Origin of the sequence: Pseudomonas marginalis, assembly GCF_001645105.1 — a bacterium.
Taxonomy (GTDB): Bacteria; Pseudomonadota; Gammaproteobacteria; order Pseudomonadales; family Pseudomonadaceae; genus Aquipseudomonas; species Aquipseudomonas petroselini.
The window spans coordinates 432,519-490,189 of sequence record NZ_LKEG01000052.1 but is presented as its reverse complement, the minus strand read 5'-3'; the positions used below and the strand labels follow the sequence as shown (position 1 = coordinate 490,189).

The window sequence follows — 57,671 nt, the reverse complement described above, 5'->3', positions numbered from 1 at the left end:
GAAGCCCGCCGCCCGGCAACTCTCAAGCCAGTGCGGGTCTTTGCTCGGCGCGTCCTTGACCGCCACCAGGCCGATACCAAAGTCATCGGCATCCCGGCGTGCAGCTTGCAGCAGGTGCTGGAGCAACAGCGCACGGCTCGCCTGCGGCACGCCACTGGCGAAACCAGCGTCGCAGCGTTCGGCCACCGGCGAACCCAGGGAATACAGCCCCAGTTGCAACAGCCCCGGCCACAGTCGCTCCACACGCTCGGTCAAGCGCTTGCCGGCGCCCGACACCGTGGTGTCGAGGCGATAATGAGTGATGAACGCGGCGGCCACGGCCACCAGCGTTCCATCCTGGTAAACCGCCAGGTAGCGCCACTGGAAATCATCGATAGCGGCGTTTTCCACGGCGACGTAATAGTCCCAGTCCTCCAGGGCACCGGGGAAGCAGTCGTTCCAGGCACTGCGCTGGATGGCCCGGATGGTCGGGAAGGCTTGGGCGGTAATCACTTCGGTCCCTTATTTCTGTAGTGAGCGGGCTTGCCCCGCGCTGGGGGGCGAAGCCGCCCTAAAAACTGCAATTGCGGTTTAACTGGAAAAACTCAGTGCCGGAAATGGGGCGGCTTCGCCACCCAGCGCGGGGCAAGCCCGCTCACTACAAAAGGTTCGTTCGCTGATGAAAGCGGCGCTTAGCTCGATCACTCGGCGGTATTGCAGGTCGACGGTGATCATGTGGTAGCAGTTGTCCAACAGGATCTTGGTCACCGGCCCGCCAAGATGGCGCTCCACGTAATCGGCGTTCCAGCGGCTGGTGATGTCGTCCTCGATGGAGTGCAGCACCAGCGCCGGTACGTTGATCGACGGCATGCGTTTTTTGACCACGGCGTTCATCCAGTGCAATTCACGCACCGTCACGCCCTCCATCGTCAACAGGCCCGCTTCGCTGCTTTCGCCTTCCTTCATCTGCCGTTCAACGATGGCACGCAGGCGTTCATTCTTGATGCCGTAGGGCGGCTTCTCGGTAAAGCGGAACAGGCGCACGCCGAACGGGATACGGATCAGCAACGGCGTGATGAACGCCATTTTGTTGATGCTCCAACCGTCGTACTTGAGCGTGGTGGAATACATCAGCAACCCGGCCACCTGGCCCGGATGCTCCGACGCCAGGTACATCGACATCACCGCCCCCATCGACAAGCCACCGACAAACACCTGCTCGTGGCGCTGCTTCACGCCCACGAAGGTCTTGCGTACGCCTTCGTACCAGTCACGCCAACCGGTGGCTTGCAAGTCGCTGTTGTCGCCGCAATGCCCGGCCAGGGTGGGCACATACACCGTGCAGTTACCCGCCTTGGCCAGGCCCTTGGCAACCTGGCGCAATTCCGTGGGAGTGCCGGTCAGGCCGTGGATCAACAGGATCCCGACCGGACCTTCACCGAGAACGAAACCGGCAGTACCTTCACCGAGGTCGATCTCTGCCGTGTTCACCGGTTGGTCGCCCGCACCAGCAGTTGCTCAAGCAGCTTCAAGCCCAGTTCGATTTCCGGGTAGCTGATTTCCAGGGACGGTGCCAGGGTGATCACGTTTTTGTAGTAACCGCCCACATCGAGGATCAGCCCGAGTTTTTGGCCATCCACTACCATGTCGCCCTTCATGCCTTCTTCGACCATGTAGTCCAGGGTCGCCTTGTCCGGCGTGAAACCATCCGGGCCGCAGATTTCGCAACGCAGGGCCAGGCCCAGGCCGTCGACGTCGCCGATGATCGGGAAACGTTTCTGCAGGTCTTGCAGGCCTTCGAGGAAGAATTTGCCCTTGGCCATGACCATCGCGCCGTAGTCGACTTCGTTGGTCATCTTGAACATTTCCAGGCCGACCGCCGTGCCCAACGGGTTGGAGGCGAAGGTGGAGTGGGTCGAGCCTGGTGGGAAGATCTTCGGGTTGATCAATTCTTCCCGGGCCCAGATGCCGCCCAACGGGTTGAGGCCGTTGGTCAGGGCCTTGCCGAACACGATCACGTCCGGCTGCACGTCGAAGTGCTCGATCGACCACAACTTGCCGGTGCGGTAGAAGCCCATCTGGATTTCGTCGGACACCATCAGGATGCCGTGCTGGTCCAGCACCTGCTTGAGTTCGCGGTAGAAGTTCATCGGCGGGATCACGTAGCCGCCGGTGCCTTGGATCGGCTCGACGTAAAACGCGGCGTATTCGCTCTGGCCGACTTTCGGGTCCCACACGCCGTTGTATTCGGTCTCGAACAGGCGGGCGAATTGCTGCACGCAGTGGCTGCCGTACTCTTCCTTGGTCATGCCTTTAGGGCCGCGGAAGTGGTACGGGAACGGGATGAACTGCGCGCGCTCGCCGAAGTGGCCGTAGCGGCGACGGTAGCGGTAGCTGGAGGTGATCGACGACGCGCCGAGGGTACGCCCGTGGTAGCCGCCTTCGAAGGCGAACATCAGGCTCTTGCCGTTGGTGGCGTTACGCACCACTTTCAGGGAGTCTTCGATGGACTGCGAACCGCCGACGTTGAAGTGCACACGACCGTCGAGGCCGAATTTTTTCTTGGCGTCGACCGCGATCATTTCCGACAGCTCGATCTTGCCTTTGTGCAGGTACTGGCTGGCGATTTGCGGCAGGGTGTCGATCTGTTGTTTCAGCGCGTTGTTCAAGCGCGGGTTGGCGTAGCCGAAGTTGACCGCCGAGTACCACATTTGCAGGTCGAGGTAGGCCTGGTCTTCGGTGTCCCACACATAGGAGCCTTCGCAACGGCTGAAAATACGTGGCGGCTCGATGTAGTGGACGGTGTCGCCATAGGAGCAGTATTTGGCTTCTTTATCCAGAAGGATCTGGTCTTCGGCGGTAGCGATACGGATATCAGACATGGTGGAAGAGTTCCTGATTGTCAGAAGAGGTGTTGAAGGTGGTGGCGTTGGCGGCGATGCCCTGTGGCAGCAGCGCCAGCAATGCAGGCACTTCGGCAAAGGTGTCGAAGCGCGCGTGCGGAATGTGGTTGGCCACGCAGTAGTCGGCGAGGCTGCCCTTGGCAAACACGAAGTCGGCGGTGGAGGCCACGCACATGTCGGACTTGCCGTCGCCGATCACCAGCACGCGCTTGTTGCGCGGCGTGGACTTGCACTTGCAGTTGCCGGAAGCGGCACGGCAGGCATCGCTGGCGTACGGGAAGTCGATGCGCCAGCTGTTCTGGTCGACCTGGCGCAGACGGTTGGCGAGGATCGGCAGCAGGGTCACGTAGTTGCGTGACAGGATCCGCGCGATGCCCTGCTCGATGCCGTCGCTGACGACTTCGATGGACGCACCCAGGCCGATCACGTGATCGACGAAGTCGGGGAAGTCGGGGTCGATCTCGACGCTGTCGAAATACGCCAGCAGTTCGGAGGGGGTGGCCTTGATCAGTGCCAGTTGGCGGCTCAGGCATTCGCGTGAACCGATATGCCCATCCAGCCATTCCTGTTCGATGGTTTCCCACTCGGGGCCGGCGAAGCGTTGGAGGACGTTGTCGATGACATCGGTGGGGGTGATGGTCCCGTCGAAGTCACACACGATATGCCAGTGGATCATCGTTGTTTACCTTGGAGGAGCGCGCTGTGTGCGCTTGCAACAAGGGGTAGAGCAGGGAGTGTGCCAACTGGCGCAGGCCCAGCGGGGCTGGGGCTTTGCTCGGAATGGAGGGCGATTTGTGTCGTAGGAGCTACAATTTTTGTAGCTTGCTACAAACAAGATGAGTGCTTGCGTGGGCACGGCGCTTTGCGCGTTCATGCGCACGTATTCAATCAAGGAACTGTGACCATGTTGAGGATCACATGCGCTGCACTCGCCGGGTTACTTGGCCTGTGGAGTGTTTCAAGCCTGGCACTGGCCGACGGTATCACCGGCGAAGTCGGCGCAGGCGTCAGCTACCAGCCCCATGACCCTACCGGCAGCCGTTACGAAACGCGGCCGGTGCCCTATTTCGATCTGGACTGGGGCCCCGTCAGCCTGAGTACCGATGACGGCTTGACCTGGAGCGCCTTGGACACCCACGGTTTTACCGCAGGCCCGTATATCAATTACCTGCAGGGGCGCACCTCGAACGGCTCGCTGCAGGGGCTGCGCAATGTGTCGGACATGGCTGAGGTGGGCGGTTTTATCCAATATGCGCCGGCTGATTTCTGGCGGGTATACGCCCAGATGGGCCAGGCCGTCGGCGGCGGGCGAGATCAAAGCGGTGTGCTGGGCAAGGTCGGCGGTGAACTGGGTTATCCCCTGGGTGGCGGCATCATTGGCAGCACCGGCCTGCTGGCGCACTTTGCCGACGCCCGCCAGACCCAGACCTTTTTCGGGGTTGATGCCAATGAGTCCGCGGATTCCGGCATCCGTCCCTACAACGCCAGTGGTGGCTTCCAGAACATGACGCTGACCCAGAGCTTTGAATTCCCCCTGGCGGCCAACTGGTCGCTGTTGACCAGCGCCAGCTGGGTCCACCTGGTAGGCTCGGCCGCCAACAGCAGCATCGTCAAGGAAACCGGCGACGTGAACCAGGGCCAGGTGCAGACGGCCATCAGCTATAAGTTCGATTGAGGTGGGTCTGGGACTTCGGCGGCAACCCCGACCTTGTAGTGAGCGGGCTTGCCCAGCGCGAGGCCAGCCCGCTCACTAAAAAAACCAAGCCGATCAGTTCTCTTCACCTTCGGCCAACAACACAATCCCGCCAATGATCACCGCCACCCCCACCCAGTGCAGCGGGCTGATATGTTCCCCCAGCCCCAGCCACGAACCCAGCAACACCACCACAAACACCAGTGAACTCAGCGGAAACGCCAGGGACAGGCTGCTGCGCCGCAGGATCAGCATCCAGACGAAAAACGCGCCGATATAACTGGCGATCGCCGCCAGGATCCCAGGGTTGCGCGCCACCTCACCCAGCCACTGCCAATTGAAATCCATCTGCCCCAATTGATCCCCGGCCACTTTGGTAAACAGCTGGCCCGCGCTTTCGGTGCAGATCAACAAGGCCCACAGCACCACCGTGCCGAAGCGCCCGTGCAGCCATCCGGTATTCATCGTTTGCGTACTCATGCCTGGCTCCCTGCAATCGCCACCAACATCACACCCAAGGTAATCACCAGCGTGCCCGCCCAACGGCGGCGGCTGACGGTCTCGCCCAGCACCACCTTGCCCGCCAGCACGACCCCGCAATACGCCAACGCGGCGGCCGGAAACAACAGGCTCAACGGCGCGCGGGACAAGGCCTCGAGCCACACGAAAAATTCGATCGCATAGGCGCCGATCCCGGCCCACAGCAACGGCGCATTAAACACTTGGCCCCAGAACGCATTCAGGCGAAAGCCGCCGTCCAGCTCGGGCAACCGGTCCAGGCCGATCTTGAAACACAGCTGGCCGATCACATCGAGCACGATGGAAAACGCCACCAGCAACACCACGGTCAAGGTCACGGGAACAGCTCCTCAAACAGATCAATCAAGGATTCATTGGTGGCGGCGTTGCGCTGCAGGTCTTGCGCGCTCCAACGCTCGGGTGGCGGCTGGTCGGACTTGGCTTCCCAGCGCTTGAACGCATTGCTGAAGGCAGGCTGGGCGAACTCGCCGCACACATCGATGCCGATGATGCGCTTGCGCGCCGCCAACGCCCGCAGGGCTTGCAGCAGGTGAGTCAGGCGCATGCCGCCCTGGTCCCAGTTGGTCGCCGCGTCTTCACTGGCAAGCACGTCTTTGTCGACGGTGATCCAGATCGCTTCGGTGGGCAGGCTGCTGATCATCTGCTCGAGAAACGCCGTCCAATCCAGCTCGGCCAGGTTGCGCCAGTGCAGGTGGTCTTCCTGCTGACGATGGCCGGCGCCATCGCCTACCCGCCCCCAGACTTTCGAGGGCGCGTGCTGCCAGGGAAACAACTGCAAGTGCCCGCGCTTGAGAGCGCCAAGGTTGCCGCCGCGCAGTTGCGGGTTATGCAGGTCGTCGCTGCACGGGCCGAGGGTGACGATGCGTTTGATCGCCGGCATTTTCAGCGCACGGTTGACCCACGAACCACAGTGGCGCTTGGGCGCGAAGCGTACCCAGTCGGGGTGGTTGTCGAAGTGGATCAGGCTGATCGGTTCTTTGAGATCGGCCAGAAAGGCCGGTGTGAGGTGGTGATAGTCGCCGGAGCCGACAAACAGGATTTCCGGCCGCGCATCCGTAGGCCGGGGCCGTTGGGCCAGGCGTTCGGCGAAGCGCTTCCAGGTTTTTTCGGTGGACCACAAGCGCAGCTTGGGGCCCAGGTCCAGCAGGTCGATACGGTGGGCGCGGCCACTGGCCAAACGCCGGGCAATCGGTGCCTGGGCGGTGAGGCTGTGGTCGAGGTCAAGAATGTTCAAGGCAGTGTCCCCTAAGGCTTTAAGGGGTCAATGCAAGGGACGGGCCAGCACTTATCTCAAGAACACCGAGAAAAAATGTGGGAGGGGGCTTGCCCCCGATAGCAGAGTGTCAGTCAACACATGTTTTGACTGAACCACCGCTATCGGGAGCAAGCCCCCTCCCCCATGTTGACCCGTGTTCGGCTTTAGTTTTTCGCGTCGTTGATGATCTGGCGAATCGCGCCCACAAACGCCTCCGCCGGCTGCCCACCGCTGACGGCGTACTGATCATTGAACACGATGGTCGGCACCGAGCTCACGCCGCGGGAGATCCACAGCTGCTCTTGCTCACGCACGTCGGCGGCGTATTCGTCGGAGGCAAGAATCTCGGCCGCGCGTTTGATATCCAGGCCGACGCTTTCGGCGATGATCGCCAGGGTGGCATGGTCGGACGGGTCCTGCCCATCGGTGAAATACGCCTTGAACAGCGCTTCCTTGAGGTTGTACTGCAAACCTTCGAGCCCGGCCCAATGCAGCAGGCGGTGGGCATCGAAGGTGTTGTAGATGCGGCTCTGGCCATCGGTGCGAAAGGCAAAGCCCAGCTCGGCACCCATGTCGCGGATACGCGCACGGTTGGCCTGGGATTCTTCGGCGCTGGAGCCGTATTTCTCGGTGATGTGCTCGACGATGTTCTGACCGATGGCAGGCATGTTCGGGTTCAGTTCGAACGGCTGGAAATGGATCTCGGCCTGCACCTCGGCGCCAAGCTGGTCGAGGGCTTCGGTCAGGCCGCGCAGGCCAATGATGCACCAGGGGCAGGACACGTCGCTGACGAAATCGATTTTCAGGGGGGTACTCATGGCAGGCAACCTCGCTAGCAGTAATGTGCCGTAAAGGTTGCACGATACACCAATGTCACAACACCTTTGCAGGCTCGCCCAAGTCAATCTGCGCCCAGTGCGCGGCATCTTCGCGATGGGCTTGCAGGTACGGCAGCACCGCCGCCAGCAACGGTGCCTTGAACGCTTCCTGGAAACGATGGGCCAGGCCGGGGATCAGCTTCAACTGACTGCCCTGGATATGCGCCGCCAGGTGCACGCCATGCATCACCGGCAGCAACGGGTCAGCAGTACCGTGCACCACCAGGGTCGGCACGCGCAGTTGGTTGAGCAACGGCACGCGGCTCGGTTCGGCGAGGATCGCCATGATCTGGCGCTTCACGCCGTCCGGGTTGAAGGCCCGGTCGTAGGACAGCGCCGCCTGGTGCAGCAACACCTGGCGATCATCCTTCACGTTCGGGCTGCCCAGCGCCGCCAGTAGATCGGCTTGCTGCTCCAGGGCCACTTCACGATTCGGCGCGCTGCGCCGCGACAGCAATTGCACCAGCGCCGCGTTCGGTGCCGGCAGGCCTTCGGCGCCGGAACTGGTCATGATCAGCGTAAGGCTCTCGACCCGCTGCGGCGCCATGGCCGCCAGGTGCTGGGCGATCATCCCGCCCATGCTCGCGCCCAGCACGTGGAATTGCTGGATCTGTAAGGCGTCCATCAAGCCGATGGCGTCGTCGGCCATATCGGTCAAGGTATACGGCGCCGCCACCGGCAGGCCGAGCTTGTAGCGCAGCACTTCAAAGGTCAGGTTGGCATTGGCCGGTGCCTGGCGCCACGTGGACAGGCCGACGTCGCGGTTGTCATAGCGGATCACCCGAAACCCTTGCTGGCACAGGGCGACGACGACTTCGTCGGGCCAATGGATCAACTGCCCGCCCAGCCCCATCACCAGCAGCAAGGCCGGGTCGGACGCACGGCCGATGCTCTGGTAGGCGATACTCACCTGAGCCAGGTCGACCGTTTGGGTCGGGACATTAACGTCACATCGAGAAGCCGCAAAAGACGGCAGGCCGAACAATAGAGCGGCCAGTAAAAGCAACACGCGCATGAAAAACACCGAAACGCAGAACCCCAGTAGAGCGCGAGTCTGATGAAGTTTGTTCAAGCGCGCTGCCACAGTTGCGTGACAGTTTGATGAAGCCCGCTCAACGGTCACTGCGACAACTATCTAAGCCCCCACAGAAGTCACGCCGACGTTCAATGCCCGTTACTTCATTGATCCCGAGACATTCTGATGGCGGAACAACTCAACACACGCATTACCCTCAGCGACATTCGCAGGCCCTCATCCCCTCTAGGCCGTGCGGTGGATGAAAATCTCTTGCTGCAAGCGCGCGAGAGCTGGCAGGACAGTCGCCAGCGCTTGCGCGACCTGATGGCGACCGCGCCCAGCGTGCGCGCATCGATCAACACACTGATCAGGCAGGAATTGGACGTGGATGGCGAGCAGGTACATCTGCACTTCGCCGCGCAAGGTGATGCCCCTGCCCAGGATGTCACGCTCACGGACGCCTGGGCCTACGCTCAACAACACTATGCGTTCGCGGGCGTGGACCCCACCCTCGACCAACGCTGCACACTCACTGGTCTCTCTGAAGAGACGACACCGGTTGCGCTGCTGCAACGATTGCTGAAGCTGAACCTGCGGCATGGGATCAGAAGCCACTGGATCACCTGGTGGATTGCCCGCGCGCCCGGCACCCCGATGGCCCGGCGCGAACTGGCCAACCAACTGTACCGCCAGCATTTCCTGGCCGCCGCCCAACATGCCGTCGCCGTGGGCGAGATCAATACCGACCAGGTGGCCCCGCTCCTACGGCTGGTCGATCCACCTGCCGACGAAAAACCCGCCGACGGCCAGGCCCTGTATGTCGAGCAACTGCTGTTGACGTCTGCCAGCGGCCCTACGGTCGAGGTGCCGGGAGCATTGGTCATGACCCGTACCGACCAGGACAACCCTGTGACTCAGTGTGTGTACTTGCCCACCCGACAGCCGGCGCTGATGGTGTTTGGCGACCGCGTCCGCCTGGAAACCTGGCTACGTGATCAGCCGGAATTGTTCCCCGGCGTCGCACAGATAACCCGCGAGCACACCATCGAGTACCGCACGGTTGAGCCCCCCTTGCAGGCAGGGCTGACACACCTTCAGGAGCATTGGATCAAGCAAAAACAAGACACCCTGACGTCTGCGACCGACGGTGATTTGGCCGAGCACGGCGCGAGCGCGCTGCACACTGCCGAGCGGATCGACCGCCTGCAACGGGAGCCACTGTTCGCTGCAGCCCCAGAACTGCCCGCTGCACCCGACAGTACCGAAAACCCGCCGCCCTTTACTGGCTTGACCGCCGATGTGCCATTGGGGCTACGCCGCCAGGCCTTGAAACAACAGCAAAACGCCCTTGAAATCTTCGTGGGCGAGGACGACTCGCGCCTGGCCTTACTCACCCCTCTATTCGATGCACTGCATCAGGCCCGGCAGCAGGCCTACACAGCAGCCGGCGCTTTGCTCGATCAAAAACCTGCGCTCATGCTGTCGGAGCTACTGCAGAAGCACACCCCTCAATACACCGCCCTGCTGCAGGCGCGATGGCAGGGGTTGAAGCAGGAAGCCGAGCTGCTACGACAGTTGAAGCAAATCAGCACCGCTGAGTATCAGTGGCTGATGGATGGGCTGGACCCCGACAAACCACCCGCCAAGGACATCGCGGTCGCCTGCCTCGTCCTGTCCATGATCGAAAAAAAGAACGGCGAAAAAACCATCAGCCAAAAAGAACTCGAGGGTGTGCTGTTGATTACCCAAGCCAGCACCTTGAACGCATTGCCCTCCTCGCCCAACAGCCTGCTGCTCTACTGGCCAGGCCACAATGGTGGTGTGCATCGCTTTGAAAACTTTGCGCAGTTGCAAGCGTGGTTCTTCGTCCAAACCTCCACTCAGCCGGCGCTGACGCTTGAGCCCCGCCTGCTGAGCCAGAAGGCCTTCGATTACAGCTTGCACCAGCAGCTTTCCAACGGTGTGCAGCAGATTGAAGTGCTGTTGCACCGTACATCCGAGCCCGAACAGGCCCTGCAACAAGCCACTGAACTGCAAGCCATCCGCGTAAAACTGCTGCACGAACTGGGCGTACCGGCGAATGAAGCACGCGAACTGGCTTATACCCAGTGGCGTGAGCGACAGCAGACGGGCGCCCTGGCCGAACACCTGACCACCTGGCTCACTACCGTCAGCGCCGAAGACCGAGCCCAGCTCAAGGCATGGATCGAAGAATATTGGCGGGCCATGCGCAGGGCCGATCACGCGCTGGAACAAAAACTGCCCCTGAGCCACACCTACTGCAAGACCCAGCTTGAAAAGCGCCTGAACCGGGATTTCGCCCTCAAACAGCCCTTTTCCGTGACACTGGATTTGCCCGAAACCGTTGCCCACCGGCAGCACTTTTTCGCCGCGCCCGGCGCACCGGGAACCCCGACCAAAACCGTGCTGGAACCCAGCACGGCCCGAGTCAGCCTGAGCCTTGAAGACCTGGCGTTGGGTAACATCGATAACGCACTCAGTGAACGCCTGGGCTTTATGAAAGTGCTCGTCAGCACGCTCGATACGAATGAGCGTGAAGTCCTCGCGGCAGCCCTCACTCCGCGCTACGTGAAAACAATGGTCACCGAGCTGGACGTGGCACAACAGTATGAGGACCTGATCAAGGAGACCTGGACGGGCACCGACCGGGAAGCCTCGTTTACTCGCGACGCTCGCCTGGAATGCCTGATGGAACCCCACCGCCTGATACTGAAGATTCAGGGTCGGTTGGCGCACTTGAACGGCACCCTCACGGCGGATGAACTTCAGGTGTTCAACCGGGCCGCCGAGCAGGCCAAGCCGGTGGGTCTCGTTGTGCTGCCGGCCGTACTCAGTGTCGGCGGGGCGGACACCGATGACGGCCCCAGCACGTTGTCTGGCATCAGCTTCATTGAAGAAAAAAGCACCGGGCTGACCCTCCTCTACCTGCCCGACAGCCCGGACCGCCAGTACGTGCGGCGCTTCGATACCCGCGAGCAAGCCCGCCAGGCCCTCTACAACCTGTGCCTGTCCAGCGACATGGTCAGTTACCTGGCCGCACGCGCAGTGCCCGGAGACGTCGAACGCCATGCCGGTCGGATCAACCAGGCCGTGCTGAAAAACTATAGTGCCCTGATTGCCATCGGCAAACCCTGGCCAGGCGCACCGTCGCTGGCCACTCACGTGTTCAACGCCCACATGGGCCGCTTGCTTGAGGCTCACCGCGCCACCTCACGCTCCAACAGCGAGCTGTACCGGGAACGCTATGCGATGAAGGGTGAGCAGGCCTTTACCTGGATCAAGATGGCCATGGGTGTGGTACCCATCGTGGGTACCGCCATCGGTCTACACGATGGTTGGACCAGCGCCAACGACGCCGTCCGTGCGTTTCGGCGCGGCGACCCGGTTGAAGGATTACAGGCGGTAACGCAGGTCCTGCAATCACTGATCGATGCCGCCATCGACGTGGGCACCGGCGTGCTCATCACCCCGAATGCCGCGCGTGCACGCACCGCCGCGCGCCAACTGCGCAACGCGTTCAACGTGAGCGGTTATTTGCGTCCGCCACCGAGCCGCAGTGCCCATATAGGCCTGCGGTTCAGCGGTTACGAATACGAGAAAGCGCTCTCGCTCGGCCACCTGCAGCCGGCGACGTACGGTCTTTATCGTCACATCTACCGGCATGCCGACGGCGACTTCATCCTGCGCAGGCATGCGCTCTATCAGGTTGAGTTGCAGGATGGTCACTGGCGCCTGAGCGGCAACTCGAAAAAAACCTACAAGCAGCCGATTGCCCTGGATGAAACCGGGCAATGGGACACGCACTTCGGTGTCTACGGCACCTCACACCCCGGTGGCCTGGCAGGCGGCGGTGCGGCGCTCGGGCACCTGGCGGACAGGCTGGACCCGCTGTGGCCGTTGGCAATTCGTGAGCGTCTGCCGCGCTGGTGGACCGATCAGGTCTACCGCCGGCAGTACGCACTCGAGGCCAGCATTGACCAGATCTATCATCGTTTCGACCAAAACCATAAGCGCGTAGGGACTCTGGTAGATCGCTACGAAAACGGCGAGACCGCCCTGTTCGACGAGCTTGTAACCGACCTGACGCAAGGCATAGCGCTTGCCAAACAGCTTCATGAGCAGTTCGAGCAAGTCCTTCCATTTTCCCGCGGCAACCGGGCCAGCGTTGGGACTAAAGCCAAAAGTGATGCCGCGTATGAAGTGGTCTGGAAGTCACAATGGCTGATCAAGCTCAGGGGAGAACGGATGGTCACCCATTCCGATGACATTGAAAAACTGACCGCTCTCCTAGAGGCCATGCCCTATGAGCAGGTGACGGTACGGGCGGCCCTCAGAGAACAGATCAGGGGCAAACACATTGCCAACCTTGAGCACTTTCGCCACACCGAGACCGCGATGGAGACCATGAACACTTGGAACAGCCGGGTCTCCCTCCGTGAGCACCGACAACGAATAAACATTGCCTCAGAGGTGATAAACCGGCACCTGTCCGAGAGAAAACGTAACTACACCAAGGTCGCCGCCCTGCTGGACGTCATCGATCATGGCAAGGCACTGTCGGACGTCTCCTGGCATTACCTGCAAGGTGCGCTGAAGAACGCCAAAACCACGACCTGGCGTGCGTTGGATCTGCAAACCGACTTGCTGGAAATCAGTTCGAACCTCAACCAACGCAACACGATCCTCAATTTCTGCATTGATGCCTACGAAAACATGCGGATGAACCTGGACCGCTGGTCAACCAGTTACCCCCAACATTTCGACGCGGTTTACGTCCCCCAACTGCGCGCCGAACTGGAAAAGATGGCCGAGCGCGCCCGTAAAACCTTGCGTGAGCCTGCACCGCGCAAGCCCACCACCAGCCCCCGCAGAATTTTCGAAACTGAAGACAACACGCTGCTCATCGGTGTGGAAAGCTGGGAACCCTCGACCCGCGTACGTCGCTACACCATCACCGGTGCCCAAGGCCGTACCGAAATCTGGGAGCAAACCGCCAATGGCCGGTATTACCTGACCAACCCCGAGCCGATTGCCGAGGTTGTCGCCGCCAGGAGCCTCAACGCCCTGATCAGTGAAGCGCAAGCGCGACTGAAGGCCGTGGCGGCTTACATCAAAAAAGTGCGTGACTACGCCCGTCAAGGCCTATTGCCGGTGGAGATGGAGGAGATGCTGGCAAGAGAGGCCGATGAGCTGCTCACCCGGGCGCGAACCATCGCGCCCTTGGCACCCGATCATATAACCCTCAAACAGCTGCAGGACGGCGCCACACAGCTGACGACAACCGGCCGTGCCCTGCGGACGGAGTTTTCCCTGTCCAGTAAAAAGCCCACCGATGGCATGCTCGATGACCTGGCCAGGCATAACGTGGTCGAGGTAAGGCGTAACAGCGGGTTGAAACGCCTGCCCCTGTTACGTGAAGGGCGTCCGGATTTCATGCAGGAATATGAAATCTGGGATTTGACCGCGTTGCCGCCAACGCCGCTGTGGTACGCGCACTTTCATTACAACCGGCGCGCAGCCACATTCGATCAGTTCGAGAAAGCCCACTTGAAGCTGCCGGAGCATCGAGGCCTGACTCACGGTGATGACCCGACATTGCCGTTCTCCGATATCGGCAAAAAATCCTCGGCGCTGCCTCATATCCGTCCGTTGTGGGTCGCTGCCGACGAGGTTTCGGCGTCGTGACGCTCGGCAGGGGTTGAATGAGAGGCTGTAAACATGAGACAAATTCAACCATTCCTTCTCAAACATCAAATTTACTCATGGATAACCCGTGCTAGAGATCCGCCACCTCAAGACCCTGCACGCCTTGCGCGAAGCCGACAGCCTGGTCGAAGCCGCTGAACGCCTGCACCTGACTCAATCGGCGCTTTCTCATCAGTTCAAGGAACTGGAGGAGCGCCTGGGCATGCCGTTGTTCGTGCGCAAGACCAAGCCGCTGCGCTTCACCAGCGCCGGCCTGCGCTTGCTGCAACTGGCCGACGCCACCCTGCCGCTGCTGCGCGGCGCCGAGCGCGACATTGCACGCTTGGCCGGCGGCACCGCCGGGCGTTTGCACATGGCCATCGAGTGCCACAGCTGCTTCCAGTGGCTGATGCCGACCATCGACCAGTTCCGCGATGCCTGGCCGGAAGTCGAGCTGGACCTGGCCTCGGGCTTTGCCTTCGCGCCGCTGCCGGCGTTGGCCCGGGGTGACCTGGACTTGGTGGTGACGTCCGACCCGCTGGAACTGCCAGGCATTACCTATGTGCCGCTGTTCACCTATGAAGCCATGCTCGCCGTGGCCAACCAGCACGCGCTGGCGAACAAGGCCTACATCGTGCCGCAAGACTTGCTGACCGAAACCCTGATCACCTACCCGGTGGAGCGCGACCGCCTGGACATCTTCACCCGCTTCCTCGAACCGGCCGATGTTGAGCCGGCGCAGGTGCGCACCTCGGAACTGACGGTGATGATGATGCAACTGGTGGCCAGCGGCCGTGGCGTGTGCGGCATGCCCCACTGGGCGCTGCATGAATACAGCTCGCGCGGCTACGTGAAAGCCAAGCGGCTGGGTGAGAAGGGTTTGTTTGCGACGCTGTATGCAGGGATTCGCGCGGACATGCTGGATGCGCCGTATATGCGCGACTTTCTGCTGACCGCGAAGGACACCTCGTTTTCCACCTTGGATGGGGTCAGCGCGGTGCGTTGAAAGGCTCAGCTCAACCGGTGGAAGGGGGCTTTCCCCCTCCCACAGGGCGTATCACTGGTCTTGCAGTTCGCGCCACATGTGGATTTTGTCGAAGTAATCCACGCCCACCCGCACCGCCAGCGGTTCCAGACCGTATTGAGTGAACCCACAGCGCTGGTACAGCGCAAACGCGGCGTCATTACCGGCGGTGACGGTCAGCTGGATCACTTTCAAGCGCGGATGTCGGCGCGCTTCATCCAGGGCCGCCTCGACCAACCGCAGGCCCAGGCCTCTTTGCTGATAGGCCCCGGTCACGTACATACCGAACAGGGTCACCTTGTGCCGCGCCTTCTCGCGTGGCTCGTACGCCAGACCGACAATACCCGCCAGTTCATCGCCGTCGAAACCGCCCAGCAGCCGATCCAGTGGGTTGTCGAGGCGCTTTTGCCACCAGCTCAACGGCATCGCCGCCCGCTCGGCCACACTGGAGGTGAATGCCTGCGGATAGGCGCCGTACGCCTCCAGCATCAAGGCCCGATAAGCCTCGGCGTCGTGGGCTCCCAGTGCACGGATGATCATAGGCTTCAGGCCGTTGCGGTCAGTGACGCACGGTAAAACGGCAGGATCAGGTCGCGTGTCAACGGCGCCAAGTGCAAGCCGCCATCACCGGCAGGATCGATCCAGCGTACCTCTTCGATTTCAGCAGCGGGGGTGACCGGCACATCGATGCGTACCTGGAACAACTCAGCGTCTACGGTAAAGCCCGGCTCGTTGACCGCGGGCGCGCTGAAGTTGCCGAGGTAGAGGGCTTGGCTGGGGTCGATGCACAGGTTCAGCTCTTCGTGCAGCTCGCGGGCCAGGGCCTCGGCAGGTTGCTCGCCGGCGTCGATCTTGCCGCCAGGCTGCATGAACGCTTGGGTGCCACGCTTGCGTACAAGCAATGTTTGGCCGTCGCTGCCGATCAGGAGGGCGGCGGCGATGCGGATAGTAGAGGTGCTCATGAAAGGTTCGCGGTCTCTTCGGGTACTTTGATAAAAATGGCGTATTTCGCGCCTTCCATTGCCTCAAACGCAATGAGCTTGTCCACCAGCGGCAGGTTCAGCACCTTGCCGGCGTTGAGCAGCAACATGCCGTTATCGGCATTGAGGTTACGCGCCAGGACCATGCCGTCCGCCAGTTCACGGGTGGTCAGGACCTTGACGGTGGGATCGCCCAGCGTCACATCACTGAGGAACTTGGCACAGGCCTGAATAAAATCGTCGACCAGGCTTGGGTCGTAAAGGCGCCCGGCATACTTCTGGATGTAGAGCAGCGCTTCATCACTGTTCATCTGCCGCTCAAGGATCAGGCCTTTCTGCAACTCGATGAAATCCACCGCCAGTTTCAGCAGGCGTGAACCGAACGGGATCGCCTCCTCCTTGAGGTGATCGGGAAAGCCGCTGCCGTCATAGCGTTCCTGGTGATGACGAATGATCCGCGCCGCATCCTTCATCGGCTCCAGCGTCATCAGCAGCGACTCGCTCTGCGTTGGATAAGCGCGGTACAGATCGCGGTCGGTGCTGTGCAGCCTATCGGACGGGGCGGTCATCATGCTGTCGGTCCAGCTGAGTTTGCCGATGTTGTAGAGCGCGGCGGCCATGGTCAGGTCGCGCGTGCTGACCTCGTCCATGGCCTGGGCGTTGCAGTACACCCGGATCAGGTCGATCAACTGGCGGTTGGTCTGCTTGTCCTTGGGCAGGCGCAAGTTGGCCAACAGCGAAAACACTTCGGTGCCCGTCACGTAGCTGCGTTTGAGTTCTTCGTAGGCCAGGTCGAGCATGTCGGCGGTCTGCTGCAGCTCGCCGGTGCGCGACTCCACGCGCTTTTCAAGGGTCGCATTGAGCACCTTGAGCTGCTCGTTCTGCGCCTGGGTCAGGCGCTCCAGGCGCTGATGTTCCAGGGCCTGCTGCAGGATCAGCTTCAGTTCATCGTCATTCCAGGGTTTGCCGATGTAACGGTGGATCTGGCCTTCGTTGATCGCCTTGATGATCGTCGGGAGGTCGGCATACCCGGTCAGCAGGATGCGGCTGGTGGTGGGATACACATCATGCACCTTGGCCAACAACGTGGCCCCGTCCATGCCCGGCATGCGCGCATCGCTCATGACCAGGTCGATGGGCTGTGACGCCATGATTTCCAGGGCCTGGGCACCGCTGCCGGCGAGCAGCACATCGTAGGGCTGGCCGCGCAACAAACGGCGCAGGCTATTGAGGATCGACTCTTCATCGTCGACCAGCAAGATGGTGGGTTTTTCGGTGGAAAGCTTCGCGAGTTGTTCATCCATGCCGACTGCGCCTTCAAGTTAAACAGAATTGAGCTACATTGAGCCCTTGTCCCAAGCCGTCTTCCCTCGCTTAAGGCGTGGGGTTGATTTGACGCCAACTGGCCGTCGATATCAAGGGAGCTCGACTATGCTCTCATAGCCGCTGGCACCCCGCTCAGACGTGCAACCAGGGAAGAAGTCATTATGCAGTCGCACCTTTTGCAGTCGCCGTGCGCCGTATGACCCCGGATTCAGTCAGGGCCAACCGTCGTATTCTGATCGTCGATGACACCGCCTCCATCCACCAGGACTTTCGCAAGATCCTCTGTGCCGACGCAGACGCCCAGCCCTCGCTGGACACCCTTGAGCACACGCTGTTCGGCACCCCGACCAAAGTGCGCCAGGTGTTTGAGCTGGACTCCGCCTACCAGGGTGAGGAAGCCCTGGCCCTGGTCCACAAGGCACTCGCCGCCGGCGCTCCCTATGCCATGGCGTTCCTCGACATGCGCATGCCGCCGGGTTGGGATGGTTTGCAAACCATCGAAGCCCTCTGGAATGCCGACCCCAACCTGCAGATTGCCCTGTGCACGGCGTATTCCGACTATTCCTTCGAGGCCATCGAAGCGCGATTGAAATACAACGACCAGTTGCTGATCCTCAAAAAGCCCTTCGACAACCTGGAAATCCGCCAGATGGCCAGCGCCTTGACGTGGAAGTGGCAGCTGGCCCAGGACGTCGCGCTCAAAGTGAGCAGCCTGGAGCGCACCGTGGAAGAGCGTGTGCAGGAACTGCTGAAAGTCTCGCACTTGCTGCAATACGACGCGCTGACCGAATTGCCCAACAGTACGCTGCTGGGCGACCGGCTGACCCAGGCCATGGCCTTGGGCCGTCGGCATGACACCCAACTGGCGGTCATGTTCATCGGGCTGGACCGTTTCAAGCGCATCAACAATGCCCTGGGCTATCCGGTAGGCGACGAGGTGCTGCAGCAGGTCAGCCAAAGCCTGGTGGCGGCGGTGCGTGAGTCGGACTCAGTGTTCCGCTACGGCTCCGACACGTTCGTGATCGTGCTCAACGATATCCTGCACCCCCAGCAGACCCAGGGCGTTGCCCAGAAACTCCTCAAGGTCATCAGCGCGACTCGCCACGTCGCGGGGCATGACCTGAGCATCACGGCCAGCCTGGGCATCAGCATTTACCCCAATGACAGCGGCACCGCGGTGGAGTTGATCAAACATGCTGAAACGGCCATGCACACCAGTAAAGAGCGCGGCCCCGACAGTTTCAGCTTTTATACCGACGCCATGAACCTGCGCGCCCAGCATCAGCAAAACCTGGAAAGTGCGATCCGCCAGGCCTTGGAGCGCGATGAGTTTGTGCTGCACTACCAACCGAAGCTGAACTTGAAATCCGGGCAGATCGTGGGGGCGGAAGCACTGATACGTTGGTTTCAACCCCGCTCAGGGTGGGTCAGCCCCGTGGATTTCATTCCCGTGGCTGAGGACAGTGGCCTGATCGTGCGCCTGACCCAATGGGTACTGCGCGAAGCCTGCCAGCAGGCACAGGCGTGGCGCGTGATGGGCCTGCCCTCGCTGTGCATCTCGGTGAATATCTCGGCGATTGACTTCCGCCAGCGGGATTTTGTCGACAACCTGGCCGCGATCCTGAAGCAAAGCGGCCTGCCGCCCGACCGACTGGAGTTGGAGATCACCGAAAGCGTGTTGATGCAAAATGTCGACGACACCGTTGAAATGCTGAACAAGATCAAAGCCATAGGCGTACGCCTGGCCCTGGATGATTTCGGCACCGGTTACTCCAGCCTCAGCTACCTGCGACGCTTCCCCATTGACGTGCTGAAAATCGATCAGTCTTTTGTGCAAGGCCTGAATGTGAATAACCAGGACGAACAGTTGATCAGCGCTATCATCGGCATGGGCAAGAGCCTGCGGTTGAGCATTATCGCCGAAGGGGTGGAGACGCTGGAACAGCTGAAGTTCCTGCAAACCCAGCAATGTGAAGAAGGCCAAGGCCATCTGTTCAGTAAGGCTGTACCTTCAAAGGATTTCGCCCAGTTGCTGCAAGTGGGCTCCGCGCCCCTGATGCCCGATCAATAGCCGAACACAAGGAGTGCTCGTTTGAGCGCAGTCTCAACTACTCGAATTGGCCTGATGTTCACGTGTTGGCTGGTCACGGCATCGCCCTTGGTGGCCGCCCCGTTGGACGAGCCCCTCAAGCCGTTGCCGGCGGCGCCGGCCCTGGACCCGGCCAAAGTCGAACTGGGCCGCCAGCTGTTCAACGAGCCGCGGCTGTCGGCCAATAACACCTTGTCCTGCGCCAGTTGCCATCGACTGGACAGCGGCGGTGCCGATGACAAACCGTTCTCCATTGGCTTCGATGGCCACCCGGTGGAGATCAACACGCCCACGGTGTTTAACGCCAGCCAGAATTTCAAACAGTTCTGGAACGGCCGGGTGGACACGCTGGAAGCGCAGATCGAACAAGTGGTCATCAGCCCGGTGGAGATGGGCAGCGACTGGAAAACCGTGGTGCAGAACCTGTCCGCCCTGCCCGCCTACCAGGCCGCCTTCAGCCAGTCGTACCCCGACGGCGTCACTGCCGCCAACGTGCAAAATGCGCTGGCCACTTATGAGCGAACGCTGCTGACCCCCAACTCGCGGTTCGACCAGTACCTGTTGGGCAATACCGATATCCTCACGATCCAGGAAAAGTACGGCTACCAGCGCTTCAAGGATTACGGCTGTATCGCCTGCCACCAGGGCATCAATATCGGCGGCAATATGTTCCAGAAGTTCGGCGTGATGGGGGACTACTTCAAGGCGCGCGGCAACCCGGTCGAATCGGACCTGGGGCGCTACCTGCTGACCCAGGACGAGGAAGATCGCCATGTGTTCAAAGTGCCCAGCCTGCGCAACGTGGCGGTCACCGCGCCGTATTTTCACGACGCGTCGGCCAAAACACTGGAAGACGCGGTGGATGTGATGTTCATCTACCAACTGGGCCGCACGCCCTCCGCCGAAGACAAGGCGCTGATCGTGCAGTTTCTCAAGACCCTGACCGGCGAATGGGCAGGCAAGCCGCTATGAGCCAACTCTCATGACCCTTTCCCGCCGCCGTACCAGCCAGTTTCTGCTCAGCCTGATGACGCTGCTGCTGGCCTCGACCCTGGTGTTTCTGTACGTGAAGTCGTCCCGCGATCAGACGGCCACTTACACCCAATCCCGCGACCTGATTCGCCAACTGCAGCAACTCAATGCCCAATGGGACAGCGAGGTGCTCAAGGCCAGGATCGCCGTCACGCACAACTATGACCCTCTGGTTACCCCCCTGCGGGAAATGACGCGGCTGTGGGCAGATCTGCAGAGTCACCCCACCTATCACGCCCCGGAAGACCTGTCCCACTGGCAAGCCACCCTGGAGGGTTACCAGGCGGCGATCCAGGAAAAAGCCCGGTTGGTGGATCAGTTCAAATCCCACAACGCGGTGCTGCGCAACTCCCTGGCCTTCTTGCCGACCGCTGAAGACGATATCCAGGCCCAGTTCAGCCGCTATGACGAGGACGGCAGGCGGCAATTGCAAAGCGTCGCCACCGACACCTACGACCTGTTGCTCAGCAGCCTGGAGTTCGCCCAGGTCACCAGCGACGAGCGTGCCGCCGATATCCTGGTGGGCCTGGGCAAGCTGGCGGTGAACAAGGAACAGTTGCCAACCGAGTTCCAGGCACCGGTTGAGATCCTGAGCAAACACATCGAGCTGATTTTGCGCGAACAACCGCTGGTCAATAATTTGCTCGAACGGATTGCAGCCATTCCCGTGGCCGACCGCCTGGATGAGCTGACCCATTACCTCAACCAGGATCAACAGACGGCCGACCTCGTCGACCAGAAGTACCACCGTTACCTGCTGGTGTTCGCCACCCTGCTGGTGGTTTTGCTGCTGTACCTGGCCGTGCGCCTGTTGCGCAGCTTTGCCGAGATCAACCGCGTCAATCGGGCCTTGCAGGCCGCCAATGAAACCCTGGAGCAACGCGTGGAGCGGCGCACGCAGCAGCTCAAGGATGCCCAGAGTGAGTTACTCGACAGCGCCCGTCAGGCCGGCATGGCGGAGATTGCTACCAACGTGCTGCACAACGTCGGCAACGTGCTTAACAGCGTGAACATTTCCGCCGACATGGTTGCGCGCAAATTACGCAGCAGCAAGGCCCAGGGCCTGGGCAAGGCCATGCAGTTGATCAACGAACACCAGGGGGACCTGGGTACATTCCTGACTCAGGATGAAAAGGGTAAGTTGCTGCCCGGCTACCTGAACCAACTGGTGGAGGCGATTGCCGTCGAACAGCAAGGCATGACCGACGAACTGGCGCAACTGAGCAAAAGCGTCGACCACATCAAGGACATCGTCTCCACCCAGCAGTCCTATGCCGGGGCGTCAACGCTGCTGGAACCGGTGCATATCAGCGTATTGATGGAAGATGCCTTGCGGATGAATGCCGGTGCGCTGAGCCGCCACAATGTGACGGTGGTCAAGCATTACGCCCAGGTGCCGGAAATCCTGGCAGACAAACACCGGTTGCTGTTGATCATGGTCAACCTGATCAGCAATGCCAAATATGCCATGTCCAACCTCAGCGACCGGCCACGGCAGATGACCCTCAGGGTCGAGCAGAGGGATGACGATACCCTGCAGATCAGCGTGAAGGACGATGGCGAAGGCATACCGGCCGAAAACATGACCCGCATCTTTACCCACGGTTTTACCACCCGCAAGGAAGGCCACGGCTTTGGCCTGCACAGCTGCGCCCTGGCCGCTGTGGAGATGAATGGCCAGCTCACCGCCCACAGCGACGGGCCGGGCCGGGGCGCGGTATTTACCTTGAGCATTCCTCTGACCCTTGCCGGAAGTCCCGCATGAACAAGCCCCCAAACCGACGCATCCTGTTGATTGATGACACGCCGTCGATTCACGACGACTTCCGCAAGATCCTGATGCCTGTGGTTGATTCCAACCAAGTGCTGGATGAGATGGAGTCAGCACTGTTTGGCGCTACGGTCAAAGCCAAGGCCCCGGGCTTCGAGCTGCACTCAGCCTACGGCGGAGAAGAAGGCCTGCAATTGCTCATCTCTGCGATGGCACAGCAGCAGCCCTATGCCCTGGCGTTCGTCGACATGCGTATGCCCCAGGGCTGGGACGGTGCGAAGACCATAGAAGAACTCTGGAAAATCGCCCCCGACCTGCAGGTGGTGGTGTGCACCGCCTACTCGGACTATGCCTGGGAAGACCTGCTGGACCGCCTGCACGGGCATGATCGCTTGCTGATCCTGAAAAAACCGTTCGATAACATTGAAGTCCAGCAAATGGCCAATACCCTGGCCAATAAATGGGACATGGCCCGTCGCGCCACGCTGCAAACCACTCACCTGGAGCAGTTGGTGGAACAACGCACCCAGGCGCTGCAACTGGAAATCGACGAGCGCAAGCACCTGGAAAGCCAACTGGTGCAGTCGGAAAAACTCGCCTCGCTTGGCCAACTCGCGGCGGGTGTGGCCCATGAAATAAACAACCCGGTGGGTTTTATCTCATCCAACCTCAGCACCCTGGACAGCTACTTCAACCAGCTGCAACAGATGCTCGATGCCTATCAAAGCGCCGAAGAACTGATTGCCCCGCAAGAACAGCGCGATCAACTCAAAGCCCTGCGAACCGGCCTGGAGCTGGATTTTCTCAAGGAGGACATTCCGATTCTGATCCGGGAGTCCAAGGAAGGCATCGGCCGCGTGGTGCAGATCGTCAAGGACCTGAAGAACTTCTCCCGTGTCGACAACGACCAGACCTGGCAATTTGCCAACCTGCAACAGGGCATCGATTCGACGCTGAACATCGTCGCCAGTGAACTCAAGTACAAGGCCGATGTGGTCAAACACTACAACCCACTGCCGGAAATCGAATGCCTGGCCTCGCAGCTGAACCAGGTGGTGATGAACCTGGTGATCAACGCCGCACAAGCCATGGGGCCGGAACGCGGCACCATTACCATCAGCAACGGTGTGGACGGCGAGAATATCTGGCTGGAAGTGGCGGACAACGGCTGTGGGATTACACCCGAAACCGTGCAGAAGATCTTCGACCCGTTCTTTACCACCAAGCCGGTGGGCGAAGGCACCGGGCTGGGGTTGTCACTCTCCTACGGCATCATCAAGAAACACCATGGCAACATCTCCGTCAGCAGCGAGGTAGGCAAGGGAACGACCTTTCGGGTGGTGTTGCCGATACGGCAAACGGCGGCGTAGGGCACGCCGCCGAATCAGGTTCAGGCTTCGGCTTTCTTCGCGCCGGAGCCAAACGATGCAAACCGCTTGTTGAAACCGGCAATCCGGCCTTCAACCTGAGTCTTGCGCTGCTGGCCGGTGTAGATCGGGTGCGAGGCGCTGGAGACGTCCAGCGGGATGTACGGGTAGGTGTTGCCGTCGCTGTGTACATGGGTGCGGTCGCTGTCGGCGGTGGAGCCGATCAGGAAGAACACGTCGGCGGCGGTGTCGTGGAACAACACGGTACGGTAGTCGGGATGGATACCAGCTTTCATAAGGCCTCCTGGGCGTCTGGGTGGATTCGATGTGTTATACAGTAACGCAAATAATGCACCCAAACGAGAACCGATTGCAATAAGGGCAAGCCCCAGTTCAATGCCCTTATCGGTTGTCCCGGCTTTCCCTACAGGCGCAGAATGGCGGATCGACCTGTAGCGTTGAACCTGAGGAAAAAACCGTATGAGCCTGTCGTTACTGAGCCGTTACGCCTTCTTTGCCGTGTGCGTCATTTTCACCCTCGCCAGCCTCCCTTTTATCCACCACGAATGGCTGTGGCCCATCACCCTGGTCACCGGCGTGTTGAGCCTGATCGGCATTTTCGACCTGCTGCAAAGCCCCCACGCCGTGCGCCGCAATTACCCGATCCTGGGCAATATCCGTTACCTGGTGGAAGCCATTCGCCCGGAAATCCGCCAATACCTGCTTGAGTCCGACAGCGATGCCCTGCCTTTCTCGCGTTCCCAGCGCTCGCTGGTGTACTCGCGCGCCAAGAACGAAACGGCGGACAAACCCTTCGGCACACTGATCGACGTGTACCAGTCGGGCTTCGAATTCATCGGCCACTCCATGCGTCCCGCGCCCCTGAGCGACCCCAACGCGTTTCGCGTGATGGTCGGCGGCCCACAGTGCACGCAACCGTACTCGGCGTCGGTGTTCAACATCTCGGCGATGAGTTTTGGCTCGTTGAGCGCCAACGCCATCCGCGCGCTCAATCAGGGTGCCAAGCTGGGTAACTTTGCCCACGACACCGGCGAAGGCAGTATCAGCCCCTACCACCGCGAACACGGCGGCGACCTGACCTGGGAACTGGGCAGCGGCTACTTCGGCTGCCGCACCAGCGACGGCCGCTTCGACCCGGAACGCTTCGCCGTGCAGGCACAAAACCCACAAGTGCGCATGATTGAAATCAAGATGAGCCAGGGCGCCAAGCCCGGCCATGGCGGGATCCTGCCCAAGCACAAAGTCACCCGGGAAATTGCCGACACCCGCGGCATCATGATGGGCGAGGATTGCATCTCGCCGTCGCGCCACAGCGCATTTTCCACGCCGATCGAACTGATGCAGTTCATCGCCCAACTGCGTGAACTCTCCGGTGGTAAACCGGTGGGTTTCAAGTTCTGCCTCGGCCACCCGTGGGAATTCATGGGCATCGCCAAGGCCATGCTCGACACCGGTATCCTCCCGGATTTTATCGTGGTCGACGGCAAGGAAGGCGGCACCGGCGCCGCGCCCGTGGAGTTCACCGACCATATCGGCGTGCCGCTGCGTGAGGGCCTGCTGTTCGTGCACAACACCCTGGTGGGCCTGAACCTGCGCGACAAGATCAAGCTCGGCGCCAGTGGCAAAATCGTCAGTGCATTCGATATCGCCAGCGTCTTGGCCATCGGCGCCGACTGGGCCAACTCGGCGCGCGGTTTCATGTTTGCCATCGGCTGCATTCAGTCGCAAAGCTGTCACACCAATAAATGCCCCACCGGCGTGGCCACCCAAGACCCACTGCGCCAGCGCGCCCTGGTGGTGCCGGATAAGGCCCAGCGGGTGTTCAACTTCCACCGCAACACGCTCAAGGCGCTGGCGGAAATGCTCGCGGCGGCCGGCCTGGATCATCCGTCACAGCTGTCGGCCAAGCACTTGGTGCGGCGCATGTCGGCGACTGAGATCAAGCTGTTCTCGCAGTTGCATGTGTTCCTCAAGCCGGGCGAGTTGCTGACGGGCGAGGTGAACGGCGAGTTTTATTCGCGCATGTGGCAGATGGCGCGAGCGGACAGTTTTGAGCCGCATGAAGTGGCGGCAGCGTAAGGGAGCGATACCGTGTTGAACGTCATCGCCGAAGGTTTCATCAAGCCGGTACCGAAAATCAATGAGTACCAGGCAAAGCCCTGCCGTGTACTGCTGATGGATGCTTTCTAGGCCGCTCGTATTGCGTGCAAGCCGGCAGCGCCCATGGCGTATTCGCCGGCTACCACGCTGCGTGAGTGATCATGGATATCTAGAGACATTCAGTAATATCCCGGCTTTGCAATTGCTTACAAATACCGCCAACCTGCGCCCGCCCGACGTGCGGCGTGCGACATCCCTGCCACGCGCCTGTCATTACTAAACTATTTGTTCAAGAGCCCGCTGCCATGCTGAACGGACGCGACCCGCGCATCGATTTTTTTCGGGGCCTGGCGTTGATCTTCATTTTCTGGGATCACGTCCCCCACAATCCCCTTGGCCAGATTACCCTGCGCAATATCGGCTTCAGCGACGCGGCTGAAGTCTTCGTGTTTCTTGCCGGCTACGCTTCCGTGCTGGCCTACGGCAAGGTCCTGCAGCGCGAAGGCTACTGGATGGCCTGCTTGAAGATCCTGCAGCGCACGTGGGTGCTGTACGTGGTGCATATCTTTTTGCTGGCGATGCTGATGGGTATCGTGTTCTTCGCCAACAGCCATGTGGAAACCCGCGACCTGGTAGAGGAAATGGGCCTGACGCATTTCGTCACACACCCGCAGCAAGCCCTGGTGGATGAATTGCTGCTGCGCTTCAAGCCGAACCTGATGGACCCGTTGCCGCTGTATATCGTGCTGCTGGCCGGCCTGCCGCTGGTGCTGCCGTTGCTCCTGCGCAAGACCTGGGCGGTGGTCGCGGTATCGATGGCGGTGTACCTGCTGGCGCCGCACCTGGGCTGGAACCTGGCGGCGATCGCAGACGGTGTGTGGTACTTCAACCCGGTCACCTGGCAGTTCCTGTTCATACTGGGCGGTGCGGCGGCCATTCACGGGCAAACGCCACGGGCGCAGGATGATCGCCCCCTGCTACGCCAGCCGCTGTTCGTCACCGCAGCGGTCTATTCGCTGGTGGCCTGCGTGATCACGATTGCCTGGCGCTGGCCCGACGTGCATGACGCGCTGATGCCTTCCGCACTCAGCGAGTTGCTCTACCCGATCAGCAAGACCGACCTGTCGCCGGTCCGTTTGCTGCACTTCCTGGCCCTGGCCTATGTCACCGCCAAACTGTTGCCGGGGCGTGCCTGGACGCAAAACTGGCTGGCACGGCAAACCTGCCGGATGGGGCGCTATTCGCTGGAAGTGTTCTGCCTGGGCGTGTTGCTGGCGCCGCTGGCTGACATGGTCAACGCCCTGGCTGGCGATACCTTCACCATGCAGGTTTTCACCGCCTTGGCCGGCGCAGCGCTGATGGCGACGCTGGCCGCGTGGCTGGAGTTCAACAAGCGCCTGAACACGCCCATGAAGTCTGCAACCCAGGTACATAGTTAACCCCAGGCGCCCAAGGCGCCATGGTCCCCTTGGCCTTCCACCCATTGTGAAAGGCCCCAACACATGCCCACCCACCAACTGCTCAACGGCTTATCCGGCAACCTGCAATCCAACACAGCCTGGGCCCGGCAACAATCCCTCGAACTGATTCAGCACACTGTCGCGCAGGCCATGCAAGGCCTGACGCCGCCAGAGCAAACCCGTTACCTCCAGCTGCAACGCGAAGCCCTGGCTGCCGTCAACGCCGTCGAAGCCGAAAAAAACCGCCTGATCCAGGCCTTCAAAGTCGAGGGCTTGGCTGAGCTGCGCGAGAAGATCGGCGGGCGTGATCCGGAAAACTACCGCCTCTACACCACCTACCTGGAAAAACGCGAACAACCCTTTCCCTGGGAGCCCCGCGTCACCGAACCGCCGTATCGCCCTCGCCGCGCCCTGGATGAATGGCAGTACATCGAGCACACCAAAAGCATGACCCTGTGGGAAGCCGCCTGCCTGAACTTCGGGTTCACCAGCTCGATCATTCAGGCCTCGGGTTATAGCCTGGCAGAAGCCAGTGAAATCATCGGCGGCAACGACGACCGGAGCCTGCCGGTCAAAGACTTCATCGCCGTAGCCCGCAAGCTGAACCTGGGGGGGCGATTGCGGGCGCTCATCAACCCGACGTTAAGCAGCGACGGCACGCTGCGAAACCTGATCAAGGCCTCCTCCAAGGCGCTGCTGCTGTTCGACTTGCTCGACGCCTGGCGCAACCGCGCCGTCACCGGCTTGACCCGCCCGATGTATGACACGCTGCACGCCGCCCTCAACGGCGATGGCCCGCAACCGCCTTTCGACATGCTGAGCCTGACGTCCAGTCGCACGCCCATCCTCCCCAAGCCGCACACCGCCTGGCACACCGCAATGCCCATCCCCTTACTGCTGATCAATGTGGCCAGCCTCGGGGTGTTGTCGTATTTCCCTTTTCGCCCAGGCGGCGCGCTGCGCTATCACGTTGACGCGCAGGCGGCCGAAAACGCCTGGCGCGAGCAACTCAACGCCAGCCACCAGCAACAGGACTTGGGTTGGTTTTCGCGACAACTGCCGCTGATTGGCCTGGCGACCTTTAAATCGCTGCTGCGCCAAGAGCCGCGTCCCAAGGACATGAATTGGCTGACTGGATTGCTGTATGACGGTTTTCACAAAGCCTTCCCGCAGCGGACCCTCGACAGCGTGCGCTTCTCGACAGCCATGCGCCCGGATCGCCCGTTGACGCTGGTCGAAGCGTTCACTCACCAGCAGATTCAACGCTTCCAGGCCGACCTGGACACCCTGGCGACCCCGCGCTCCGAAGCCGACTGGCAGGCCCTCACGGACGCCGTGGCCGCGATTGCCGGCGAAGTCCTGCAACTGCTGCTGACACCACTGCCCGGCGGCGTGACCGGGCTGAACCGCGTGATGCAACTGGCCGTCATGGGCAGCCTGACCTACAGCGTCGGCCAAGGCCTGAGTGAAGCGCTCCATGGTGATGCAAGTGGTTTCGCCAGCGCCATGGCGGATGTCGCCGACCTGGCCGTCAGCGGCCGACTGATCTCCACTGCCGGCAGGCTGCACCGCCAGCGCATGCTCGACTACCTGAACCGGCTGGGCAACCCACGCAAAGTCACGCGCCCGGACGGCGTCGAAGCACTCTGGAAACCCGACGCGCAACCGTACGCGGTGGCCAACCAGGCCCTGCTTAACGGCAAAACCGCGGACGCCCTGGGGGTCTTTTCCGTCAAGGGCAAACGCTACGTCAAACTGCGCCACGACGACCAGGCACTGGTGGTGGAAGTGCGGCACGACTCGCAGAGCATGCGTTACGTGCTCAAACACGCAAACGCTGACACCTATAACCCACCGATCATTTTCGAACCCGCCTGGCAGGCCTGGAAGTTCGACCTGCATAACGCCCACACGCTGTCCGACATCAGTTTGCTGCAGCGCATGCTGCCCAACGGCTCTTCCCATGCCCCCGTGGCCGACCTGGAGCACATGCTCAAGAGCACCGCGACACCGCGCGCCACCCTGGACCGGGTCTGGGCCGGACACAGCGCACCGCTGAACCTGATCGAAGGGGTCAGGCGCCTGCAAGCCGACCGGGTTATCCAACAAATCATCGACCACTTCGACCAGCCGGGGTACATGCCCCCGCACGGCGACAGCACGGTGTTTTGCCTGCTGACGCAATTGGCGGGCTGGCCGGTCGACGCCCTGTTGAGCATCCGTGAGGAAGCCGGCGAAGTGATTGAAATTTATAGCAAACCTGAACACGCGCCGACCAAGCCTCACCTGATCAGCCTGACGCGTCGTGAGGACGGCAGCTACCTGGCCACCGATGGCCAGCGGGTATCGCCCGGTTCCGCCGACACGTTGCTGTTACTCATCCTCCAGCTGCAACCCAGTGGTTCGACCCTGGGCCAGGAAACCCGCCACAACCGTTCGCCGGACCAACGGGTCGTCGCCATTCGTGAGCAGGTCGTGGCCCTCGCTCGGCAGGAGCGGATGACGCTGTTCAGTGCCGTGGTCGACTTTTCGGGTTACGAAAAGGGCGAGCGACTTCCTCACGCCGATGTGCGACGGTTCTTGCCGTTCAGGGCGTCGCCTCCCTTGGTGGCCGTCACGCCGCTGCTGAAAAAAATGCGCGACCTGAACCGGCCGCTGTCGCCCGCCCACCTTGAGCAACTGCTCACGGCTAACCCACTCACGCCACGCCAGCATCAGGCTTTTCTTGACGCCGGCACCTTGCCGACGGCGTTTGCCGAATGGTTGGATCACCACCGCACGGCGCTGCGTATCGACGCCGCCATAGACGGGCTGTACCACCCACGCGCGCACAATGACGACATTGACCAATGGGCCCGGGAGTTTGCCTCGGCCTTGGTGCGCAACACGCTTAAACGGCCTTTCGTGATCACCGAAGTGGTCGCCGGTGACATCGCCACCCCTTACCTGTCCAGCGGCTCGGACGACCCGACCGTGGAACTGCGCCATTACGGCCGTGGGCGCTATGAAGCGTCCGACCTGCGGAACGGCGGAACGATTCCGGTAGCTCCCGACAACGAGAGTTTCTACCTGGCCATCGGTTCGGTGCTGCAACCCCATGAACGCCAGCTGCTGGGTATGAACAGCGCCAGCGATAGCCAAGGCCTGCGTAACACGCTGGGGGATTACATGAGCAACCAGCGCAATACCGAAGGGTTTGTCAGCCTGGTCAACGGCTCGCTGGTGCAATACGAACAACGCCTGGACCTGCCACCGGACCTGGCGCCCACCGCCAACGGCATTTTCGTACTCGACGGGCGCCACTACCTGCCGTTGCTGGATGCGCTCTACCGGATTGCCTTCGACAAAAAGCGCCTCAAATGGCGGCTGCACCACCCGACGAAAATCGGCGTCGATACCCCCACCCTTGAACACAACGGCGAAGGCACCTGGCGCCTGTCGAGCGAAAACCCGATGACCTGGGACGACCATCGCCTGCTCTATCGGCTGGGTAACCACGCGTACGCCTTCACACGGGACATGGCCGCTAAAATCCTGGCCCTGACCGACACCTCCGCGCCGCTGTTGCGCCAAGTCCACCGCAATGGTCGCGCCGTACCGCCGCTGCTGGCAGACACCTGCAAACGCTTGAAGATCGAACAGGAAATCCACCGGTTCATCGAGGCCATGCGCGCCGAGCCGACCTCGCGCAGCGCCCAGCCGCACTTGCAGATGTTGGTGATATCGAGCCTGCCGGACTGGCCATCGAGCCACGTGCTGCAGATCGTCGATCGCCAGAACCGGGTGCTGCAACAATACCCGGTCAGTCAGGCACCCGATGCCCAAGCCGTGAAGGTCACCGAGCACGATTACAAAGACGCCAAACTGCTGGAAGTGCTGAGTCAAAACGACGCCATCACCCAAGGCCTGCTCGGTGAATTACCCGCGTCCCACGACGAACGCCTGTTCAAGCTGGTTAAGAAAATCGTCGAATTTGCCCAACGCGAAAAAGCCGACATCTTCAATTCGCTCTACGCCCAGAGCGAGACCACCGGCAACCTGCGCGATAAACGCTTAAAAGCCAAGTTCCCGGAACTACCCACCCCGCTGGTCAAGGCCATACTCGAACACGCCAGCCCGCGTGAACTCAGGCAACTTCGCGACAAGCACCAAGTGAGCCTGCGGCTTGCCGAACAGGTGCGCCTGTCCAGCCATGACCTGCGCTTGAACCGGGCTTATGAAGGGCTTTACCTGAGCGCCTGGACTCACCCCGACAGCGACAAAATTACCCTGCACCTGCTCAAATCCCTGCCCACTTGGCCTAAGGGGCTGCGTATCGATATCCACGAAGGTGACTCGCGCGGGCGCCTGCTGGAAAGCGCCGGGCACTTGGACGGTTCGGTACGCCGGGTACTCGCTCGCACCCAACGCGGCTATCAAGGTTACACGGCGGACGGCGCACACCTGGGTGCCCCATCGCCCGCGCTGCTGGACGTCATCGTCAAGACACTGTCCGACAGCGAAAAAGCCGCGCTGGGGGGCGTGGGCGAACCGGGTATTGCTGACTTACGCGAACAAATCGCCGCCCTTGCCCTGGGGCGCCGGGTCGAAATCAAACGTCTGCTGGACCTGCCTCACGTGCAACCCTGGATGGTGCCGCCGCTGGGCGTGAATCGAACGTTCCTGGCCTACCCGCTGTGGAGTGGGCTGTGGCCCTTCGGCGGTAATCGCCCGCCCGACCTGATGTCCAGGGTCCAGCAGGTCTACCCGCGTTTTTCCAACGACGACGCTCGGCGCTTCATTCGTTCACTGAACCTCAGCGAACCCGCTGCGCTGATTGAACTGGATCGGCGCCAGGCCGAAATCCAAGCATTGCCGACCGAGCTGCAACGCTGGTCCGATGCGACCTACAGCCAAGATGACAACCTGGAAAGCGACAGTGATAGCGACAGTGACCGGCAATCCTGGAGCAACCTCACAACACGACGCGCACTTGCCCTACGCCTGTGCGAAGCCGCCCGACGGGAAAACCCTCAGCGCTTCATTTTCGGGTTATTTCACCTGTCCTCGTTGACCCTGCAACTGGACGCCATCGATACATTGCCGACCCTGAGCATCGATTCGCGCACGTTCGAACACATCGAATACCTGCACCTCGCAGGCGATATTTTCCCCGTCCAAGGGGATGCCTTCCTGCGCCATTTCAGCCAGCTGCGCGCGTTGAAAATCGACTGTGACCTGAACGAACTGCCCAGCGCAATCAGCGATATGGCCCACCTCACCCACCTGGACCTGGCAGACAACCGTATCGTGCTGACAGCCGCCTCCGCCGAACGCCTGAGCAGGCTGGTCAATCTGCGCGAGCTGAACATGAGCGATAACCCGCTGGGGGTGGTTCCGGACTTCGCCGCACTGACCGAGCTGCAAACTTTGAACCTGCGCAACACCGGCTTGACTCAATGGCCACACAGCGCGTGGGCATTGCCCAACCTCAGCCTGTTGCACCTGGAGGAGAACCACATCACCACCCTTCCCGAGAGCCTCTTCAGCAGCCCACAGGCCCTGGAACGTCAACGGCGTACGCTGTTGCATGACAACCCACTGACCCTCGAGACACGCCAGCGGCTCGCCCGGTACAGCGCCGAAACCCGGGTCAACCTGCGCGGCGCGAGGCCCGGAATCGTGCACCTGCCGGGTCCGTCCAAGGACTTCAATCACTGGCTGTCGGGCGTACACGCCAATAAACATGAGAGTCTGCGATTTCTCTGGGACGCCTTGCGCGAGCACGAAGGGGCAAGCCCCGACGACACCTTCAGGGTGCTGAGGGACTTGACCCAGTCATACGATTATCGACAGGGCGGGCGGATCAGGGCCGGCCTGACTCAGCGGGTGTGGACGCTGTTGATTGCCATGGGCAACTCGAACCACCTGTGCGAGACAATCTTCCTCAACACTTACGCCGCAGGCACCTGCGGTGACGGCGCGATTTTGACGTTCAGCAACATGGAGCTCATGCACCGGGCGCACCAGGCCAAGTCTCAACAGGGAAGCCATCAAGTGGACAAGGACTTGCTGGTGCTGGCGCGAGGCAGTTACTTGATCGAACAGCTCGACCAGTTTTCCGAGGACCTCATCGCTCGCCTGGAAACGCCGGAAGAACCGCTGGATGCGGCCGAAGTCACGCTGTTTTTCAGGGTCAGGCTCACCGAAGAATTCAGCCTGCCGGTGCACCCCGAACAGATGCTGTATGCCATTGACGAGCGCGTGACCGAACAGCACGTGCAGGAAGCCCGCGACCACCTGAATGCCTTGCGCAGCACACCGGCGTTACAGGACTCGATACTGGAGCGCGAATTCTGGATCGAATACCTGGCACTCAGCTATCCGGAGCCGTTCCTGACGGTGCGGGATGCATCCAAGCTCAAGCAGCAGGAACTGGATCAGCAGGTGCAGAACAAGCGCTCCGACGAATACCTGGAACGACGCCAGTCACTGATAGAGCGGGAAAAACTGGAGCAATACCGCCTGGTCCGGCAATTGACCGAAGCGGCGCAGTTGGCCCAAAGGGTCCACTGACCGCTCCGGCGATAGGGCCTATCGGGCGGGCATGGTGGCTTGCGTCGGCTGCAACTTGAACACGTAGAACAGCACCGTCAGCATTACCAGGAACGCCGGCCCGACATAGAGCGCCACGCGCGTATCGGGGAAGTACGCCATCAGGCCCACCACCAGCACCAGGAACGCCAGGGCCAGGTAGGAACTGAGCGGGTACAGCCACATGCGGTACTTGAGCCCGTCACGTTCGGCCGGGCTCAAGCCACGACGGAACCTGAGCTGGGCCAGCAGGATCATCGCCCAGGTCCAGATCGCGCCGAAGGTGGCAATGGAGGTGACCCAGACGAAGACCTTCTCCGGCACCAGATAGTTGAGCAGCACGCCCAACAGCAAGGCAAAGATCGATAACAGCAGGGCCTTGCGCGGCACGCCATTGCTGGAGGTGGTGCCGAAGGTGGCCGGGGCCTGGCCGTTCTGCGCCAGGCTGTAAAGCATGCGCCCGGTACTGAAGATGCCGCCGTTGCACGAGGACAGTGCCGCCGTGATCACCACGAAGTTGATGATGCCGGCCGCCGTCTTGATGCCCAAGCGTTCGAAGGTCATCACAAAGGGGCTGCCCTGGGTGCCGATTTCGTTCCACGGGTAGATCGACAAAATCACAAACAGCGCGCCGACGTAGAACAACAGAATGCGCCAGAACACCGAGCCGATGGCGCTGGGGATGGTCTTCTGCGGGTTCTTCGCTTCACCGGCGGTGAGGCCGATCATCTCCACGCCCAGGTAGGCGAACATCACCATTTGCAGCGACATCAGTACGCCTGTCACGCCGTTGGGCATGAAGCCGCCGTGGGCCCACAGGTTAGAAATGCCCAATGCCACGCCGTCATTGCCGAAACCGAACGCAATGATGCCGACACCGCCGATCACCATGGCAATGATGGTGACGATCTTGATCAGTGCGAACCAGAACTCGAACTCGCCGAACGCCTTGACCGCGATGAGGTTGATGGTGCCCATGCTGATCAGGGCCGCCAGGGCCCAGATCCAACGCGGCGTGTCGGGGAACCAGACGCCCATGTACACCGCGACGGCAGTGATTTCCGCCACGCAAGTCACCAGCCACAGGAACCAATAATTCCAGCCGGTCAGAAAGCCCGCCAACGGGCCCAGGTAGTCTTGTGCATAGCGGCTGAAGGAGCCGGCGACCGGATTGTGCACGGCCATCTCGCCGAGGGCGCGCATGATCACCAGGATCGCCAGACCGCCGATGATGTAGGACAGCATGATCGCCGGGCCGGCCATTTCAATGGCCTTGGCCGAACCCAGGAACAGGCCGACACCGATACAGGCGCCGAGGGCCATCAGGCGGATATGCCGTTCGCCCAATTCGCGTTTGAGCGGGCCGCCCTGAGCGGTCTCGCCATGGGGCAGGGAGTTGCCAACTGGCATAAGGGTACAACCTCGTCTTGTTATTGGATGAACCACCGAACTTGCCGCCGTAAGACCGATAGGTCCGGGGCGACTCTGATCGGGCCTGAGGGGTAAACAGGCCCGTCCTGCAGGATCGGTGGGGCATGCAGTATAAAAACCCGAACGCGGGGCCTTTCACTCTATAAACGACTAAATTCAGCGATTAGTCTGGGCAAATGCACTTTCTACGAGAAAGCATGACCTGTGTTCAGACGTTTTCCAGGTGTTGCGAGGCGGGCGAGTATTGCACAGCCGCCGTGCATCGTCATGCCCCTCGCCTGATCGGACGGCCCTGGCAAAAGGCTCTATTTCAGCCTGTTCAGCCCATCACACCGCCAACACCGAACTCGGCCACGGTTTGAGGCGCACCGTGCCGATACCGCTTCAGGCGCAGGCCCTTCACGATCAGCAATCCTCGATTGCCAGGACGGCAATGACACCGAAGGGACATCCTCATGCAAAACACCCTCGACGTACTCAAGCAGGGTCAGGCGCTGCGCCTGGCGGCCGATAGCCACTTGATGACCGCGCTGATCAATCATCTGGAATCCACCGACACCACCGCCTTGCGCATTCCAGAATGTTCATCACTGGGCTGCTGGCTGCAGCTCTATCGCAAAGCGCTCAGCCGACCGAACGTGCAGGCTTGGCTCACACGACTGCCACTGGACCTGGGTGGCCTGAACGTGCAGCAAGACACCACGCAGCTGGCGCTTGGCGCAGAACAGGTGCTGAACTTTTACGGTTATCCACACCCCCGCCATCACGGGGAGCGCCGGGTGATCACCCAGGCCCTGGACCAGCTGAACACCTTTGCCGACCCCAAGGTGGGCCTGAATGACAGCCTCAAGCGATTGAACCAGGACCTGCACCAACTCGCCGACCGCCTGGAAAACCTGGTGGATGAAGACGATTTCAATCTGTTTTCCACCTACAAGACCTACCTCAAGCTCGAGTCCGGCTCGTTTTGGGCCACGACCCAGCAAACCGGCGCAGTGCTGCTTACAACCCTCACCACCCATGCGGATTTTTTGGCGCTCGATTCGGCGCAAGGCCTGCAACCCGGCATGTATGCGTTCGACCCCGCCACGCGCCGGCTCAGCGGCAAGAATGCCCTGGGCATGTTGGTCGACATCGGCATCGAACAGTTGCTGGCGTTGCCGCCCGAAGCCCAGCTGCAGCAGTTGGTCGACATTGCCGAACAGCTGCGCACCTTTGTCCACCAGAGTGGCCTGTTCAGCGTTGCCCAACTCCTGCAGTGCCACGACCAGCCGGTACCCGACACACCTGAGGAGGCCCGGGCACTGATCGACACCCTGCGCCAGTCGACGGCGCTGACGATACTGCCCGTCGCCGACCTGGCCAACGCCGACATCGCCCTGATGCAATACCTGCAATGGCTGGCGCTGGATCACGACCGGGCGCTCATGGCCGACGCGTTGAAGGCCCTGGTCCTGGGCAAGGACAGTGACACCCTTATCGACACCGCCGGCGTGCCACTGACACCCGATCCAGACTCCAGCGCACGCCAGCCCGACAGCGCTCGCCATCCCGCCGTGAGTGCCCGCTCCGCTTGCGGCCCGTTCAGCCTCAAGCAGCTGTTGCACCACCATGAACTCGACATACCCGACACGGTGGCCGCCGCCGACGACACCCTGCTGAGCCTGCACATGACCCTGCCGAGGCCCACTGCATTCGGTGACTACCACGCGCTGTTGAGCGCCACGGCCCGCTCGCCGGTGCAACTGGATACCGCCCAACGAAAAACCATTATCGAGACGATCAATACCGGGCGGCAGAACCGCAGCCCACGCCTGCTCGATCAGCTGTGCGGCGCCCTGCTGAACGGCAAAACGCCTGAGCAGATCCGCACACAGGCCGACGCTCTGCTCAAGCAACTGCTCGGCCTGGAGCCCGCGCGTGCGTTGGGCCAACAGCTGATCACGGCACTGCAGTGGTATGGGCAACACGCGGACGAATCCGCCGGTCAGACAAGCCTGGGCCTGCTGGTGCTGAGCGCACTGATCCTCGACCTGGACCCTGTGGCCGGTGAAGCAGGCTACGTGCTGGCCGGCTTCAACCTGGTGGCCGACGTGCACTGGGGCAAACCCCATGCCGACCTACGCCGCGAACTGGAATTGCACGTGATGCGCGCCTGCAAGGTCTCGACCGCCGCCGCCCCGCTGGCGGCCCACTTGTTGCTGGCCGGCACCGCGCCGGAGTTTCTGGTGCAGGCATTGCCCGACACCCTGCGTTTTCGCACATCGATCGCCTGGATGACCTTCAAGCAGGGCGTGATGATTGCGCACGCACTGGCGCCTGGATCACCGCAGTACATGACCTACAACGACATGATCGCCCTGGCAGCGCAGCCGCCCAAGACCGTCCAGCAGCAACAGTGGCGCGCGTACACCGCCACCCGCACCTTGCTCGACTGGGCCATTGCCCAAGGCGAACTGCCCGAGCGCGAGAACGGTGAATACCTGACTGACGAGATCGACGCCCTTAAAACCCGCCTGATGCATCGCCTGCAAGCCTTGAAGGACGCGCTGATCACCGTTGCCAGCACACCGCCGAGTCGCCGCAGCATCGCCCTGGAGGATCTCAAACGGGTATTTCCAAAGCAGCCGTGGCTGGAAAAAGCCTGCCTGTGGCGCCCGGTTCCACCGCTGGCCGGCAGCAGCCTGCGCTTCCCGATGCACCATCATGATCGCGAAAACTACAGCCTGCATTCGCTGGTGGAGTTGCACATGGACGGTCAGTTGGACGACACCCGGTGGGCGTCTATCGAACCGCAGTTGGACCTGGCGCAACTGCGTCTATCGTTTGGGCAATTAGGGGATATCAACGAACGCTTCGACACGGCCTTTGGCGCCTATATCGCGACGATGAAACAGGCCTACAGCACCACGATTGAAGACCTTTTGGCGCAATTGCCCCTGGCTGATCGTTCGCACCTGCAACAGGCTGACCTGCAACTGTTGGTGCTGAAAAAACCACCTGGCAAGGACCTCGCGCTGCTGAGCCAGGAAGAAGAGCTCGCCCGTACCGCGCGGACGGGTGTGATCCTGCGCGCGACATCGCCCACCGGCATCGAGGAGTACGAACTGTTCCCTCTGCTGAACCGCGTGCACAAGCGCGACGGCCCGCCGTTGGCGTTTCGCCTGGGAGGCACGCCGATTTCGGCCACCACCGGCGGTGCCCACTCGACCCACCCCGTCACGCAGTTGCTGGTCGGCGATGAGCTGCCCGTGGACTGGGAAGCCTACGCCAATGGGCGCCCGCCGAGGCTGGGGATCCGTTCCAAGGTGATCATCGACCTGCTGTGGTCATCCAACCCGGCGCCGGACAACTCACTGCCGTCGACGGCGTTCACGTTTGGATCGTCGGTCAATCGCGCCATTGCCCACGCCATCGTGCAGCAACACTTCTTCCTCGAAGTCGACGGCTTGCGCGTGCAGGCCAGGGGCTCGACCCGGCACGAACACTTGCAGCAACGCTGGGATCGGTTGCTGGCCCGGCTTAAAAAACTCGTCCCGTTTTGGTCGTGCGCCACCGACATCACCTCCGCAGACCTGCGCCGCGCCATCGATGGGGCCTATGGCTGTTTTATCGACCTGCTGGCCCTGCTGTTTCCCACCCAACAGTTTCTTACGGCCTCGCTGGCGATCTTGAAAAGAACCGTACCGCTGCCGATCAAACTGATCCAACTGGGCCGCTTGAGCAGCGCCTTCCTCAATACCGTGCTGAACCCGCTGGACGGTATTCCCGGCCTGTTCAGGCTGGCCGGTAGCGGCGTGATCCGGCTGACTACCGAAGCAGGACGTGTGCTAGACACGGCGATCGGGCAAATTCAACGCCGCACCGCCAACGCCTTATGGCTGGATTACCCCACGTTGCTGGCCCGCGCCGACATCGGCAACGGCACGGTGCTGCGCGGGAGCGACTTCGTGCGTATCAACGCCCTCCTGCACAAAAACCGCTGGCACGCCTGCTCCCCCTTCAGCACCCGACCGTACGGGCCGCCGCTGGATAGCTTTCGCCTGGCCAGCGCCGTCGGCGTGATACCGATGCGCGCCGCCAATGGTTACCGGGCGTTGGTCACAGAACGTTTTTTCGCCACCCAGCCGCTGGTCATCCCGCGCTCGGAGGCCACCGACCTGCTGCACCAGAACCAACTGCTGCGCCTTGAGCACAAGGCCGCAACGCACCTGGACGATGTGCAATCACCCGCCTACTTTAGGGTCGAAAAAGGGCTGGACGCGTCTTGCCTCACCGGCCGAAAAAAACGCAGCCCGATCCCGTTGGTGTGCTTCACCAAAAGACTCTCCACGAGCCGCTCATCCATTCATCATCGCCGGGTCCAGGCGATTGAGCATATCCGTCTCACCGCGGCGCCCGCTGTGGGGTCGGCCCCGCGACGACTGGTGTATGACCACCGGCTGTATGAGGCAATACCCTCGGGGAGCACCTTCGACCTCACGCCGGTGGCCCTGCCGCCGCTCTTGAAGTACAAGCCGAAAGTCACCGGCACCCTGCTCGACGATGAACCGCAGTTCGGCCTGCCCAACGACCAATTGGATAACAAGCTCAGCCGCGAAACGCGGGTGGTTGAATTGCAGGCGTTGGTTGAGGGTGTGGAAGACAGCCGCGTCGTGCGGGCGATGGCGGTCGACCTTAATCCGCCAGGCACACTCCCCAACCCCCGCATCGTCGTAGAGGCAGATACAGGGATTTTCTATGAGGTGAGTCGCCGCGCGTCGGAGTGCAATCAGTTGTACTTCAGCCAAGGGGGCGAGCACGAACAACTGATCCGCGCATTCAGCCAGCGTAAACTCGACTATTTAACGGCGGCAGGTTATGTCCACAACCGTCCCCTGGTCACTCTGCCAACCCTGGAAGTGCTGTACGGACAGCTGGCTCGCCGAGATTTCAGCCCCCAAAAAATTGCGCGCCTTCGCCAGCAGGCCAGCACCTTGAGCCCGCTCAAGCAACGCGAGTTGTTGCTCAACGCGAGCGATCAAGGGCAACGCCTGCCGATCAGCATTGCAGCAAGGCCATTGCAACTGGAGAGTTGGCCACGCACCGCGTTCATTCAGGCTGCTGGCAGCGCAGAAAAACTCAACCAGTACCTGGCCCAAAAGGCGCACGCAAGCACCCTGGCCCTGGTGAAAAGTACCGGTATCGGCTCAGCCAATGTGGTGGGCACCGGCCTCGACGAACTGACCCGGCTGGACATCGCCGAGTCCTTGGTGATGTGGCAATACAGCCGCGTCGGCCATCCCAACTACACAGAGGTGATCCTCAAGACCGGCGCCGGCAACTGCGACCAGATGGCTCATGTGGCCCGAGAGCTGATCCGGGTGAACGGTGGCCACGCGCACATCTGGGGCATGAGCCCGCCCGCGCATGCCTTCGTGGTGGTAGGCGCACCCACCGCCACGCTGACACACACGCTGGACTTCAAGGAAGCAGGCTGGGCGGACCTGTGGATCTGCGACCCATGGGCGGCCATCGTCTGCCCGGCGCGGGACTACATGAAACTGCTCAATGAGAAAATGATCGCGTGGTCTCTGCAGGATATCTCGGTGTTTTTCAACGACCAGGGCACCTACCGCTGGGGCCAGGCCAATGACCAACACTGGCTGGCACTGCTCAATGACGGGTTGAAACACCCGTTGCCCTGACGCAACACGCGTTCCTCTGTCGACATGCCGCACAAAAACGCCGCTGCAATCGCCTGCCACCGTCTAAGCTTCAGACAAGTCCGATCAATCTGCGTGAATGGATCAATCGACTATGGGTGCTCTGTGGCAATCGGATTCGACCAAGGCTGCCGTTTCAGAAAGCAGTGTGGATCAGCCATCTTTGCCCAAAACGCCTGCACCTCGCCGTTTATGGCGGCGGGTGTTCTGGCTGGTCCTGTTGATGGCGTTGATTGCCCTCGGCTTCGCCGCCGCCCGGGAGGTACGCACCTCGGCCCTGCAAGCCCGCGAGCTCAGCCGCCTGGCCGCCAGCCTCACGTATACGCTTGAGCCCGGCCCCAGCGAGGCCATCGTTTACCCCGGTGCAGGGCCATTCGACAAGCGCCTGGGCTACAGCGCCCTCGGCGAGTTTTTGCCCCGGCTGCTTAAACGCGATTATCGGGTGCAGGCGCAAACCCGGTTCTCTGGCGCGTTGATGGAGTACAACAACCACGGTTTTTTTGTGCCCTATGCCGAAAAAACCCAGGCGGGGCTGTCCATCACCGATTGCCGGGCGGCGCCGTTGTACCAGTTCAACTACCCGCAGCAACTGTACGCACGTTTCGACGCCATACCGCCGTTGATGGTGCACAGCTTGTTGTTCATCGAGAACCGCGACCTGCTCGACCCCGAGCAACCCCTGGCCAACCCAGCCGTGGACTGGCCACGTTTTGCCAAGGCGGCCTGGTCGCAGGTGGCGAAGCTGCTGCACCTGCCGGGGCAAACCGCTGGGGGCAGCACGTTGGCCACGCAGCTGGAAAAGTATCGCCACTCCCCCGACGGCCTGACGCTGTCCGGCGGTGAGAAAATCCGCCAGATGATTTCCGCCAGCGTGCGCGCTTATCAGGCCGGCCCACACACGTTACAGGCCCGACAGAATGTGGTGCGCGACTACCTCAACAGCGTGCCGTTGTCGGCAGTACCCGGGCACGGTGAGGTGCACGGCATGGCCGAAGGATTGCGTGTGTGGTACGGCGCCGATTTCGCCCAGGTCAACCAGGCGCTGGCCAGCACCGCGCACGATGCGCAAAGCCTGAAGCAACGTGGCCTGGCGCTGCGTGAAGTGCTGTCGCTGATGATTGCCCAGCGCCGCCCCTCTCACTACCTGAGCAAGGGCCGCGAGGAGCTGGCGCAGTTGACCGACAGCCATCTGCGCCTGCTCACGCAAAACGGCGTGATCGACTCGGCGTTGTCGGCGGCCGCGCTGGCCGCCAAGGTCACGTACCGCGACTGGCAACAGCAACCGACGATCCAACCGATTGAAACCAACAAAGGCATCAGCGTTGCCCGCAGCCGTCTGGCCGCCCTGCTCAATCGCCCGCTGTACGACCTTGACCGCCTTGATCTGTCCGCAACCAGTACCTTGCAGAGTGACTTGCAAGCCCAGGTCACCGAGTACCTCAAACACTTGGCCGACCCGACCTTTGCCGGTCAGATCGGCCTGATCGGCCCACGCTTGCTCACCGCCGATAGCACGCCCCAAGTGCGCTACAGCTTCACCTTGTTCGAACTGACCCCCGACAGCTCACGGGTGCGGGTCCAGACCGACAGCACCGACCAACCCTTCGACATCAACGAAGGCAGTAAGCTGGAACTGGGCTCTACCGCCAAGCTGCGGGTACTCACGACTTACCTGCAAATCATCACCGAACTGCATCAAGGCTATGCCGGGCAAACCCCGGCAGCCCTGAAAAAAGCCGAGATCAACGACCAGGACCGTCTCAGCCGCTGGGCCGTCGACTACCTGGTCCAGAACCCCGGCACATCGCTTGCCGCGATGCTCGACGCGGCCCTGGACCGCACGTATTCGGCCAACCCCGGCGAAAGCTTTTTCACCGGCGGCGGCCTGCATCACTTCCATAACTTTCGCAACGAAGACAATGGCCGCAACCCCACCCTGCGGGACGCCTTGCGGGAGTCGATCAACCTGCCGTTTATCCGCTTGATGCGCGACCTGGTGCGCTACAGCACCTACGCGGGGCCGAACAACAGCGCCGTGCTTCTCAAGGACGATGATGACCCGCGTCGCCAGGAATACCTGGCCCGGTTCGCCGACCGCGAGGGCACGACCTTCCTGCAAAAGTTCTGGAAGAAATACCAGAAAAAAGACACCCAGGCGCGCCTGGACACCTTCCTCGACAGCCTGCGGCCCACGCCGATTCGCCTGGCGGCGGTGCACCGTTACCTGTTGCCCGACGCCAACCAGGACACCTTCAACCGCTTCGTGCGCTCGCACCTGAACGGCGTCAAGCCCCAGGAAAAACTCACCGACGAGCGCCTGGCCAAGCTCTATAAGAGTTACGGCCCCGGCGCTTACGACTTGCCCGACCAAGGTTACATCGCCAAAGTCCATCCCTTGGATTTATGGCTGCTGGGCTACCTGCTGAACCACCCGCAAGCGACCTTCAGCGAGATCGTCAAAGCCAGTCAATTCGAGCGTCAGGAGGTGTACAGCTGGCTGTTCAAGAGCCGCCATCAAAGCGCCCGGGACAGCCGTATCCGGACCATGCTGGAGGTCGAGGCGTTCCTGGATATCCACCAGCGCTGGCAGGCGGTGGGCTACCCGTTTGATCATCTTGTGCCGTCGCTGGCCACCGCCATCGGCAGTTCGGGCGACCGCCCGGCAGCGCTGGCAGAGTTGATGGGGATTATTCTTAACGATGGCGTGCGCGAGCCGGTGCTGCGCATCGACAGCCTGCAGTTCGCCGCAGGCACGCCCTACGAAACCCGCTTGACCAACACCCCCGACCGCGGCAAACGGGTGATGCCTTCCGAGGTGGCCACCGCGTTGCGCGGGGCCTTGTCCCAAGTGGTGGACGCCGGCACCGCCAAGCGGGTTTCCGGCAGCTTCAAACTGGCCGACGGCTCGCCCTTGGCCATGGGTGGCAAGACCGGTACCGGCGATAACCGGATTGAAGCCATCGGCGCCGGCGGGCGGGTGCTGAGCTCCAAGTCGATCAACCGCACGGCGACCTTTGTGTTCTACATCGGCGAACAGCACTTCGGCACACTCACCGCCTTCGTGCCCGGTGCCTCGGCGCAGCACTTCACGTTCACCTCGGCGCTGCCGGTGCAGGTGCTCAAGGGCATGGCGCCGATCCTGACGCCGTACCTGCAACCGGGTAGCCACTCACAGTGTGTGGCGGGGCCTTAGGTCATGGCACCCCCATCACCAGCACACCGCTGCCGTTGATGGGCCCGGCAGTGGGTAGGGAGCCCGTACGCCTGACCAGCGTAAAGGTCACATCATCGCCCCCCACACTGTTGTTGATTTGGGTCAGGAAGGAGCTGCCGACTCGAACCGCAGTCCCTGCACGAACAAGCGCCGTGCCGACGTCTGGATTGGTCATCACCAACAGGCGTGAGTCGAACGTCGAGGGGGTACCTTTGTAAGTAATGGTGATCGGCGAAGTAATCCCACCGTCCGGGCATGAGTAGGTGAGTCGCTGGTCACGGCGAATGGTAGTTGTCAGGGGATCGGTGCCTATTCCCCGCTGGTGGACGTTGCCGAAGTTGATCTCTATCGGGTTGTTATTGTTGATCGTGCACGCGGAGGGGGAAACCGTGAAGTTGTTGGCCGCGTTGTACGTCAAGTTGATCCTGGCTGAGCTGGGACCGTAGTTGTTTGTCACGGTGAGATGCAGGCGACCAAGATTGTCGCCTATTCGAATATCGAGAGGATTGGACGGATTGTTACGCACCAGGATATAGGGCGTGATATCGATCGGGTAACCTATGAAGTTGTCCGGCAGCGTGGTGACTCGTATGCCATTCTGGATCGGAATATTTCGGTAGATTCCATTTATTCGTAACCCGGCGCCTTCGTTGCTGAATTTGGGACCCGGGATCCAGGGCGTCCCCGTTGCGCTGCCCGTTGACCAATAGTCCTCCCGCCAGGATGGGGTCTGCGTTCCTGGGGAAAACCTACAGTCAAGCCGTGCACCTTCCAACATGATCCGCGTACGATCGGCTGTCAAAGTAACGGTTACAGGGACCTGTAGAGGCAGTTCGCCGACTATTACTTGCCACCCTCCGCCATTTATTCGGCACTCCGCCGCACGCGCGGCCGTCGTAGCCCCCATCAGGACAAGAAGCGCGGTAATCCCAAATAGTCGGTTCATTTTGATCTCTCAGTATGTTTCTAACCAGACGCCATCCCACTCTTCCCTATTCGCGGTTCAGGCGGTGCTATGGCACCCCCATCACGAGCACACCGCTGCCGCTTATGGGCCCGGCGGTCGGTAAGGACCCCGCACGTCGCACAAGCGTAAAGGTCACATCATCGCCCCCCACACTGTTGTTGATTTGGGTGAGGAAGGAGCTGCCGACANCGAACCGCAGTCCCTGCACGAACAAGCGCNCGTGCCGACGTCTGGATTGGTCATCACCAACAGGCGTGAGTCGAACGTCGAGGGGGTACCTTTGTAAGTAATGGTGATCGGCGTGGTAATCCCACCGTCCGGGCATGAATAAGTCAGCCGACGGTCGCTGCGCACGGTCGTTGTCAGCGGGTCGGTGCCTATCGCTCTCTGGTGGACGTTGCCGAAGTTGATGTCAATCGGGTTGTTATTGTTGATCGTGCACGTTGACGGCGAAATGGAGAAGTTATTGGCGGCGGTGTAGGTCACCGCAAGCGCCGAACTACCGGAGTTGTAGTTGTTTGTCTGGTCGAGATTCAATCTTCCGAGCACATCCCCGATACGAACGTCGATAGGGTTGGCAGGATCATTGCGCACTAGAATATAGGGCGTTACATCGACCGGGACGCCAATGAGATTGTTCGGCATGGTTGTCATTCGAATGCCATTCGGAACGGGGTTGTTGTAGTAACTTCCGTTTATCCGTAAGCCCGTGCCTTGGTTGGCAAATTTTGCACCGGGTACCCAGGCAGGTCCTACTCTGGCCGACGTCGCCCAGTAGTCCGTATACCAGGGTTGGCTCCCCCCAAAGCCGGAAAACCGGCACTCTAGCCGCACCCCTTCCAGCATGATTCGGTTTCTGTCCGCCCCCAGTTGAACAGTGACGGGGACTTGCAGGTTTAGCGTGCCGCCTGCGCCTACAAATATCCACGGTCCGCCGTTCACACGGCAATCCGTTGCTCTGGCGGTCGTCGCAATACCTGTCAGGACCAGAAGCAGCAAGACTCCATATAGTCGTTTCATGTTGATCTCTCATTGCTCACTTAACGGGCACCGCACGACGAACATTCAGCCCGTGCGTTTAAGCCGCCCAGAAGCGAGTTGAAGTTTGTCTGAGGCTATTTTTTTCAGCCTATGAGTTTCGCTGTACCGCGTTACGGGTAGTCCAACGTGAACGTTGAGGTCACCCTATAGGCGCCGTGCCCTATGGTTTGATCCTTGATGGCATTCGGTTCGCCCTGCACGTAGGCCTTGAGTTCAATGACATTGCTGCCATTACTCAGCACCTGTTCATCGCTGACGGTATTCACGGGCAATGGCTTATTGGCCGGTGTCTCCAGACCGATGCCGATGCCTGAGGCAATACTTCCACCATCCAGCGCGAACAAGCCGGGTAGCGCCATGTTTTCTCGCCCCCCGAGCGTGATGGTGACGGTGTTGCCAATACTGGTATCGCAGTCTTCCAGGTGCACCTTGAAGCCCTTTCCCTGTGTGCGCGTGTTGATGTAGAGGTGCTTGCTGGTAACGTCCCAGAGCTCCAGGGTGATCGCCTCGTCACCCGGTCGGAGGGTGCAGGCTTCTTCAACCAGGTTGCCCTTGAAGGACAGGTTGTCCGCCGCCTGCCCCGTGGGGATCAAGCCGAAGGTGAGCAGTAATGCCAGCCCGACACAGGGCCAAGCCTTATGAACAATTGCAGGGTGCATAGACTCAACTCCTACTGGTATTCGGCCAACAGCGTGGCCACCGCCGTGAACCTTGCCGGGGCCAGGATTGCGCCTGGCCGTTTGACGGGTACGGCCTCCAACAGCGGCGGTGACGACAGGGCGATATCCAGTGGCGTATTGAGCAGGAACGGGGCGTTATTCTGAAAAATCCGAATGGCCAGGTCAGCGGCGCTGGTCTGCACCGCCGAGGCGTCATAAGCCGCTGGTGTTCCGTTAACGCTCAATTTCAGCTGCCACGGCAGCGTGTCGGCGCCGCAGGTAATGAGGTAACCGAGTGCCCTGCGGTATTTCACACCATCGACCTGCTTGACCCCGACATCGCCAAAATCGACTTCAATCGTGGTTCCCGCATTAATGGTGCAAGGGGGCGGCTCATTCAGTGTTCCGGTGAACGTCAGGTTGGCCGACGCGCCACTGCAAAAGCCGATGAAGCACAAGGCGAGCAACGCTCGCTGCTGCCGAAATGTCATGGATCGCTTCTCTTCATTGGTAATCGACCACAAGGGTGGCGGCGGCATCGAATGCACCTCCCGTCAGCGTGCTGCCCGCGCGCTTGACAGGTACCGCCTGCACGACCGGGAAGTTGGGGTAGGTAAAATTCACGGCCGTATTCAGAGGCCAGTCAGCGCCATTGATGAACAGCTTTACCCCAAGGTCAGGCTTGCGGGTCAACAGCACGCGGCCATCAAACGAAGCCCCCGTGCCCCTGAGTTCCAGTGTCAACGCGTTGCTGAACGGGGAGTCACAGGTGACGGTATAGGGCACGCCCCGACGATAGTTGACCCCGTCGATCCGTGACGTCAGCAGGTCATTGCCGAAAGGCACATCGAGCGTACTGCCGTTGTTTATGACGCACGGCGGAGGCGCAATGATGACCGCACGGATGCTCAGATTGACGTCAGCCTGCACACCTTGACTGACCGCCCACAGTAAGCCGCCGCCGATAAGCAGGGCCCACGGGCCTTTTGACTTAGCCATTGTTCTGCCCTCACTCATATTTGAGCCTGAAATCAACGACGGCCCGAAAGGCCCCGCTGGTCAAAGGTGCGGAGGTGCGCGTGGGTTGGACATTCCAGGTCTGCGTGCTATTGCCCACAGGCAAGAACAACGGTTGGCCCCTTGAGCCCAGCTGTACGTCCCGCCCCAGGGCATCGATCATGCGCAAGCCCATCCCGGTGATGCCTTGAACTTTGAGCAGGCGTGCATCATCGGCATCGGCAAGTCCGACAAACATGACCGTCACCACCGGTTGATGCGCACTCCATGTCAGGTTCCCGGTGCGCTCATTGCGGATGCTGCCTGCGGTGCGTTGGCAGTCCTTGAAAAGCAGTTGGAATGCCTTGGCTGTCGCCTGATCGCCGGGCCGCTGGAGCTGGCTCGTCGACACGGCACCCAGGTCAATCGTCTGATCCATTGATGCCATCTCCAGGCTGCACGGAACTTCATGCATCGACCCGAGAATATTCAGCTTCCCGCTCATGCCTTCGATGTCCTCATCCTCGGCGTGCGCACTTCCCATCAAGACCAGTAACAGGCCGGCCCAGGCGCTTATACGTTGCGACTTCATGATGTTCTCCCGCAGCAGGTGCTACTCATTACGCGGCGAGGCTTGGGTGTTCACCTTGCAGGTATCGCCACTGCAGGTGAACGCCAGCACCGGACGGCCGCCGTAGTCATTCACATAGGACAAATAGGGTGTGGTACCGAGTGCTTTGGCCGTGGGGCCCAACGCCAGCGCACCTTTGGGCGGAACCATGAGGGGTTCAAAACCCGGCACGGTTTTACCGTCCTTGCTGCTGCGCGCATCCACCAGGGTCACGTAGTAAGGCGTAGGGTTATTCACCTTGTACTGCTCGCCTTCGCGGGTGAGGGTCAGCTTCTCCTGCCAAGGGTTGGACAGGTCTTGCTGGCTGGGGGCAATGGCTTGGGGTCGGTAGAACAATTTGATCCGGGTTTGCAGCGCAATTTGCAGCGTGTTGGCCTTATCGCTGCGCGGCGGAATTTCCCTCAGGTTGAAGTAGAAAACCGTCTCCCGGTCCTGCGGCAACATCTTGGCCGCCGGCAATGCCTGCACCTTCACCTGGCTTTGCTTGCCAGGCTCCAAGCGTTGAACCGGTGGCAGTACGATCAAGGGCGTGGTGATTTTTTTGCCGTCTTCATCCTCGATCCAGCCCTGGGCCAAATACGGAAGCTGGGTATTGTTGTTGGTGATGTTCACACTGGTGGCCTCTTTGCCGCCGTCAAAAATCACTCGGGTCCGATCCAGGCCCACCGCGGCGTTAGTGCTCTGGCTCAAGCCCAGGACCAGTAGAGCGAATGCCTGGAATAGGCGGCGCGTATTCAGCGTCATGAGGATGTGTTCTCCGTATTAATTGGCTTCCCGGTCAGCGCTGCTGGCTCGGGCAAGGATTGATCAGTGGCGACGCTCTGGCAGCTCAGTTCGAGGGCGTTGGTCAACGCATCCGCGGGCAAAATGGCCGGGAGCGTAAGGACGCATTGCTCGCTACCGCCCCAACTGACGATCATCTGTTTGCCGGCCTGTATACCGCTCAGGTAGACATTGCCGCCGTCGTTGACGATGCCGGTGTCCTGCTGCTTGAGGTTCTTCACTGTCGCGCCGAAGGGGGGTGAACTGCCGTCCTGCAGGCGAAGAACAGCCATGGCCTTCTCACCGGCAATCACCTCCAGCGACCGGTAACCAATAGCGCCCTCGGTGAGCGTCAGTTGCGTCACTGATTGAGTGGCTTCGACGTTGCCAGGCAAATTCTCCAGGTCAACACTGGCCGCCGTGCGCTGATAGCTGCCGATGTCGGAGATGACTGCCTTGCCGAAGGCGTTAGTGCGGGTCGGAGTGCCGTAAGCCCGCACAGGCACATCAGGCACACCGCCGGTGTCGACCATCAAACGGGTTCCGCCGGTACTGCTGGAACGATGCAGTGCCCCACCGTAAGGCGTGAGCGTGCCACCGCCGCGCGCAGACACACCGAGGCTGCTGTAATTGCCCTCTTGGGTGCTGACACTGAGATCAATGTCCGCCTGGTCACCGATATGACTCAAATAACCACTGGCGGACGTGTCGCCGGCACTGAGCTGGTAGCTGTTGCGCTCATCGAAGCGATCGCTGTAGCGGGTGGAAAAGTTGTTCTCACCCGCGGCTCTATTGGCATCCAGCGACAGCGTGCCACTGCGTCCCAACGGCAGACTGACGGTCAGCGCTACGCCGTTATCTTTATGGCTGTATTCCTGACTGCGGTACAGGTTCAGGGACAGGCTCATATTCTTGACGGAGCCCACGCTGAAGTAGCGTGACACCGACACGTTCCAGCGCTGAGTGGCCGGCCGCTCCCAGTACGTTTGTTTGCTGTAACTGGCGTAAACAGTGGCCCCCAGGTCCCGGAACTGCTTGTTAACCGTCGCGGTATACAGCGCCTTGCTGCCGCCAATCGGCTTCCAGCCGTCGGTGAGTTCGCTACGACTGCTGAGCTCGCCGTTCAACCCGTAATGACGAGCATCCAGGTATTCACTCATACTCAAAAAGTTCTTCTCGGAAAACCGATAGCCCGCGAAGGTGACTTGGCTGTCGTATTGTTCAAAGTGCTTGGAGTATTGAAGGCGGTATGATTTTCCCGAGAGCGTCTCGTTCCAGAGCTCTGCGCGAGACTGTGTCACGTCCAACGATATGGCCCCGAATGCCAGCAGATCGCGACCCGCACCCACGGAAACCGCCCGGTAGTTGTTATCCGTCATGCCGCCGCCAAACAGGGACCAGCCATTACTGACCCCCCAAGAGAACTCTCCCGTGCCGAAAAAATCTCCGTCAGCGCCGTACTGAAGGTTGGACGGCCGCCCAGTCGCCAGCTTGTAACGCACTTGCCCGGGGCGCGTCAGGTAAGGAACACCCGCCGTGTCGATCTGGAAGCTGCGCACCGAACCATCCTGTTCCTCCACCCGCACATCCAACGTGCCGGATACCGCGTCCCGCAGGTCTTGAATGCGAAACGGCCCTGCCGCCACCAGGGTTTCGTACAACACGCGTCCCTTCTGGCTGATGACGACTTTCGCGTTGGTCTTGGCCACCCCGACCACTTCAGGTGCATAGCCGCGCAAGTTAGGCGGCAACTGGCTTTCATCCGAATTGAGCGAGGCACCGGTAAAACGGAAACTGTCGAACAGGTCCGAATACAGATAGTCCTCGCCCACCACCAAACGCGCCTTCAACGCAGGCACCGCGCGGTAAGCGTAGTAACGGCTCCACTCCAGCTTTTGATCCTTGTAGGACCGCTCGCGGCCGCTCTCGACGCGCCCCTGCCAATCAGCTCTCAGGCGCCACGGCCCGGCATTGGCACCGAGTGTTCCGTTCCCACTGAAGTTATTACGGTTGCGCTCATCCTTTTGATAACTCGACTGCGCCGTCATGTTGTAGTCAACCAACAAGCCCGGCACGCCCTCGTCCCAGCGGGAGGGCGGATCCCAATTGATAGCGCTGTACTCAAGGTAGGCTTGGGGAAGACTGATGTTCAGCGTAGAAGTGGCTAAATCTCCACTCACCTCCATACCCGGCAAGCCTGTGATATCCAGGCAGCGTCCGCCGTTCCACCAAGTCAGTTTGGCGGCACCGGACGTTTTCAGGCCCAACTGTTCTACCAATTCGGGTGATAAACAGGCCTGGCTCCCTTTGGGATCATCATCGGGGGGATAAAACGCCACCGATTGTTCCGCAATGGCCTGAGTATTGATTTGCACCACCATCGAGTAAGTGCCAGGCAGAATAAAGCCGCTGCGCGCAAACTGAGACAAGTCGATATTCGTGCGATCATTAAGATCAAGAACGTCGGTATTAAACTCTATATCTCCGGCACCCAATACAGTGCCTGCCAGTGACATCAACCCGCCAAAAAGGCTTGGGCGGAGTGCACTTTTCACCTTCGACGTATTCAACATGAAAACAACCCATCACTGTTCAGAAGTATTCCAACTTGAATCGCACTGCGGCACCGTGAGATCCCACCACCAGCGGTAGTCCGTTACCCACCAGGTAAAGCCTGTAGTGGAGTGTCATATCGCCCTCCACTATCGGCAGCAGCGCCATCGGCTGACCCGGCACACTCTCTTGACCCGCAGCATCCTCAATATGGAAAGCGACCCCCTGTGAGCCACCCGACACGGCAAAGGAGCGCCCTTCCCTATCGCTGGGCCCGTCGAACGTCACCCGCAGATGCTGCCAATCAGGCAGCGGTACACCTGGGCGCAAGGGGTCCTCGCGACTCAATGAGCAATTGACGAGACGTAACTGGAAGGGGTGGGGTGCGCCCCTTGCCAATCGCAAAAGCCGGCCCACGGGTTCGGGGGGCATCACGATCGTCTGATCGGCAGTGCCCGCTTCCAGCCCGCAGGCTGAGTCAACGACCACGCCGCCCAGCGTGACAACCCCTTCGCCTTGCGAAGACGCTTGCGCGCCAGGGGCGCTGGTGATCGTCAATAAAGAGGCAATAGCGAGACTTATGAATGTTTTCACCTGGACCTCCCGTCAGCGTCCCCCCGCCACCCTCGGTGGCGGGGGAAAAACTTACTGATAAGCCAAGGTAAAGTTGGTGACCGCGCTGAAATCACCCGGGACGATCGTGCCCGTGGCGGCGCCTTGTACATAAGCACCAAACTCCAACGTGTTATCACCGACGGAAATGGCCTGCGGGGTGGTCGCGACACCCAGCTGAACAGGTCGACCACCGTGCGTCATCATGATGCCCACGCCGCCCGCGCCACCCACGGTACCGATTGCCCCCGGAACAGCGCTGGAGGGTGCGCCGGTGAAGGTGGTGGTCACGGTGTTATCGGTGAGGCCGGTCAAATCGCAGCCTTCCAGTTCGATGGTCACAGGGCGCGCATTGGACTTACCGCCATCTTGCAACTGATGCTTTGCGATCGAACCCAGGGGAACAGTCTGATCGACGGATTCAGGCTTGATAGAGCAAGCACCCGAGTGCACCGAGCCGGTAAAGGTAATGGTTCCATCCGCCGCATTAGCAACGGACATCGAAGCAGCCAACAGCCCGACAGAGAACAGCGCAGCTTTCATTTTAGATTTCATTTGCAAGTACTCACCTATCAATAATCATCGTTAGAAATCCTGACGCAGTTGTGCGAGGACCTATTAAAAGCGCCGATTTTTTTCCAACTATTTGCATTGCAAATCAGGAGCCGTTCGACACCCGACAAGTTTCCGCTGCGAGCACGAGCAAGTAAGCCGTCTTTTTCCCTGAATCTCGTGGCCTTGTTACACCAAGACACATAGGAAAATTATGGCAATTTGCCAAAACTTTAAGAACGACTGTAAGAAAGGCATTACATTGAACTAAACGAGAATTCTTTAGTTGCGAAGAGTCCGTAAGAATAGGATTACATATTCAAAAAAACAACACTGTTTACTTAGGCAGACCCCCTAAATAGTGCAAAACACCGTGGCGGCACGCGGACCGTCCGTCGGGCGCCCTTGCGTGAAATCTAAGATATATCTTACGTTATATCTAGACACACACAGAGGCTCCTACCATGCGAGACCATCCTCACCCACGCGACAGTTTTGACCCCCGCAGCGGCCGCGGTCGCGGCCCCCGGGTGTTTGCCCCCGGCGATCTGAAACTGCTGTTGCCGGCGCTGATCGCCGAGCAACCGTGCCACGGCTACGACTTGATTCGCCGGATCGAAAGCCTGTTCGACGGCGCCTACACCCCCAGCCCCGGCGTGATTTACCCCACCCTGACCTTTCTTGAAGAAAGCGAATTGATCGCTGGCGATGCCGCTGGTGGAAAAAAACGCTACACAATCACCGACGCCGGTCGTCTCTTCTTAAGCGAACAGGCGGTTGCCCTCGACGGCATCCGCATGCGCATCGATGTGAGCAAACGCTCACTGCGCGGCCACGACCGTCCACCGCAAATCCATGAGGCGGTGCACAACCTGCGTCACGCCTTGCATTCGCACCACGGGCGTTGGAGCCCGGAAGAAATCATTCGTGTCGCGGCGCTGCTCAACGGCACCGCTCAAGCCATTGCCGACGGGAAAGACCAATGAATACGCAAGCCATCCATCGCGTTACCCACGAGATCAAGCGTCGCCGCCTACAAGTGCTGCGGGTGGTTGATCTCACCCCGCGCATGCGCCGCATCACACTCGGCGGCCCTGAGCTGGCGGGCTTTGTCAGCCTGGGTAGCGACGATCACATCAAGCTGCTGTTCCCGCAAAACGCCGCTGAACAAGCGGCGCTGGAAAGCCCGACCTTCAGCATCAAAGGCGAAGGCCCGCAACCGGCCATGCGCGACTACACACCCCGGCGCTTTGACCTGGACGCGGGAGAGCTGGATATCGACTTTGTGCTGCACGGCGATGGCCCTGCGTCCACCTGGGCCGAGCAGGTGCAAGTCGGCCAACACCTGTATATCGGTGGGCCACGGGGCTCGATGATCGTGCCGGATATCTTCGACAGCTACCTGCTAATCGGCGATGAAACCGCCCTGCCCGCCATCGCGCGCCGCCTGGAAGAACTCCCGGCCGGGCGCACGGTGCTGGCGGTGATTGAGATCGCCAATGAAGCAGAGCGCCAAGCCCTGCAGAGTGCCGCCGATGTGCAGGTGAAATGGGTGGTGCGCGGCCAGGATGACCTGCTCGAAACAGTGCGCAACCTGAGCCTGCCGAGCGGTTCGCTGTACAGCTTTGTCGCGACCGAAACCAAGCTGTCGCGTCAGGTACGACGAGTGTTGCTGGACACGCACAAGGTCAACGAGGAATTCCTCAAGGCCGTCGGTTACTGGCGGGCCGAGGGCAGCGAAGAAGAGTGAGTCAGGTGCGGGGCTTGATGAGCCTATCCAGCCCCACCACCGCCAGCGCGATCAACACAAACCCCAACAGAATCCCCCCGGCATTCACAAACACCTGTGGATAACCCAGGGTGCTCACATCAATGAACGGGTACTGATACTGCCCGAGCAAGTCCCCACGCAGCAGCGCGTAGGCGAAGTACACCAACGGGTAGATCACCCAGGCGCCGATGTGCCTGAAGCGCAAATGGCCCTTGGGCACACACCGCCACCAGTAGATCAAAAACAGCACCGGCATCACGTCATGCAGCAATTCATCAGCAATGAATTGAAAGCCTGAAGGGCTCCACAAATGCCGTAGCAGCAGGTTGTAGGCCAGGCTGACCACAACGATGCTCACAGCAATGCCACTGCTGACCCTTGGCGCGAGAAAAAACCGCTTCGCCGCTGAGTCGCGATTCACCCAGGCATAGCTCAACACCACCACCGCCAGGGTGTTGGTGAGCACGGTGAAGAAACTGAAAAAGTTGATCAGCCCGCCGAGCAGGCTGGCGCCGGACGTCCAGCGCGAATAGAAAATCAGGTATTGCTGAATCACCAACCCTGCCCAGCCGGCCAATGCCGCTGCCGCCACGAACCGCTTCATGGGATCAATCCAACGGGCGTTTGGTGCGCATCAGCTTCACGTACAACCCTTCGACTTTCTCCCTAGCCCATGGGGTTTTGCGCAGGAACGTAAGGCTCGATTTGATGCTCGGATCGCTCTTGAAGCAGCGGATATCAATGCGCTCGGCCAGGCCTTCCCATTCGTAGTGTTCCACCAGCGTGGTGAGGACGTGTTGCAGGGTCACGCCGTGGAGGGGGTCGTTGCTTGTCGCGGTCATGCCAGGCCTATGAAAAAAGGGTCACGAAGGTGCACACCTTATCACCCGCCTGCCCGGTTATAAAAAGTTCCCGCTCCCAGCGAAAAAGAGATGTTATATTGTAACGATAAATATCAAATCTTTTCCCCGTTTTGCCAAGGAATGTCCGATGTCCCTCTCTTCTCTGTGGCGCTTGTCCCCGCTCGCTGCCGCCCTGCTGATCTGCTCCGAAGCCCAGGCCCTTGAACTGCAACCCCAGGTCATCACCGGCAACCCGCTGGGCAGCGAACAACTCGCCTCGCCCACCACCGTGCTCGAAGGCGATGACCTGACCCTGCAACAAAAAGGCAGCCTCGGCGAAACCCTCAACAAGCAGCCAGGCGTGTCGTCGTCGTACTTCGGCCCAGGTGCCAGCCGACCGATCATTCGTGGTCAGGATGGCGACCGCATTCGCATCCTGCGCAATGGCGTCGGTGCGCTGGATGCGTCGTCGCTGTCCTACGACCATGCGGTGCCGCTGGACCCGGTCAACGTCGACCGCATCGAAATCGTGCGCGGTCCCGCGGCCCTGTTGTACGGCGGCAGCGCCATCGGTGGGGTGGTCAACACCTTCGACAACCGCATCCCCACCGAGGCCATCGAAGGCATCCACGGTGCCGGTGAGTTGCGCTACGGCGGCGCCGACACCACCCGCAGCAGCGCCGGCAGACTGGAAGCCGGTAACGGCACGTTCGCCTTGCACCTGGATGCCAATGCGCGGGAATTCAACGACCTTAAGATCCCTGGCCAGGCCCGCAGCCGACACGCCCCGGCAACCGACGACGCGCCCGGAAAAAATGGCCGCCTGGGCAACAGTGATGGGCGCCAGGACGGCGGCGCCGTGGGCGGTTCCTACACCTGGGACGACGGATATGCCGGGCTGTCCTACAGCAACTACGACGCCAACTACGGCTCCCCCGCCGAGCAGGATGTACGCATCCGCATGCAGCAGGATCACTACGCTTTCGCGTCGGAGATCCGCAACCTGCAAGGCCCGTTTACCTCGCTGAAACTCGACGCGGGCTATACCGACTACGAGCACCGCGAAATCGAAAGCGGCGAAACCGGCACGATCTTCAAAAACAAAGGTTATGAAGCGCGGGTTGAAGCACGCCACCAGCCGATCGGCCCGTTCGACGGCGTGGTCGGCGCACAAGTGACCCGCAACGAGTTCTCGGCCCTCGGCGAAGAAGCCTTCGTGCCGCAGACCGATACCAACGCCGGCGCACTGTTTATCCTTGAAGAAATGCAAGCCACCGAGCGCCTGAAACTCAGCCTCGGCGGGCGCCTGGAACACACCAGCGTCGACCCGGATGCCAAGGGCAATGCGCGTTTCGTCAATGCTGATCGGTCCAACACCTTCACCGCCGGCAGCCTGTCATCGGGCGCCGTGTACACCCTTACGCCAATTTGGTCCCTGGCCGCGACCCTGGGCTACACCGAGCGCGCGCCGACCTTCTACGAGCTGTATGCCAACGGCGCCCACGTCGCCACCGGCACTTACGAATTGGGCGATGCCAACCTGAAAAAAGAAAAAGCCGTGTCCAGCGACCTGGCACTGCGCTTTGACACCGGCACCCACAAGGGCAGCTTCGGCGTGTTCTACAGCCGCTTCTCCAATTACATCGGCTTGCTGGGCACCGGTCGCACATTGAACGATGAAGGTGAAGAGGACGCAGCCGGTATCCCTGAGTACGAATACTCCGGCGTGCGTGCACGTTTCGCCGGCTTCGAAGCCCAGGATCACTGGAAGCTTGGCGAAGGCGCCTACGGCAAATTCGCCTTGGAACTGTCGGGCGACTACACCCGCGCCACCAACCTCGACACCGGCGAAGCCCTGCCGCGCATTGCACCGTTACGCTTGAACAGCGGCTTGCTGTGGGAACTCGACCGCTGGCAGGCGCGCATCGACGTGGAACATGCCGCCGGCCAAGGGCGTGTGCCGGATAACGAGAGCGGCACCGATGGCTATACCACCCTGGGCGCGAGCGCGGGTTATCGCTTTAACATGGGGGGCAGCCAGTGGCTGGCGTTTGTGAACGGTGAAAACCTGACCAACCAGACGGTGCGTTATGCCAGCTCGATCCTGCGCGATATCGCGCCGGCACCGGGCAGAAGCGTGCAGTTCGGTCTCCGTACAACGTTCTAAGGCGGCCACCTCACTACAAATACCCTGCCCTGCCTAATGCCAGTCAGTTAAGA

40 protein-coding genes and 1 pseudogene (1 of these 41 only partly in view) are annotated in these 57,671 nt (G+C 60.8%); 15 read left to right on the top strand and 26 right to left on the bottom strand.

Annotation, left to right across the window (positions count from 1 at the left end; translation table 11 throughout):
- From AO064_RS24350 to AO064_RS24335, 4 genes are all read right to left on the bottom strand, one after another.
- On the bottom strand, positions 1–492 hold the 5' end (the start) of the coding sequence (locus AO064_RS24350; protein ID WP_064054888.1) for a GNAT family N-acetyltransferase. The gene continues 633 nt to the left of window position 1, outside the view; 492 of the gene's 1,125 nt are visible here — the first part of the coding sequence; its start codon is at positions 490–492; its stop codon lies off the left edge, out of view.
- Positions 493–570: 78 nt separating this feature from the next.
- The gene (locus AO064_RS24345) at positions 571–1,470 is read right to left on the bottom strand and encodes an alpha/beta hydrolase (RefSeq protein ID WP_064054887.1); all 900 of its coding nucleotides are present in this window, start codon (positions 1,468–1,470) and stop codon (positions 571–573) included.
- Positions 1,467–2,861, bottom strand: coding sequence for an aspartate aminotransferase family protein (locus AO064_RS24340; RefSeq protein ID WP_046034430.1), 1,395 nt, complete (start codon positions 2,859–2,861; stop codon positions 1,467–1,469). The genes AO064_RS24345 and AO064_RS24340 overlap by 4 nt, the downstream gene beginning before the upstream one ends.
- Positions 2,854–3,558 (bottom strand): MtnX-like HAD-IB family phosphatase, encoded by a 705-nt coding sequence (locus AO064_RS24335; RefSeq protein WP_046034429.1) that lies wholly within the window; start codon positions 3,556–3,558, stop codon positions 2,854–2,856. Before AO064_RS24335 ends, AO064_RS24340 begins: the two co-directional genes overlap by 8 nt.
- 228 nt (positions 3,559–3,786) lie before the next feature.
- Here AO064_RS24335 and AO064_RS24330 point away from each other — a divergent pair, with 228 nt between their 5' ends.
- Positions 3,787–4,557, top strand: a complete 771-nt coding sequence (locus AO064_RS24330; RefSeq protein WP_064054886.1) for a MipA/OmpV family protein — start codon at positions 3,787–3,789, stop codon at positions 4,555–4,557.
- A 93-nt stretch (positions 4,558–4,650) separates the two neighbouring features.
- Here AO064_RS24330 and AO064_RS24325 read toward each other — a convergent pair whose 3' ends face one another.
- From AO064_RS24325 to AO064_RS24305, 5 genes are all read right to left on the bottom strand, one after another.
- Positions 4,651–5,055 (bottom strand): DMT family transporter, encoded by a 405-nt coding sequence (locus AO064_RS24325; RefSeq protein WP_043204854.1) that lies wholly within the window; start codon positions 5,053–5,055, stop codon positions 4,651–4,653.
- Positions 5,052–5,432 carry a DMT family transporter gene (locus AO064_RS24320; RefSeq protein ID WP_064054885.1) on the bottom strand — a complete coding sequence of 127 codons (381 nt, stop codon included), beginning with the start codon at positions 5,430–5,432 and terminating at the stop codon, positions 5,052–5,054. Before AO064_RS24320 ends, AO064_RS24325 begins: the two co-directional genes overlap by 4 nt.
- Entirely contained in the window at positions 5,429–6,349 is a 921-nt protein-coding gene (locus AO064_RS24315) for an arginase family protein (RefSeq protein WP_064054884.1), read from the bottom strand. Before AO064_RS24315 ends, AO064_RS24320 begins: the two co-directional genes overlap by 4 nt.
- A 185-nt stretch (positions 6,350–6,534) precedes the next feature.
- On the bottom strand, positions 6,535–7,188 hold the full coding sequence (locus tag AO064_RS24310; RefSeq protein ID WP_046034427.1) for a DsbA family oxidoreductase: 654 nt from the start codon (positions 7,186–7,188) through the stop codon (positions 6,535–6,537).
- Between the two features lie 55 nt (positions 7,189–7,243).
- Entirely contained in the window at positions 7,244–8,263 is a 1,020-nt protein-coding gene (locus AO064_RS24305; protein ID WP_012722459.1) for an alpha/beta fold hydrolase, read from the bottom strand.
- 186 nt (positions 8,264–8,449) lie between these two features.
- Here AO064_RS24305 and AO064_RS24300 point away from each other — a divergent pair, with 186 nt between their 5' ends.
- Both AO064_RS24300 and metR read left to right on the top strand, forming a co-directional pair.
- Entirely contained in the window at positions 8,450–13,972 is a 5,523-nt protein-coding gene (locus AO064_RS24300; protein WP_064054883.1) for a dermonecrotic toxin domain-containing protein, read from the top strand.
- 88 nt (positions 13,973–14,060) lie between these two features.
- Positions 14,061–14,978, top strand: a complete 918-nt coding sequence (gene metR, locus AO064_RS24295) for a transcriptional regulator MetR (RefSeq protein ID WP_012722457.1) — start codon at positions 14,061–14,063, stop codon at positions 14,976–14,978.
- Between the two features lie 51 nt (positions 14,979–15,029).
- Here metR and AO064_RS24290 read toward each other — a convergent pair whose 3' ends face one another.
- The 3 genes from AO064_RS24290 to nosR are packed head-to-tail and all read right to left on the bottom strand — an operon-like array spanning position 15,030 to position 17,280.
- The gene (locus AO064_RS24290) at positions 15,030–15,536 is read right to left on the bottom strand and encodes a GNAT family N-acetyltransferase (protein WP_012722456.1); all 507 of its coding nucleotides are present in this window, start codon (positions 15,534–15,536) and stop codon (positions 15,030–15,032) included.
- A gap of 5 nt (positions 15,537–15,541) precedes the next feature.
- Positions 15,542–15,958 (bottom strand): NUDIX hydrolase, encoded by a 417-nt coding sequence (locus tag AO064_RS24285; protein ID WP_064054882.1) that lies wholly within the window; start codon positions 15,956–15,958, stop codon positions 15,542–15,544.
- A complete protein-coding gene (gene nosR / locus AO064_RS24280) occupies positions 15,955–17,280 on the bottom strand; it encodes a response regulator c-di-GMP phosphodiesterase, NosR family (protein WP_064054881.1) in 1,326 nt (441 codons plus the stop codon). Before nosR ends, AO064_RS24285 begins: the two co-directional genes overlap by 4 nt.
- A 218-nt stretch (positions 17,281–17,498) precedes the next feature.
- Between nosR and AO064_RS24275 the strand changes: the two genes are divergently transcribed.
- The 4 genes from AO064_RS24275 to AO064_RS24260 are packed head-to-tail and all read left to right on the top strand — an operon-like array spanning position 17,499 to position 23,564.
- Positions 17,499–19,373, top strand: a complete 1,875-nt coding sequence (locus AO064_RS24275; protein WP_064054880.1) for a putative bifunctional diguanylate cyclase/phosphodiesterase — start codon at positions 17,499–17,501, stop codon at positions 19,371–19,373.
- A gap of 54 nt (positions 19,374–19,427) precedes the next feature.
- A complete protein-coding gene (locus AO064_RS24270) occupies positions 19,428–20,363 on the top strand; it encodes a cytochrome-c peroxidase (RefSeq protein ID WP_122256133.1) in 936 nt (311 codons plus the stop codon).
- Positions 20,364–20,373: 10 nt separating this feature from the next.
- Positions 20,374–22,188, top strand: a complete 1,815-nt coding sequence (locus tag AO064_RS24265) for a DAHL domain-containing protein (RefSeq protein ID WP_064054878.1) — start codon at positions 20,374–20,376, stop codon at positions 22,186–22,188.
- The gene (locus tag AO064_RS24260; protein ID WP_064054877.1) at positions 22,185–23,564 is read left to right on the top strand and encodes an ATP-binding protein; all 1,380 of its coding nucleotides are present in this window, start codon (positions 22,185–22,187) and stop codon (positions 23,562–23,564) included. Before AO064_RS24265 ends, AO064_RS24260 begins: the two co-directional genes overlap by 4 nt.
- 20 nt (positions 23,565–23,584) lie before the next feature.
- On the opposite strand, the gene AO064_RS24255 is transcribed toward AO064_RS24260, so the two are convergent.
- Positions 23,585–23,857, bottom strand: coding sequence for a type B 50S ribosomal protein L31 (locus AO064_RS24255; RefSeq protein WP_064054876.1), 273 nt, complete (start codon positions 23,855–23,857; stop codon positions 23,585–23,587).
- A 184-nt stretch (positions 23,858–24,041) separates the two neighbouring features.
- On the opposite strand from AO064_RS24255, the gene AO064_RS24250 reads away from it, so the two are divergent.
- From AO064_RS24250 to AO064_RS24240, 3 genes are all read left to right on the top strand, one after another.
- Positions 24,042–25,661, top strand: coding sequence for an FMN-binding glutamate synthase family protein (locus AO064_RS24250; protein WP_012722446.1), 1,620 nt, complete (start codon positions 24,042–24,044; stop codon positions 25,659–25,661).
- 326 nt (positions 25,662–25,987) lie between these two features.
- On the top strand, positions 25,988–27,121 hold the full coding sequence (locus AO064_RS24245; RefSeq protein ID WP_064054875.1) for an OpgC family protein: 1,134 nt from the start codon (positions 25,988–25,990) through the stop codon (positions 27,119–27,121).
- 63 nt (positions 27,122–27,184) lie between these two features.
- A complete protein-coding gene (locus AO064_RS24240) occupies positions 27,185–33,697 on the top strand; it encodes an NEL-type E3 ubiquitin ligase domain-containing protein (protein WP_064054874.1) in 6,513 nt (2,170 codons plus the stop codon).
- Positions 33,698–33,715: 18 nt separating this feature from the next.
- Here AO064_RS24240 and AO064_RS24235 read toward each other — a convergent pair whose 3' ends face one another.
- On the bottom strand, positions 33,716–35,125 hold the full coding sequence (locus AO064_RS24235) for an amino acid permease (RefSeq protein ID WP_064054873.1): 1,410 nt from the start codon (positions 35,123–35,125) through the stop codon (positions 33,716–33,718).
- A gap of 476 nt (positions 35,126–35,601) precedes the next feature.
- Between AO064_RS24235 and AO064_RS24230 the strand changes: the two genes are divergently transcribed.
- Both AO064_RS24230 and AO064_RS24225 read left to right on the top strand, forming a co-directional pair.
- Positions 35,602–40,833 carry a hypothetical protein gene (locus tag AO064_RS24230; protein ID WP_064054872.1) on the top strand — a complete coding sequence of 1,744 codons (5,232 nt, stop codon included), beginning with the start codon at positions 35,602–35,604 and terminating at the stop codon, positions 40,831–40,833.
- Positions 40,834–40,945: 112 nt separating this feature from the next.
- Positions 40,946–44,044: a transglycosylase domain-containing protein gene (locus tag AO064_RS24225; protein ID WP_064054871.1), complete on the top strand. Its 3,099-nt coding sequence runs from the start codon at positions 40,946–40,948 to the stop codon at positions 44,042–44,044.
- 1 nt (position 44,045) lies between these two features.
- Here the strand turns inward: AO064_RS24225 and AO064_RS24220 are convergent, their stop codons facing one another.
- From AO064_RS24220 to AO064_RS24175, 10 genes and pseudogenes are all read right to left on the bottom strand, one after another.
- Positions 44,046–45,011, bottom strand: a complete 966-nt coding sequence (locus tag AO064_RS24220; RefSeq protein WP_064054870.1) for a fimbrial protein — start codon at positions 45,009–45,011, stop codon at positions 44,046–44,048.
- A gap of 67 nt (positions 45,012–45,078) precedes the next feature.
- Positions 45,079–46,052, bottom strand: a pseudogene (locus tag AO064_RS24215) (fimbrial protein).
- A gap of 131 nt (positions 46,053–46,183) precedes the next feature.
- Positions 46,184–46,732 carry a fimbrial protein gene (locus tag AO064_RS24210; RefSeq protein WP_012722438.1) on the bottom strand — a complete coding sequence of 183 codons (549 nt, stop codon included), beginning with the start codon at positions 46,730–46,732 and terminating at the stop codon, positions 46,184–46,186.
- Positions 46,733–46,743: 11 nt separating this feature from the next.
- Positions 46,744–47,223 (bottom strand): fimbrial protein, encoded by a 480-nt coding sequence (locus AO064_RS24205; RefSeq protein WP_064054869.1) that lies wholly within the window; start codon positions 47,221–47,223, stop codon positions 46,744–46,746.
- Between the two features lie 13 nt (positions 47,224–47,236).
- A complete protein-coding gene (locus AO064_RS24200) occupies positions 47,237–47,731 on the bottom strand; it encodes a fimbrial protein (protein ID WP_064054868.1) in 495 nt (164 codons plus the stop codon).
- Positions 47,732–47,741: 10 nt separating this feature from the next.
- Positions 47,742–48,320, bottom strand: a complete 579-nt coding sequence (locus AO064_RS24195) for a fimbrial protein (RefSeq protein ID WP_012722435.1) — start codon at positions 48,318–48,320, stop codon at positions 47,742–47,744.
- Positions 48,321–48,341: 21 nt separating this feature from the next.
- Positions 48,342–49,103 (bottom strand): fimbria/pilus periplasmic chaperone, encoded by a 762-nt coding sequence (locus AO064_RS24190; RefSeq protein WP_064054867.1) that lies wholly within the window; start codon positions 49,101–49,103, stop codon positions 48,342–48,344.
- Positions 49,100–51,694 carry an outer membrane usher protein gene (locus tag AO064_RS24185; RefSeq protein WP_156521576.1) on the bottom strand — a complete coding sequence of 865 codons (2,595 nt, stop codon included), beginning with the start codon at positions 51,692–51,694 and terminating at the stop codon, positions 49,100–49,102. The genes AO064_RS24190 and AO064_RS24185 overlap by 4 nt, the downstream gene beginning before the upstream one ends.
- Before the next feature lie 19 nt (positions 51,695–51,713).
- Entirely contained in the window at positions 51,714–52,268 is a 555-nt protein-coding gene (locus tag AO064_RS24180; protein WP_064054866.1) for a fimbrial protein, read from the bottom strand.
- 51 nt (positions 52,269–52,319) lie between these two features.
- A complete protein-coding gene (locus tag AO064_RS24175; protein ID WP_064054865.1) occupies positions 52,320–52,829 on the bottom strand; it encodes a fimbrial protein in 510 nt (169 codons plus the stop codon).
- Positions 52,830–53,302: 473 nt separating this feature from the next.
- On the opposite strand from AO064_RS24175, the gene AO064_RS24170 reads away from it, so the two are divergent.
- A complete protein-coding gene (locus tag AO064_RS24170) occupies positions 53,303–53,824 on the top strand; it encodes a PadR family transcriptional regulator (protein ID WP_064054864.1) in 522 nt (173 codons plus the stop codon).
- Complete coding sequence (locus AO064_RS24165; protein WP_064054863.1) at positions 53,821–54,588, top strand: siderophore-interacting protein; 768 nt, start codon at positions 53,821–53,823, stop codon at positions 54,586–54,588. Before AO064_RS24170 ends, AO064_RS24165 begins: the two co-directional genes overlap by 4 nt.
- A gap of 1 nt (position 54,589) precedes the next feature.
- Here AO064_RS24165 and AO064_RS24160 read toward each other — a convergent pair whose 3' ends face one another.
- Together AO064_RS24160 and AO064_RS24155 are read right to left on the bottom strand one after the other, a co-directional pair.
- Positions 54,590–55,213 carry a Pr6Pr family membrane protein gene (locus tag AO064_RS24160; protein ID WP_064054862.1) on the bottom strand — a complete coding sequence of 208 codons (624 nt, stop codon included), beginning with the start codon at positions 55,211–55,213 and terminating at the stop codon, positions 54,590–54,592.
- A 4-nt stretch (positions 55,214–55,217) separates the two neighbouring features.
- Complete coding sequence (locus AO064_RS24155; protein ID WP_012722427.1) at positions 55,218–55,451, bottom strand: VF530 family protein; 234 nt, start codon at positions 55,449–55,451, stop codon at positions 55,218–55,220.
- Positions 55,452–55,599: 148 nt separating this feature from the next.
- Between AO064_RS24155 and AO064_RS24150 the strand changes: the two genes are divergently transcribed.
- Positions 55,600–57,618, top strand: coding sequence for a TonB-dependent receptor (locus tag AO064_RS24150; RefSeq protein ID WP_064054861.1), 2,019 nt, complete (start codon positions 55,600–55,602; stop codon positions 57,616–57,618).
- The last annotated feature ends 53 nt before the right edge of the window (positions 57,619–57,671 follow it).

Excerpts from the sequence above, each read along its gene's own strand:
- AO064_RS24340 (WP_046034430.1), bottom strand. The coding sequence starts at position 2,861 with ATGTCTGATATCCGTATCGCTACCGCCGAAGACCAGATCCTTCTGGAT.
- AO064_RS24335 (WP_046034429.1), bottom strand. The coding sequence starts at position 3,558 with ATGATCCACTGGCATATCGTGTGTGACTTCGACGGGACCATCACCCCC.
- AO064_RS24330 (WP_064054886.1), top strand. The coding sequence starts at position 3,787 with ATGTTGAGGATCACATGCGCTGCACTCGCCGGGTTACTTGGCCTGTGG.
- AO064_RS24325 (WP_043204854.1), bottom strand. The coding sequence starts at position 5,055 with ATGAGTACGCAAACGATGAATACCGGATGGCTGCACGGGCGCTTCGGC.
- AO064_RS24310 (WP_046034427.1), bottom strand. The coding sequence starts at position 7,188 with ATGAGTACCCCCCTGAAAATCGATTTCGTCAGCGACGTGTCCTGCCCC.
- AO064_RS24305 (WP_012722459.1), bottom strand. The coding sequence starts at position 8,263 with ATGCGCGTGTTGCTTTTACTGGCCGCTCTATTGTTCGGCCTGCCGTCT.
- AO064_RS24300 (WP_064054883.1), top strand. The coding sequence starts at position 8,450 with ATGGCGGAACAACTCAACACACGCATTACCCTCAGCGACATTCGCAGG.
- AO064_RS24290 (WP_012722456.1), bottom strand. The coding sequence starts at position 15,536 with ATGATCATCCGTGCACTGGGAGCCCACGACGCCGAGGCTTATCGGGCC.
- AO064_RS24285 (WP_064054882.1), bottom strand. The coding sequence starts at position 15,958 with ATGAGCACCTCTACTATCCGCATCGCCGCCGCCCTCCTGATCGGCAGC.
- nosR (WP_064054881.1), bottom strand. The coding sequence starts at position 17,280 with ATGGATGAACAACTCGCGAAGCTTTCCACCGAAAAACCCACCATCTTG.
- AO064_RS24275 (WP_064054880.1), top strand. The coding sequence starts at position 17,499 with ATGACCCCGGATTCAGTCAGGGCCAACCGTCGTATTCTGATCGTCGAT.
- AO064_RS24270 (WP_122256133.1), top strand. The coding sequence starts at position 19,428 with ATGTTCACGTGTTGGCTGGTCACGGCATCGCCCTTGGTGGCCGCCCCG.
- AO064_RS24265 (WP_064054878.1), top strand. The coding sequence starts at position 20,374 with ATGACCCTTTCCCGCCGCCGTACCAGCCAGTTTCTGCTCAGCCTGATG.
- AO064_RS24260 (WP_064054877.1), top strand. The coding sequence starts at position 22,185 with ATGAACAAGCCCCCAAACCGACGCATCCTGTTGATTGATGACACGCCG.
- AO064_RS24255 (WP_064054876.1), bottom strand. The coding sequence starts at position 23,857 with ATGAAAGCTGGTATCCATCCCGACTACCGTACCGTGTTGTTCCACGAC.
- AO064_RS24250 (WP_012722446.1), top strand. The coding sequence starts at position 24,042 with ATGAGCCTGTCGTTACTGAGCCGTTACGCCTTCTTTGCCGTGTGCGTC.
- AO064_RS24245 (WP_064054875.1), top strand. The coding sequence starts at position 25,988 with ATGCTGAACGGACGCGACCCGCGCATCGATTTTTTTCGGGGCCTGGCG.
- AO064_RS24240 (WP_064054874.1), top strand. The coding sequence starts at position 27,185 with ATGCCCACCCACCAACTGCTCAACGGCTTATCCGGCAACCTGCAATCC.
- AO064_RS24235 (WP_064054873.1), bottom strand. The coding sequence starts at position 35,125 with ATGCCAGTTGGCAACTCCCTGCCCCATGGCGAGACCGCTCAGGGCGGC.
- AO064_RS24230 (WP_064054872.1), top strand. The coding sequence starts at position 35,602 with ATGCAAAACACCCTCGACGTACTCAAGCAGGGTCAGGCGCTGCGCCTG.
- AO064_RS24225 (WP_064054871.1), top strand. The coding sequence starts at position 40,946 with ATGGGTGCTCTGTGGCAATCGGATTCGACCAAGGCTGCCGTTTCAGAA.
- AO064_RS24220 (WP_064054870.1), bottom strand. The coding sequence starts at position 45,011 with ATGAACCGACTATTTGGGATTACCGCGCTTCTTGTCCTGATGGGGGCT.
- AO064_RS24210 (WP_012722438.1), bottom strand. The coding sequence starts at position 46,732 with ATGCACCCTGCAATTGTTCATAAGGCTTGGCCCTGTGTCGGGCTGGCA.
- AO064_RS24205 (WP_064054869.1), bottom strand. The coding sequence starts at position 47,223 with ATGACATTTCGGCAGCAGCGAGCGTTGCTCGCCTTGTGCTTCATCGGC.
- AO064_RS24200 (WP_064054868.1), bottom strand. The coding sequence starts at position 47,731 with ATGGCTAAGTCAAAAGGCCCGTGGGCCCTGCTTATCGGCGGCGGCTTA.
- AO064_RS24195 (WP_012722435.1), bottom strand. The coding sequence starts at position 48,320 with ATGAAGTCGCAACGTATAAGCGCCTGGGCCGGCCTGTTACTGGTCTTG.
- AO064_RS24190 (WP_064054867.1), bottom strand. The coding sequence starts at position 49,103 with ATGACGCTGAATACGCGCCGCCTATTCCAGGCATTCGCTCTACTGGTC.
- AO064_RS24185 (WP_156521576.1), bottom strand. The coding sequence starts at position 51,694 with ATGTTGAATACGTCGAAGGTGAAAAGTGCACTCCGCCCAAGCCTTTTT.
- AO064_RS24175 (WP_064054865.1), bottom strand. The coding sequence starts at position 52,829 with ATGAAAGCTGCGCTGTTCTCTGTCGGGCTGTTGGCTGCTTCGATGTCC.
- AO064_RS24170 (WP_064054864.1), top strand. The coding sequence starts at position 53,303 with ATGCGAGACCATCCTCACCCACGCGACAGTTTTGACCCCCGCAGCGGC.
- AO064_RS24165 (WP_064054863.1), top strand. The coding sequence starts at position 53,821 with ATGAATACGCAAGCCATCCATCGCGTTACCCACGAGATCAAGCGTCGC.
- AO064_RS24160 (WP_064054862.1), bottom strand. The coding sequence starts at position 55,213 with ATGAAGCGGTTCGTGGCGGCAGCGGCATTGGCCGGCTGGGCAGGGTTG.
- AO064_RS24155 (WP_012722427.1), bottom strand. The coding sequence starts at position 55,451 with ATGACCGCGACAAGCAACGACCCCCTCCACGGCGTGACCCTGCAACAC.
- AO064_RS24150 (WP_064054861.1), top strand. The coding sequence starts at position 55,600 with ATGTCCCTCTCTTCTCTGTGGCGCTTGTCCCCGCTCGCTGCCGCCCTG.